This is a genomic window from Spiroplasma endosymbiont of Panzeria rudis, assembly GCF_964019705.1.
GTDB lineage: Bacteria > Bacillota_I > Bacilli_A > Mycoplasmatales > VBWQ01 > Spiroplasma_E > Spiroplasma_E ixodetis_A.
In genome coordinates, this window is the sequence record NZ_OZ026460.1 from 288,358 (window position 1) to 346,028 (window position 57,671).

Genomic DNA, 57,671 nt, shown 5'->3' on the forward strand with positions numbered 1-57,671 from the left:
GATATATTACCATATTTAAATTGTTTATTTAAATAAATTTTAAAATTAAAATAACTAATGATACAATTTGTAAGAAATGAATTTAATTATTTTCAGAGTTAAATATATTAAATTTTAGTAAAATAAAATTGACAAAAATAACACTTTATTTAAGGAGAACTGCTATGAAAAAAGTATTTACCAAGTTAGGAATTATCTTAATAGCAAGTGCCACTATTTTACCTCTATCGGCTTGTACCTTTAATTTTTATGTTAACCGTGTAACTAATAGTATCGCTAAAAGTTTTGCTGACCAAACTTCTGCTTTAATTAAAAGTATGGTTATGTCAAAAGAGTTAGGTGCTGATACTAGTAGTACTAATGATGATATTATGGGAAAAATTAAAAATAATAGTATTAATAATTTAACTAAAAATACTAGTTTAAATAATTGAGGTGATTTACAAACACGTTGAGGGGAAAATGGAAAAATTGATGTAAATAACTTTGATCCTGATAATTTTTTTAAAGCTTCTGGAACAGGTGAATTAACTAAAACCATCAATAGTAAAAAGCAAGTTAATGATGTTTTTTCATCACTTGATTATATTAGAACTATATCAATTATGGCTAACCCACAATTAGAAAATATAGTTGTAGGTGCTGGTATGGACCCCATTTCTAGTTTTTTAAAATCATTACAAGGTGACTTAAGCAGTTTACCAGCTGGATTACAATTAGTTGCTAATTTAATTAATAACTATGGTCCTAATTTTTTAAATCCGCTAACTAGAATATTTGGTAATTTAGTCAATGGCAGTTGATCTGATCAACAAACTTCTACATCCACTGATGAAGAAATATTAACTAAGTTTATGAATAATTGAAAAGATGATAGTGGTCAACCTTATAGCGCTTGAAATGATGATGGAAAATGAAAAATAAGTCCAAGTTTTGGTCAATTTCCTGGTCATAAAGTTGAAAATTGAAAATCAAAACAAGATTATGATTTATATCATGGTGGAACTTTAATTAATTACTTGTTTTGAAAAATGAGTGAAGACAATAAAATTTTTGGTAAAGATGGTAAAACTCCAAGGTATTTAGGTAATATTCTTTCAGAATATATAACTGTTAATGGTATAAATCCACCGGATGTTCAATTTGATGATAAAGGATTTTTTGCTGATATTGAAAAATACTTTCCCTATCTTTTAACTAACCCACTTTATATCTTAACAATTATTGAAGCAATTATTCCGGTTATTAAAAAATGAATATTAGATATGCCCGATATTACTGAAGGTGTTAAAAATTTAACAATTGGTAATGGTTATCCATCAAAGCCAAGTGCTGGTAGCTATAATTTACTTGATATTATCAATACTATAAAATCTTTAATTAGCCAACCAGAAAAATTAAAACAAATACTTCTAACCGTATTTGGTAAAACTACAGAAGAAACTCGTGGTTTCGATACATTTCTTTATGATGTTAAACTTAATTTAAAAGTTAAAATTGGTCCTTTACCTATATCAGCAAATTTAACCTTAGGCGGGCTTATTGGTGATAGTGCATATGATCCTAGTCCATTAATTGATACCATTATCAAAGCAATTAATACAGATAGTGTTAAAAACATTATTACTAGTATTACTGATCTAATTACCAAAATTTCAGAACAATACCCAGGTAATGAAGGTATTAATATTGATCTACAAGATTTAGAGAATTTTTTATTTAATAATACTACTGGTCTCTTAATAATTCTTAAAAATGATACTATTGTTACTCTAAAAAACATAATTAATAAAAGTGATGTAACAGCAACCGATGTCGAAGAATTATATAAATCATTAGGTGGACACATTAATAAAGATGATCCAGAATATCCAACTTTTACTCAAGGTTCAATACTTGATATTTTACAAAAAACTATGCTTGAACCAAACAGTCAACTAAATAATATCTTAAATTTATTACTTGGTACTACTTATGAAAGTCATAAATTAGGAATTAAAAATATTATTACTGCTAATAATAATCAATGAATTAAAGATAACTATGAAGTTTATTTTGATGCTGATAACACAACCGGCATTAATAAAAAAATAGGTAATACTTCTGATATTACTATGACTAAAACTACCATCAATAATATCGAAACAATTAATTTAAAATATGATTTTACATATAAAATTAAAAACACTACATATCATTTTATTATCACTGCTATTGATATTGAAAATTTAATTGATTTTCAAGGTATACGTACTTTTAAATTTAAAAGTATTACTTTAGTAAAATAAAAAACTAATTTTAATGTATTATTTACTAGATATTTAATAAAAAAATAATAGTTATCATAATAATAATTATTTTTAACTATAAAATATATGACTATATACTATACAATTTTAATTTTAATGCTATACTTAATTAAGTGCTTATTAATCTCATTATATCAGATATTATTATCAGATTTATCAATTAGGCGCCAGAAAGAAGAGGCATTGTTAATGGAAAACAATCAAACAATAGAAGCATTATTAGAAGAAATTAAAGTTTTAAAAGAAACAGTAATTACTATTAATGCAAGTTTAACAACACTTGTAAAAATCACAGAAGAACGTGAAAAACGTTTTGCTGAACGTGGAGCAAGAACACAAGGGGATAGAAATTCTTCTGATCGTGGAAACTTTAGACCACGTTCTGACCGTGGTGATTCTAGTTGAGGAAACAGTGGTGGATTTAGCAGACGAGACCGTGACGACCGTAATCGTAAAGGATAATTTAAACAAATAAAAAAAACTTATAACTAAATCTTAGTTATAAGTTTTTTTTATTTGTTTAAATGTATAAATTAAATATTAAAAATAACTATTTTAATTTCACTAATTTGTTAATTTTTCAAAATCTAAAACCCCATCAATTCAACTATTATTAAAATTAGTATCATGAGTTGTCAATAATACAGTGCCTTCAAATTCTTGCAATGCTTTTAATAAAGACTCTTTAGCTAAAACATCAATATGATTAGTTGGCTCATCTAAAATTAATAAGTTATAAGGTTTTAATGCCAATACTGCTAATCTAACCTTAGTTTGTTCACCACCAGAAAGTAAGTTCATTGGTTTCATTACTAAATTACTACGCAAACCAAAACTTGCTAAAATTCTTCTAATCTCAACATCATTTAATTTAATATCTAACTCTTTTAAATAATTAAATGGAGTAGTACTAGTCATTACTTCAGTTTGATGAAAATACGCTACTTGCATTCGATCATCTAAATTAATATTTCCAGCAAGTGCTGGAATATTACCAGCTAACGTTTGCAAGAAAGTAGTTTTACCAATTCCATTATACCCTTTAACAACTCACTTACTACCAGTCTTAATAACAAAAGTAAGCGGCTTAATTAATGGTTTATGATAACCTATTTCAAGGTTTTTAGCTTGGACAGCAATTGAACTTGTTGTTTTATAATACTTAAAATAAAACTTTGGAGGAGACTGGATTTGCTGTTTTTCTAAAACATTAATTTTGGATAATTGTTTTCTTCTTGATTCAGCACTTTTAGCAGTCGAAGCACGTGCTGCATTTTTACTAATATAAGTTTCTAATTTTTCAATTAATTTCTTTTGATTTGAATATGCTGATTCATATTGACGATGATGTAAACTTTTTTGTTCTAAAAAACTTTCAAAATTACCAACATAACGAGTAATCATATAATTATCAATATCAAAAATAATATTACATGTTGTATTAATAAAATTACGATCATGTGACACCAATAAAAATGCACTAGGGTAATTTTGTAAAAACTTAGCTAATCAATTAATTTGTTCAATATCCAAAAAATTAGTTGGTTCATCAAGTAATAAAAAATCATCTTCATTTAATAATAATTTTGCTAATAACACTTTTGCTCTTTGACCACCACTTAAACTACCTAAAGTTTGTTCTAAAAGTTGTAAATTAATACCCAATCCATCAACTAAACGACCAATTTTTTTACTAATAGTATCAAATCTTTGGTGTGTCAATTCATCTTGAATTTTCATTGCTTTCGTTAATAACTCTTCACTATAATTATTAGCCATTTCTGCATATAAGTTTTCCATTTGTTGTTCGCGTTCAAAAAGTTTTTGATAAATTTCACGCAAATATTGTAAAACTGTTAATTCTAAATTAACCTCTTGATGTTGATCCAAATACCCAATTTTAATTTTAGGATGAATATTTAAATTAATATGATCTGCAGATACTGTTCCATTAATAATATTTAATAATGTTGTTTTACCAACACCATTCATACCAATTAATGCCACATGTTCACCTTTATTAATTTGTAAAGTGGCGTTTTTATATAAAACTTTTCCACCATTAGCATGTGTTAAATTCTCAATTGTGACAATACTCATCTTATACCTCATTAATATTTTTTAATTACTTAGTAATAATAACATGAATATTAACCATAAAATAAGAGAAAAGAGAAAATAGTATTAATTTTATAGATTAAAATTTTATTATTTTCGACAAAATTGTTAACTTATTAAGTATATTGAAATAAACATTTTACTTTATTTCAAGTATTAGTTGAAATTGGAATATTATTAATACTCTTTGCATCAAATTTTTCTTGAGTTTGATGAGACAATTTTCTATTTTTAATTATATTAATATTTTGTTCAAAACTTGGTCTAATTTCATCAAAAGGTATGTTTTTTTGAGAACTTAAATAGTTTTTTAAAACTCTAGAATTGATATTATGAAAATCTATTTCTTTTAAGTCTTCCATTTCTAGTTTTTTTGCTTTTTTTGATTCTACTAGATTTCACATTTTTTTTAATAAAGGTTTAATTGCACATTCTTTTAGTAACTGAACACCTAATACTGCTACAATTGCTAAAACTATACATCAACCTATAGGCAGAGCAGTAAATGTTGCTATTCCCAAAGCTGCAGGAGTTCATCAACAAAGCGCCATTACAAGGGAAATTTTAAGAGCAAGAACAGAAATAATTCCTGAAACAACACCAAAAAGATAAGTTTCAAGGGCAAAAATAAAAAATTTTCCAAAACTCACCTACCTAATTTACCTAAAATATTTTTACTTTCTTTAATCTTTTCGTCATTATTAATGATACCATTAATATTTTATTTATTTTTAAAATCCAAAATAGATTTTTTTCTAATAACTACTTGATTATCATTTTCATTTTTTATGAATTGACTTTCTTCTAAAAGTTCTTTTTTACAAAAATAAACTCTATATTGTTCTATTATTTTTTGTTCAACATCAGTTTCTTTATTATTTAATATATACTATCTTTTCTCATATCTCATCATTACTAAAATAAATTCTATTTTGGATTTTAAAAATAAATAAAATATTAATGGTATCATTAATAATGACGAAAAGATTAAAGAAAGTAAAAATATTTTAGGTAAATTAGGTAGGTGAGTTTTGGAAAATTTTTTATTTTTGCCCTTGAAACTTATCTTTTTGTTGTTTTTTTTCTTCTTCTTCTTCTTTTTCTCTCTTTCATCTTTCTCTAGTTTCATTCACATCATTAATTTCCCATTTAGCAACTTTGCTTAAATCTGTTGGGCCATTAGGTTCTGTTTTTCATGGGTTTGGCATTTTTTAATTTTCTCCTTACTTCAATTTGAATATTTTTTCTCCATTTTAAATATTAAATATCCGACATCATTATATATCTTTTTTATTTTTTTTAAATAATTTTTTACAAATTTTTATAACTAAAATTAAAACTATAAGTTTAACCACATATTTTTATTTTATTACTTTTATTAGTGTTTAAAAATTTCATAATATGTAAAAATTTTTACTAAAAATAAACACTCCATTAATGCACTAAGATTTTTTATAAAATTAAGATAAGTAGGGTAAAATTATTGCAATTTTTCCAAAAATATTTATCAAAAAAATCAAAAACTTATATAGAGTATGAATATATTTTTGAAAAAAAACTGAAAATATAAATTATTTCTAAAAATAATAACAAATTTCATTGCAATTTAAATATTATTTGTTATTATTCTTATAAGGATTTAGATAGCCTAGGTCCTTTAAAATTAAGGTAATATGTCAAAACATTATTCAATTATAATATTTTTAAATATAAAAATTTAAAATTAATCTAAAACCCCTAATTTAAACTCTATAACCCCAATAACCTTAACTTTTATTTATAAATAATCCCCCCCTTTTTTTTATAAATGACATAAGTAATAATTCTTGTGTAGACAAGAGCTGAAAAGCTCTTGTTTTTTATATATAAAAAAGAAAAAATGAATTTAAAAATTAAAAATTGAATGTTATAATAAAACTTAAGGATCTATTTATAAATATCCTTAATATTTAAATAATTAAGTTACAGAACTCTAATCACTATAAATATAATAATTCTCTTAAAATTAACCCTAAAACCTTATATTTATAATGTTTTCTACACAATTAAATCTGTAACTTAATTATTGTTCGATAGCAAGAAAAAAATCTTGTTTTTTTTATATGCTAATTTTTTAATTTTATATGAAGTTATACTTACTTATTGTTATAATAATTTTATGAAATTAGGTGAATAAATGAAAAAAGCATTAATTATTGATGGTAACAATTTATTATTTAAAGCATATTATGCTACTGCATACCAAGGAGTTAATCTACATTCGCTACAGGGTATTCCAACTAATGCCGTCTATGCTTTTATTAGAATGCTGACTAAGTACTTAAAATCTAACAACTATGCTAGTGTTTTTGTTGCATTTGATGCTGGTCGTAAAACATTTCGCCATGAAACTTTAGCAACATATAAAGGAAAAAGAAGTGAAACTCCGGTTGAGTTAATTGAACAATTTAATTTAGTTAAAATATTTTTAGACTTAGCACAAATTCCTTGGGGACAAATAAATAATTATGAAGCTGATGATATTATTGGCAGCATTGTTAAAAATAAAGTTGCTAGTAATTATCAAATTGATATTATGAGTAGTGATAAAGATTTATTACAACTATTAGATAACAATATTAAAATTCTTAATCCACAAAAAGGGATGAGTGATTTAAAGGTTATTACTATTTCTACATTTCAATCAGAATATGAATTATTACCTTATCAAGTTACCGATTTAAAGGGATTAATGGGTGATAGTTCTGATAATTTACCTGGCATTAAAGGAATTGGTCAAAAAACTGCTATTAGTTTATTAAAAGAATATGACACATTAGAAAATATTATTGAAAATGTAGAACAATTAAAACCAAATGTTAGTAAACTAATTAAACTTAACTTTAATAATGGTATTATTTGTAAACAACTAGCACAACTTAATTTAAATACACCAATTACTGGTAATTTAGAAACGTTTAATTATAATGTTGAAAATTTAAATAATGAAAAGTTACAAGACTTTTACAAACAATATAATATGAACTCTTTATTAACACAAGACACTAATCCTAAAACTAATAAAAATAGTACATCTCACGTTCAAATTATAAATAAGTGAAGTCAAGAATGAAATTGTGATTCAAATTACTTATGATTAGAAATTTTTGGTGATAATTATAATCGTGATAATATTATTGGTTTTGGTATTAAAAATAAAAAAGGAACATTTTATATTAATAAAATCAATGCAATTAATTGTTCTAATTTTCAACATTTCTTACAAAATAAAAAACTACAAAAAATAACTTGAGATTTAAAAAAGGTTATTATCGCAGGACTACGTTTAAAATTAATAATAAATAATATTATTTTTGACCATATGTTAGCTGCTTACCTTCTTTATGCTAATGAAAAAATATTACCAGAAAACATTGCTGTTATGCTCAATGTCAATGTTAAAGATAATTTAAGCGCTGATGATTTCTATGGCAAAGGTATTAAAAAAAATATTCCCAATGATGAAAAAGAAATAGCTATTTTTTTAGAAAAAAAATTAAATTTTTTAACAGATTCTCATCTCATTCTTATAAAAAAATTAAAAGATACTAATAACTGAAATTTATATCAAGAGATTGAACTACCTGCTGCTTTTGTATTAGTAAATATGGAGTGTAATGGTGTTAACATTGATCAAAAAAAATTAAAACTACTAACTGATAAAACTTTACTAAAAATCCAAGATTTAGAATTACAAATTAAAAAAGAAAGTAATAGTAATTTAAATCCAAATTCACCAAAACAAATTAGTGAATACTTATTTAAAGAATTAAAATTACCTAATTATAAAAAAGGTAGTACTGCTTTTGAAGTTTTAATTAGTTTAAAAAATCAACATCCAATTATCGATATTCTTTTAGAATATCGTAAATTACAAAAATTATATTCCACTTACTTACTTGGTTTACAAAAATATATTTTTGATGATGGTAAAATTCATAGCATTTATAATCAAGTGCAAACCAGTACTGGCAGGTTATCTTCATTAGATCCTAATATGCAAAATATTAGTATTCGCGATAAAGAGCAAAGAGAAGTTCGCAAAATCTTTATTCCAAGCAAACCACATACTAAAATACTATCCTGTGATTATTCGCAAATTGAATTAAGAATATTAGCTCATATTAGTGAAGATGAAAATTTAATTAAATCTTTTCAACAAAAGCATGATATTCATCGCGAAACTGCAAGTAAAATATTAAATATACCTTTAGCAGAAGTTACTAACGAACAAAGACAAAATGCAAAAGCTATTAATTTTGGAATTGTTTATGGCATTTCTAGTTTTGGTTTATCACAACAAATAGGAATTAAAGTTGAAGATGCTAAAATGTTTATTAATAAATATTTTTCGGTTTTTCCAAAAATTAAAAGTTATATTAATAATATAATTGATTTTTGTGAAAAAAATGGATACGTTCAAACAATTTTTAATCGTAGAAGAGAAGTAATGGAAATTACAAATAAAAATAAGGTGATTCAAAATTTTGGTAAACGAATAGCAATGAACATGCCAATTCAAGGTAGTGCTGCTGATATTTTAAAATTAGCAATGAATAAAATTTATAAAGAAATAAAAAAACAAAATATTGATGCAATATTAATTGCACAAATTCATGATGAATTAATTTTTGAAGTTGAAGATAATAAAGTTAATGATGTTATTACTAAAATTACTAAAATTATGTCTAATGTTACTAAATTAAAAGTTCCCTTATTAATTAATACTAGTATTGGTGATAACTGATTTGAATTAAAATAAATTTTTAAAAATTTATTAATATTTAAAATAAATTAGTTTATTATATTTTATTGGAAGGAAAATAAAAATGCCAGAATTACCCGAAGTTGAAACTGTTCGCAAAACTTTACAACCACTTTTAACTAATCATAAAATTATTGGTGTTAGAATTCTTTTAAATAAAATTATCAAAACACCAAGTATTGAACAATTCACAAAACAAATTATTGGACAAACAATAAATGATGTTCAAAGAGTTGGTAAATTATTAATATTTATATTAGATGATTATGTATTATTAAGTCATTTACGAATGGAAGGAAAATATTATTTTCAACAAAATAATCAATCAATAAATTGAAAACATGTCTTATTAATATTAGAATTAGACAATAAATACGAATTAAGATATCATGACACAAGACAGTTTGGAACCTTTCATTTACAAACTAAAAATGAATATCAAAAAATAAAACCTTATATTAATATTGGTCCAGAACCTTTTAATAAAAATGTTACTGCTGAATATTTAAAAAATAAATGAAAAAATAAAAGTCAAAGTATTAAAGCAACATTATTAGAACAAAATGTTATGAGTGGTTTAGGAAATATTTATGCAGATGAAGTATTATTTTATGCTAGTATCCATCCGCAAAGTATTACTAAAAACTTAACACTTAAACAATTACAAGAAATCATTAATAAAGCAAAATTTGTGCTTAATAAATCAATAAAACTTGGCGGATCAACAATTAGTAGTTATACTTCAAGCCTTGGTGTAACAGGTTACTATCAACAAGAATTACAAGTTCATACTAGAGCAAAAATGCCTTGTTTTAAATGCCATACTATTATCAAAAAAATAAAAATAAACCTTCGCGGAACTTACTTTTGTAATCACTGTCAAATTAAATATTAACTGTGGAAAACTCAAAAGTATATATTAATAAAGAATATTTTTAATAAAAAAAAGTGGAATAAATGTGGATAAGTATGTGTTTTAATCATTTCACTTTATTTATATTCTTTATGTGCATATAATTATCATACCATGAAAGAAATGGATAGTAAAAAGAAAGTTAGGGAATGAATATGAACAGAACAATAAATGATATTGATATTTTTAAGTTGAACCAATCAGAATATATTAGTAACGAAGATTACCAAATTTTATTTATGTTATATCAACCAATAATTGGTATTGAAGCAATAAATTTATATTTAACTTTAGTTCAAGAAAAGTTATTAACAAAACGTATTAATCTTGATTTCAATCACGGACGAATTAAATCTTTATTAAAAATAACTTCCACTCAATTACTTGTTGCTTTCCAACAACTTGAATCTGTTAACCTTATTAATACTTACTACTATTCTTTAAAATCTACTTACATTTATCAATTGTGTTCTCCCTTATCTGCTGATGATTTTTTTGCTAATACCCATTTAAACTCAGAACTACTTAAACAATTAGGAACTTTAAATTACGAAAGACAAAAATTTTATTTTTTGAAAAATGATATTGAAATTACAGAAAATTATGTTAATATTACTCAACAGGAAAATACTATCCCTCAATCTTTAAAATTAAAAACAGCACTTAATAATATTTATGCTAAACAAGAACAAACATCAATCTCTAGACCAATTTATTCATTTCAAAATAAAAATCAAATTAACACTATGAAAGTTAATTTAAATTCTAATGGTAATACAATTATATCTAAAGATAATTCTAATGTTATTAATACCATATTAAATTTAATGCAACAAAAATTACCTGAAGAATATTTAAAAAATTTAACTGGTAAAATACCAACTGATAAATTAAAAACAACATTAGAAATATTAACTAATAACTTTCAATTAAATAATGCTGTAATTAACTGCTTAATTGAATATGTTTGATTTAAAAATAATAAACGTTTAGAACCAAACTATATTATTAAAATTGCTGAAACCTTTCAAGAAAATCAAATTAATACTATTGATGATGCTTTATCTCATTTAAAACTTGCTTATGCTCGTAGCAAAAAAAATCCACAGCAACAATTTCAACAAGAATCATTATGATCTACTACAGAACAATCAACAACAAATAATTTCAATAAAAAATTAATTAAAAAATATAAGGTTGATAATATTAATAAAAAAGATATAACATTAACTCAAGAAGAAATAAAGAATATTTTAAAGGAATTTGATGCCCATTAATTTAATTATTAAAAGACACTATTATTAAGTAAGGAAATGATTATCATGAAACTTAAAGCGACAACTATCTTAAAAGAAAACATTAACAATGCTGAACTTCATGACTTTATTAAAAAAAACAACTTAACTAACAGCAAACTAGAACCATATGTTGAATTATTAAAAACTTATATTGATAGCTACAATTTATGTAAAAAACGAGAAAATCTTAGCAAATGTCTACAAAATGTTAAAGGATATCGTTATAAACTAGTAATGTTACCTAATCAAAAAATAAGTTTAGTACTAACGGATTGTCTTCATTCTATTAATAGATCTGTCCAACAACAAGTACATAATAATTTTTTAATTAAATACTATGATGATAAACTTTTATCACTTTCATGAAGTAAAAATTTTAATGCCTCAACTAATGCAAGAAAAGAAATCATCCAGTATTTACATCAATCTTTAAAACACAAAAGTTATCAAGGTTTATACTTATATGGTGACACAGGTAGTGGCAAAACTTTTATTTTTATCTTATTTGCGAATAAATTAATTCAAAAAAATCAAACTGTTTGTTTTATTGTATGACCTGAATTTGTTATGGACATTAAAAAAAGTTTTAAAAATGATACTGATACTAATCAGCAAATTGAACAATTAAAATCATGTGACTTATTATTTATTGATGATTTAGGCGGTGAAACCGTTAGCGCTTGAGAGCGTGATGAATTATTATTTAGTATTCTTAATGCACGAATTTTACCATTAAAAACTACATTTATTAATTCTAACTATAGCATTAGTGAACTATATCAACATTATTATTTAAAAAATAGTAAATCAGAAGAAATTAAAGTTAAACGCTTATTAGAACGTATTCAAACTTTAACTATACCAATTGAATTAACTGTTGAAGAATCACAAACTACAATTGAAAATAATAATATTGACAATATTAATAATGAAATAGAATATATACCAATATAAAATATAGTATTTTTCATAAAAAAATAAAATAATGAAAACTATAATTAAAATAAAGGAAATAATTTACTAATAAAATAAATGTTTTATAAATAAATCCATATTTTATGACAAATATTAACAATATTTGTTTATAATATACCTAGTCATTAATCAATATAAAAAACAAACACACAAAAGGAGTGACTTAATAATGGCAATTAAAATTGCAATTAATGGATTTGGGCGCATTGGCCGCCTTGCCTTCCGTCAATTATTTGACAAAAAAGAAATTGATATTGTTGCTATCAATGATTTAGGAAATGTAGAAGCCATAGCATATCTATTACAATATGATTCAGCACATAGAACTTGAAAACACGGAAAAATCAAAGCAGACAAATCAAAAAATACTATTAATGTTAATGGTAAAATAATTAAAGTTTGTCAAGAAAAAGACCCAAAAGCATTACCATGAAAAGCCAATGCTGTTGATATCGTAATTGAAGCAACTGGACGTTTTACAACAAAAGAATTAGCACAAGCACATATTGATGCTGGAGCTAAAAAAGTTGTGATTTCAGCACCAGCTAAGGGAGACTTAAAAACTATTGTTTATAATGTTAACCATGATATTCTAAAAAGTACTGATAATATTATTTCTGGTGCTTCATGTACTACTAATTGTCTTGCTCCTGTTGTTCATGCTCTAGAATCAGAATTTGGAATTATTAAAGGATGAATGACAACAGTTCATGCTGCAACCAATGACCAACGTTTACTAGACTTAGAACATTCAGATTTCAGAAGAGGACGTAGTGCTATGTCTAATATTGTTCCTGCAGCTACAGGTGCTGCTGCAGCTATTGGTTTAGTTATCCCTTCTGTTAAAGGAAAACTAGATGGTTCAGCAATGCGTGTTCCAATCATTACTGGTTCAATTGTTGATTTAACAATTGAATTAAAGAAAAATGTTACTGTTGAACAAGTTAATGCAGCAATGAAAAAACATAGTAGCGAATCATTTGCTTATAATGAAGATCCAATTGTTTCAACTGATATTATTGGTTCAAGTTTTGGTTCAATTTTTGATGCAACATTAACAAAAGTTATTGAAGTTGAAGGCAAACAAATTGTTAAAGTTTTTGCTTGATATGATAATGAAATGTCATATGTATCACAATTAGTAAGAACAGTAATACACTTAGCAAAGCTAAAATAATTTTTAAATAGTTTAATTAAAATATTAAACTACAAAAATGCATCTTACCAATTACAAGATGCATTTTTATTAATCGTTTTAAAAATATATTAAAATTATAATATGAAAAAAGGAGATGAAAATTATATGAATAAAAAAACATTAAAGGATCTTGATTTTAAAAATAAAAAAGTTATTGTTCGTTTTGACTTCAATGTACCATTAGAAAATAATAAAATTACCGATGATACAAGAATAAAAGCAAGCATCGAAACTATTAAGTATTTACAAAATCAAGATGCAAAAATAATCATGTTATCACATCTTGGAAGAATTAAATCTGAAGCTGATAAAGCGAAGAATACTTTAGCGCCTGTTGCAAAAAGACTAAGTGAAATCTTAAAAGAAAATGTAATATTCATTAATGAAACTCGTGGTACAAATCTTGAAACAGCTATTAATAATCTTAAAAACAAAGAATTACTTTTAATAGAAAATACTCGTTTTGAAGATTTAAATGGTAATAAAGAATCTACTAATAATCCCGAATTAGGTAAATATTGAGCACATTTAGGTGATGTATTTGTTAATGATGCTTTTGGTACTGCACACCGTGCTCATGCATCTAATGTTGGTATTGCTACTAATATCAAAAATAGTTGTGTTGGTTTATTAATTGAAAAAGAATTAACAATGCTTAATAAAATCACCGTTAATCCAGAACATCCTTTTATAGCAGTACTTGGTGGTGCTAAAGTATCAGATAAAATTGATGTTATCAAACAATTATTAACAAAAGCTGATAAAGTTCTTGTTGGTGGTGGTATGGCTTATACTTTTATGAAAGCATTGAATTATAAAATTGGTGATTCATTATTAGAAAAAGATAAAATTGATATTGCTAAAGAAATTATTGAATTAGGAAAAGAAAAATTAATACTACCTATTGACTTTGTAATTGCTCCGGAATTTAAGGACATCAAAGGTAAAATTACTACTAATGAAAATATTCATGATGGATATGAAGGAATGGATATTGGTCCAAAAACAATTAAATTATTTGAAAATACTTTAATTAATGCTAAAACTGTTTTTTGAAATGGACCATTAGGAGTTTTTGAAATGAGTAACTTTGTTAATGGAACAAAAAATATTTGTAAAACTATTTCACAATTAAAAGGTGCATTTACACTAATTGGCGGTGGTGATAGTGCAGCAGCAGCAGTTAAATTTGGATATGAAAATAAATTTAGCCACATTTCAACTGGTGGAGGTGCTTCATTAGAATATCTAGAAGGTAAGGATTTACCTGGTATTAATGCTATAGAAAATAAATAGTGAAAATATATGATTACTCAAGATCAAACAACAAGTGTTTTTATTCTTATTAGTTTATTTTTAATTGCGATGGTTTTAATATTTCAATTATTCCAATTTATTTTTTGATTAATTATTATTTTAAAAAGTAAAAAAAATGATACTAAATTAAAACCTAGCTATCAACAAGCATTATCCAATGAAAATATTAATTGTCAAATAGTTAAAAGTAAATTTACTTTTAAATATCTTAACTATAATTTTAAAAAAAATATTTTAAAATTAAAAAGTCGTGATTTTAATGAAACCACTACTTGAAATAAATATCAAACTTTAAGTAGTGTACTTGTTATTAAGTGAAAAAATAATTCTCAAAAATGAAGTAATTTAGCTCTACCAATTATTAATTTATTTTTTATAAATGGTGTTATTATTACTATTATTTGTGCTTTATTGTATTATATTCCAACTCAAAATAATAATATTAACAAGGAAATATTAGCAATTTTTAGTTTCCTTAGTTTACTTATTATTACTATAAGTTGATTATTTTGAACAATGTTTTATGAAAAATTTCGTAAGCAATTAATGACATTAAATACAGAATTAAATTATAATGAACAAAAAACTATTAAATATATTACCCTATTTAAATCTTGTTTTCCATTTTCTGATTTAATGTTTTAAATAAAATAAAATTATTTTATTTAAGTATCAATTTTTACCACAAGTGTAAATTTGATACTTTTTTTATTATTTTTAATTAAATTTAAACTTAAAATTTATTAATAATTGATGATTAAATAAATTTCTATTATCCAAAATACAAATTAAAAATAAACTTAGTGGTTAATACCTAGTTATAGCGATAAAACTATAATATATATTTAAATCTCATTTATAAAAGTATAGTAATCTTGCTTTAAATTATATACCATATTTATTATTATAAAAGTAAATATCTTAAGAAAAATAAAAAAATGTTAAAATAAATACATAATTTTAGATATATTTTTATTAATTATTATTTTGAAAGGGGTGTTAAAATGAAATATTTTAATCCAAGTTTTTTATTTAAATTATGAATATTAATTATTCCATTATTTGGGCGGTTGTCAAATTTACGAAATAATTAATTATCATATTAGTAACTTATTTCCAAAAATGAATTATTTGAAAAATAATGAAAATTAGACAAAATTACTCTCTTTAACCCTTAAATTTTTAAATTTATATTCGACGTATTTTAAAAAATATACATTTAAAAAAAATAAAAATTATTCTCAAAGTTATTAAGGAAAAGACAAGAAATAATCTTGTCTTTTTTTGTAATTGTAAAATTTTAAAATTTTTAATAACCCTCTTTAACGCTATTATCAACACGTGTTAGGAAACTAAAAAAGTGAACTACAACACAGTTGTTAAAAATAGTAGCTAGCATGTGGACTTGCATGGATAAATAAAAAGTGGAGTGATACCTAATAAAATATACTAACCATTTAATGGTAATTCTTGGGGTGGGAGCGAATTGGAAACTAGTATATATAGACCTGTTGTAGTGACCTATTGTATTAATTCTATTCTTTATTTAACCAACCTTGCCACTACCAAGTGAGCAAGTGTTGGTTTTATTTTTTATTTTTTTGAAAAAATTTTTGGGCTCAAAAATAAATTTCAAACTTGTAAAAAAAAATTGAGCGGTGCCGGTTCAATTAAAATATTAATTTGTTTAACACAAATTAAATAAATATTGAATCGAATGCCTCGATTTCTTTTTAAAATTTCACAATTTATTTTTGAGCCCAGAATTGATGAAATTAATAAAACGAATAGTAGTAGTATTAATAATCTAAACATCAAAATATATGTTCTTTATGCTAGAAGCAACAGAACATATTAGGAAAGGATTATTATGCAAATAGAATTTAAAAAAGAACAAATTGTTAAAGATAAACCACAATCTATTCTTATTGATTATGTTGAATATAAATTATCACTTCCAAAATGAATGATTAAAAATAATTCTTTTATTGTTGATAACAGTTACACATATTGAGTTTTTAATTTAGAAAATATTAAAAGAGAATTAAGTGGTAATGAATTAATAAAATTATTAGAACCATATATTAAAGACCAAAAAATAACTGTTAATAAACCAACTGCTCCAAAAGAATATTATCTTAATGATATAAAACTTGAACCATTAAAATTTTATGAACAGCATAATAGTTGATTTATGGGTGAAATAACAGATAACAAAACTAAAATTACTAATCCTTGCTTTAAATATAACATTACGTGAGAAGAAAACAGAAAAGGTTTTAAAATAAATAATCCATATAAACATGATGATTTACCAATTAATTATCTAGTTACTTCTTATAAGGAAATTTCAACTCACAATGAAAAAATATTTTTGTTGAACATGTAAACAAAATAAATTAGATTATTTATTCTTTAATACTAATGATATAAAAACAAGAAAATATTTTTTAAGAGATAAAAATAGTAAAGCGATTTGTTATGACTGTATTTTAAATATTAGGTTAAGTAGGAGGTATAAATATGGATAAAGAATATTTAACTAAAAGAGGAACGATTTGCATACCAGACAGTGATGATATTGAATTTAAAATAGGACTAATTAAACTGATTGATGATTTAAAAAAAGATAATTTAGTTTGTGGTCATAAAGAATTTATTGAAGAATGTAAATATTGTTGATGTAATTGTGATTTAGAAATTATTAAAACAGTTATTAGAGGTTAACTTAATTAATGCAATATGATTTAATTATTGGAATTGACCCCGCTGGAATTGGTAATAATGGAATTGTTATATATTCAAATGAAACTAATAATATTGTTTTTAATGAAACATTCAATACATTAACTGTTTTATGAACTAAAAATATGTATAAAGAAAAATTTATTGATAAAAAAATATTAGTTATTGTAGAAAATTTCTTTTTAAATTCAAAACAATTACTAACTAATCCATTATCAACGCCCAAAATCATTGGTGCATTAATGGTATTAGTTCAAGATGTTTTCAACTGAGATTATCTAGAAAACCAACCAAAAAATAAAAATAAAATAACAAATTATAAAGGAAATATAAAATTAACAAAACATGAACAAGATGCTTATAAGCATATTCAATATTATTTAAAAAATCATAAAAAAATATTAATTTTTGATAATTATTTAAGGAAATTATAAACATGAAAGATAAAGCAAATTATGTCAAATTAACAGTAAAACTAAGTAATACTATTGAAGCAAAATATTACGAAAAAGGTAATAAAGAATTATATTATAGTGTTAGAGGTCAATGAAATGGATTAAACTATGTTACTTTAATTTTTAACAACCCAAAATTTTATAGACGCTGTATTTTATTAAACAAAAATGATGAAATTATAGTAACTGGTCAAATTTTTAATACTTTAAATATTGCTAAAAATCGTGCATTTTGTTCAATTAATGTTAAATGATTTAAAAAATGAAAAGAGTAAAAAATGATATTATGAAAAATTTTATTAATAGTACCAATATTAATAACAAGCATAACACTAATAATATTTTTAATATTTATTATTAAAGAATTAAAAAATGAATATAAAGTATTAAAAATATTAAGTGAAATTTCTAATCAAATTAAAACTAAGGAGAAATAATAATGAATAAAGAAGAGTTAGAACAATGAGTATTTAATGAAATAGGTAAAATTGAAAGTATTAAAGAAGATAAATTATTACATGAAAATTGTATTAATAAAGAAAAATTAGTATCTTTTTTATCTGAATTTTATAATAATTTTAATCAAGTTGAAGACAAATGATTTCAATCAAAAGCAGATACTTATGCAAATATATTAGAATATTTAGAAAGTAATGAATTTTATAATGATAATAAAAATTAAAAAGAATAATAAATGTTGTTATGGTAGAGTTTTTGCTCATAAATGTAATAACTTATGTAAACAAAAACAAAATAAAAGAGTTAGGAAAGAAAGGTTAAATTATGAATAAAGAAAAATTAATTTATTATCTTGATAATGAATTTATTGAATTACTTAAAGATGATATGAGTGATGAAATTAAGATTAATATTAGTAATTGAAAACTTAAATTAATAATGAAATTACAAGAAAAAATTCAAAATGGAGAATTTGACTAATGATTATATTACCTACTTTGTTTGAAAATAAAGATGAAATTGAAATATTATCACCATTTCCAAAAGCAATTCATACAAGTAATGATATTAGAGCAATTATTTTAAGACAATATCCAAATGTTAAATCAAAACACATAATTGTTTCTGACCCCGAAAGTAATGTTGCATTAATAGTTGGTGATAATGATGTTTATCAAGGTTGAATTAAAGTAACAATTAAAAAATTAGAAAATTAAAGGAGAATAAAATGCCAAATGAAAATACACAATCAAATTATACATTAACAAAATTAATTAGAACTGGTATAAGTCCTATTTGTGCAATGATTGGTACAAGTGCTTATTATGGTCAAGTAATAAGTAATCCATTATTAGGTTCAATTAATAGTTTATTATTTGGTAAAAAATTAGGTTTAGATATATGAAATTTAAATCAAAGACCAAATACTAAAACTAAATTAATTAATAGTTCTAAAAAAATATTACTAGGATTAGGGACTATTGGTTTAGCAAATTATAGTAAATGAACAGAAAATAATATTACTCCAATTATTCCAACAACACCAACTCCAATAACTACTACAACTACAACTGAGGGTCCTCCATGATTACTATTAGATAAACAAGAACATCAGTCATTAATGGATTGAGATACATATATTAGTTTAAATGCTTATGGTATATCAAATCTTATTAGTGGATTAACTGAGTTAATACCTAATAAATTTGAAGCAATAAGAAAGATTTGTAATATGGCAACTGGTGGATGCTTAATATCAAGTGGTGTAGCAATGGGTATAAATAATGATTTTAATAATGCTTATGCAATTCCTACTATTGTTGCTGGTGGAAGTGAAATAATCCATAATTTACTACCTATGGAAACTACACATCATAATGAAGAAATGCAAGAAACATCATTTAATGATGAAACTGCAAGATTAGTAAATGATAATAGATTCACAATTAATAGTGAAACAACCAGTCAATATGGTAGTGATAATATGAGCGAAGTACCATTAAATCATGATAATGCTTCATTAAATTGAGATTATAATCACATGAGTTTATAAAGGAGGTGAATAATTTATGAATAAAGAAAAAATACTTGAATATTATAATAATGAAATAAAAACATATAACGAACAAATAGAAGAATTAGAAAGAAAACTATCTTTATTAGTAGAAGTTGTAAGTAATTCACAATCAATGATTGAAAGAATTAATGGTGGTCAATTTGATGAATAATTAAAAAATAAACAATTGAAAGGAAAATATTCAGATGAAAGAATTTTTACATGAATTAATAATTATTGGAACAAGTGTTGGAACATTAATTTGCAGAGAAATTATTGTTTTATTAAAAAGATTTATCACAACTCCAAAACATGTTAGAGCAAATAACAAAATTATAAAACATCAAAAAAAATTAGCAAAATTAAATGAAAAGATTAATAAAGGAGAAAAATAATATGACAAAAATTGAATTTAATGAAAAATATAGAAAACAAGATATCAGTATTGATAGAGATTTTGATTTACATATTGATAATTGTTTTAAATTTACTGATATTGATACATTAGAAAATGCAGTTAATGATTATAAAAAATTAATAAGTGAAATGCCACAATTAGTTAAAGATTGATTTTTGGGATAAGATTAGGAGAATGTTAAATGTTAGAAAATGAAGATAATGTTCAACAAACAACTGAACCTTTAACTGAAAATAATGCTCAACAAGAAATAGAAAATAAAGTTAATGAAGCAGAAAATAAGTTAAATAAACTTAATCAAGAAATTAAAGAAAAAGAAATAATTAATATATTTAAAAAATATCAAGTTAAAACTGAATTTTATGATTATTTAAAATTTAAAACTCATAATTTAGAAAATTCAAAAATTGAAGAAACTATTAAAAAAATGATTAAAGAACAACCAGTATTTAAAGAAACAATTAATACAGGTGGCAATAAACAAATAATTATTAATAATAAAACAAATGATAAAGAAAATTTTTTAATTAATTATAAAAAGAAAAATTATTTATAAACGAAAGGAAGAAATAAAATGTCAGTACCATTTAATCAAAATTTAGACAATACAGAGAGATTAGTAGAAGCACCAGAATTTATAGAGTTTTTTAAAATTTCAAATAGTCCATGGGCAAACTTTTTCCCTACTGAAATTGTTGACTCAGTAAATATTGAGTTTATTGTTAAAAAACCAAAAAAACCAGAAGTAAAAATTATTGCTTGAGATGATAAAAGTAAAAGATATGAATTACCATATGTTGATACAGATAAAATTAGTAAAAAAATAACTAAAAAATATCTTGCAGGAGAAATTATTGCAGATGTAGATTTAAAAGCAAATAATGGACAAAATTTATTAAATAGTATGCAATATGAAGTTGCAAATGATTTAGCAGATAAATTGGCAATTGATGATACACAAGCAATTGCAAAATTTGCTACTAAAATCGATATTGAAGATACAACACCAGTAGGCTATTTAAAATCAATGTTATCTGCTTGAAATACTTTGTTTCAATTTAGAAACATTGCAAATAGTAAATTTTTTATTACTAATGGTCTTTATGATAGTTTAGTTTATTTAGCAGATAATAAAGGTTTAATTACCGATAATCAGTTAGCTCAACAATTACGTTTAAATGGAAATAATTTATATGTAAAAGGTGTACTATGTGAAATCGTTCTTGATGATTATATGATTTTTACTAATGATAAAAATGAACAACAATTAATGACCTTTATTTTAGCAACTGGATAGGTTACACTTTATTGGACACTAATTACGTAGACAAGTGAACAAATTAGTTAAAAGAAAGGAACTATAATTATGGCCAATATTAACTCATATACCGATGAATTTAAAAAACAAATAGTAGCTTTATATCAAAGCGGTAAGTCAGTGTCTTGTCTTGCTAAAGAGTACAATGTTACAAGAGAAGCTACTTATAATTGAATTAAGCAATTTACTAATTCAGGCAGTTTTAAAACTAAAGATAATCGTTCTATTGAAGAAAATGAATTAATTAAATTAAGAAAAGAATTAAAACAGTTACGAATGGAAAATGATATTTTAAAGCAAGCAGCACTAATAATAGGCAGAAAATAGAAATTATTGCTAAAAATAAAGTTAAATATAAAATTCGCACAATGTGTCGTTTTTTAAAACTTTCTAAATCAACATATTATTTTAATTTAAAGGAAAAAGAAAAAAAACAAAATAATATTTATGATGAAGCTGTTATTAGTGCTTTTAAAGAAAATAAAGAAGTTTATGGAACAAGAAGATTAAAAGTTGTTCTAAAAGAAAAGAATATTTATTTGTCACGCAGAAAAATTAAAGAAATTATGAATAAACATAATTTAATATCAAAATACACTAAATTATCATTCAAAAATCATCATAATAAAGTCAACGATAGTCAAATAACCAATATCGTTAATAGAAACTTTAATAATAGGCTTAAAAATGAAGTTATTGTTAGTGATTTAACTTATGTTCAAGTTAATGGTAAATGAAACTATATTTGCCTATTAATTGACCTATTTAACCGCGAAATTATTGGACATAGTGTAGGTACTAAAAAAGATGCATCATTAGTACATCAAGCATTTATGCACTCAAATCGTTGTTTAAAAGATATTCAAATATTTCATAGTGATCGCGGTAATGAATTTAATAATAAAATTATTGATAAACTTTTACTAGCATTCAATATTAATCGCTCTTTAAGCAAAAAAGGTTGTCCTTATGATAACGCTGTTGCTGAAGCAACTTTTAAAACTTTCAAAATTGAATTTATTAATGATAAAAATTTTACATCATTAATCCAATTAAAATTAGAATTATTTGATTACATCAACTGATATAACAAGATAAGAATTCACAGCACTTTAAACTACTTAACTCCAGTTAATTATCAAAAATAAATGTCTACCAAAAAATAGTCCTAAAAAGGGTTGCCATTCCAACTTAATTGAAAGTGTTTTAACATATAAAATCCATCAATACAATTTAATTTTTTGTTTAAATAAAAAAGATTAAAATGACTAAAATCTATTAATATTAATCCTATAATTAAAGTTAAAATAGTAAAAATAAATAATAATACAGTTAATAACTGTAATTTTTTAAGTGCTTTAATTTTCATTTTTAAATTCTCCTTAATTTTACTTCATAATTTTAACACTTACTAAACTTAATTATAAGTATTTTAGTTGAAATATTTTTTAAAAAATAGTAATATGAATGTACAATTTCATAAAAATCCAAATTATTTCTTGTCTGAAATATAATAAGACTATATGAATTAATTTATTCCGGATTTTTGACAATCTCCCTTTTCATTACTACCAAGTGCTTTAACAATTTTTTCATTACATAAATATGTTATACCAATTCCTGGTATTGTACTAAGCAAAAACCCACTACCAATAATACTCACTTTTTTTCATATATTTAATCCTTGATAATTATATATTAATTGTTGTCTACTATCTTCTGATATTCCTTCTTGTCTTATCATAATTTACTCCTATTTTTTAATTTGAGTTAATAAAATTAATTACTAATATCTTAACATAAAAACTAACATTAATATTTTAATAAACAATTAATTAATATATTTAATATTCTAAAATAAAAATAATAAAAACTAATTAATGGAAATAAGTTTATTAAATAATAAAATAATTAAAACTTCTTTTCATTTTTAATATAATCTCATATATTATCCTTTCAAAGTTGCTAACATTACAGCTTTAATAGTATGTAAACAATTTTCTGATTGTTGAAATACCTTTGATGCAGAAGATCGAAATACTTCATCAGTAACTTCTAATTCACCTGTTCCACCATATTGTTTAACAATATCTTGAGTAATTTGTGTATTACCATCATGAAAACTTGGTAAAGAATGTAAAAATATAACATCTGATTTTGCAATTTTCATTTTTTCATTATTAACTTGATATGGCATTAATTCTTTAATTCGTTGTTTTAATAAAACTTTATCTTCAGATACAGATGTTCAAACATCAGTAGCAACTACGTCAGCATCTTTACTTGCTGTTTTATAATCTTCTGTTAAAATAATAGAGCCACCCGTTTCTTGAGCAATTTCTTGACATTGTTTTAATAGTTGAGGATATGGTCATAAATTTTTATTAGCACAGATTACTAAATTCATTCCTAATTTTGCACTAATAATCATATAACTATTAGCCATATTAAAACGAGCATCTCCAAAATAAACAAATTTAATACCTTTAACATCTTTATTTTTTTTACACTCTTGAATTGTCATAATATCGGCTAGCATTTGTGTTGGATGATATAAATCAGTTAAGCCATTTCATATTGGAACACCGGCATTTTCAGCTAATTCTTCAACATCAGTTTGTTTATATCCACGAAATTGAATACCATTATAAATTCTACCAAGAAATTTAGCGGTATCAACAATTGATTCTTTAATTCCTAATTTACTACTAGTTGGATCAAAATATGTTGAATGCATTCCTAAATCACAAGCAGCAACTTCAAACGCGCTTCTTGTTCGTAATGAATCTTTTCGATATAATAAAGCAACACTATAGCCTTTTAACGGCTGTTTTTCTATTCCTTTTTGTTTTGCAATTTTTAAAGTAGCAGCTAATTCTAATAAGTAATAAATTTCTTCTGAAGTAAAATCTAATAAACAAATAAAATTTCTGCCTTTTAAATTAATAGCCATGATATGTTTTCTTCCTTTCAGTTCCTAATATCTTTATTTAATTTAACATTGATATACAATATGGGCAACACTCTGGCCACATGACAATTCAGAATTAGTAATTTCATAAAAATGGATATGTATTATTATATTTAATTTTTAACTCAAATTTATTAACAGCAAGTAATTATTTTGTTAATAAATTGTTGAACTGAAAGTTGTTTTAAATATTTTTCTAGTGAAATAATATATTCTTTTTTAGAATTCCATTCTTTCAAAATTTGATTGATTAAGTAAGAACATATTTTTTTATCTTGGATAATACTCGTTACAACAAACTTTTTAATATAAAATACTCCAATACCATTTCTGATAAAAATTTTAGCAAGTAATAAAACTATTTTTAATTTATTAATTTTTGAATATATATTAATAGCAGACTTACTTTGCATTCAGTATTCTCCTTAACTTAAAATATTCTTTTTTCTCTCTCATAGTTAACATTTAAAACCTTTTTTTATATTTTTGCAATACATATACAAAAAATTACTAATGAATATATATATATATTAAATTAATAAGTGTATTTTATTGTATATTTAAAATTTAAAACTATCAAAATAAAATTTTAAATATACAATAATAAATGAAAATGAAAAATATTAGTTTAGTAATTAAATGTAAAATTAAAAAAACAAAACTTTAAAACTTACTAAAATAGAATATTTTATAAAAGTTTTGAAAATAATGTTTTATCAATAAAACTTAATATAATTTTAAATTTAAAATTTGTACCTAAATTATAGGTACAAATTTTTATTATTTCTCATTTTGCTGTGTATACATCACAATACGTAAAATAAGTTGTAATATTTCATAAATCATACGAATCAAGTAATAAATAAACTTAATTTGGAAAATTCAACTAATAGCACGTATTTCTTTTTCATTTAAAATACCAACAAGATTTTGACAAATTTCTTTTCTTGATTTAGCATAAAAAATCATTTGCATTGAAGAAAAAAGAATTAATAAAATACTACCTAAAATTGATAAAACAATTGAAAGTATATTGGCGCTCGCTGCTGATAAAGTAATTCAAGAATTAGCAGGTGAAAGAGCAAATAGAATAGCAAGTGCAAAAGGAATTAAAACAAAAAATAATGTTATTTTACGAGAAAAATCTCATCAAAAAGTATTAAAACGACTACTATTTGAACTACTTACTGCCCAAGTACTTTCCATTGCCATTGCTAAAGTATAAATAGAACGACGGTGATAAGTTCATGGTAATAATCTTAAAGTAAAATTACCATTATTAAATAAATATGGCCTTAAATAAAAAAACCTAGGTTCAACAGTAATACTATTAATATTACCAAATCCCTTAAATTTTATTCTTTTTGCATTAATACCGTATGTTTTTAAATATTTTTGAGATAACTCGCCACCAGTTAAATTAGCACTATTTTCAGGATGGAATCAAGAATACTTAATTCAAGTGAAAAATCAAATCATAGTAACAACAAACAAAATTATACCAACAATAGCCACTAAGCTTGCTAAAACAATTAAACTAGTTGATCAAGTCTTTGGATCATTTGGATTAACTGAGGATAATAATAAATTAGTCATAATCTTCTCCTTTCTAACTATTTGAATAGAGTCTACAATATTATAACATAGTATTATTCCACCACGAAAAGAAAGTTATAAACTTCTTGATCACCATCAACAATTTCATATTCAATATCATAATCTTCATCTAAAATTTTTTTCATAAAATTAATTTGATCTTTTGAATAACCTTTACCTTTAAAAATAGTAATTATTTCTGCACCATCTCAAATTAATTTAGTAAACAATACTTTAATTACATTAAATAAATTTTCATTTGAAGCAATAATTTTTTCTTTACCATCTTTATTACGAAAACTAACAGCAGAAAAAAAGTGTTTTTTTCCAATTTTAATACCATCTATTTCAACATCACGATCAGCAACTGTTATATAACCAAAAGCAGCATATTTAATTTCACTTCACATATTTTTATTATTTTCTTTTGCACTTAATTCAGGATTAAAATTTAAAGCAGCACGCATACCTTGAGCAATATTTTTAGCAGGTAATACAAAAACTTTTGATTTTTTTTCTAATTTTCTTGCTTGTTCTGCTGCTAAAAATAAATTACTATCATTTGGTAAAATAAAAACATTTTTTGCATCGACAATTTCAATTGCCTTTAAAAAGTCATCTGTTGATGGATTAATTCTTTTTGAATACATAATAATATTATTAACCTTTAATTCATCTCTAAAAAAGGTTTCAATTCCTCTACCGGGAACAGCAGCAATTAAAGCAAATTTATTATTTAATTTACGAATTGGTTTAATAGTTTGTGTATGTGCTTTTGCCTGTTCCGTCATATTTTCAATTTTTACTTTTAAAATTTCACCAAATTTCTGAAAATAATTTAAAATTTGACCCGGTTTTAAAGTATGAACATGAACTTTAATTAAATCTTCATCATCTACTAAAACTATTGATTGACCATCCATTGTTTCTAAATCAGTTCGTATTTTGCTTAAATTAAAATCTAACTTACTAACTTTATTTAGTTTTACAATAACTTCTGAACAATAACCAAAGTTTTCTTGATTTAAAACCATTTCTAATTTTGCTGTATCTTGTTGTTCTAATTTTTTCTTTGGTGAAATAGCTTTACCATGCTTTAAACCATACACCATACCTTCAACAATATAAACTAAACCAGCACCACCCGAATCAACAACTCCTACTTTTTTTAAAATTGGCAATAAATCAGGTGTTCTTTTTAACGATTCATTCATTCCTTCTAGTAATTTTTCAAAAATATAAAGCGAATCTTTGCCTGTTATTTCTAATTCATTAATATAACTAGCACCATCTTTAATAATAGTAAGAATAGTACCTTCTACTGGTTTCATAACTGCACGATATGCATAATCTTGTGCACTTTTTCAAGATTTTAATAAATCCTCATTACTAATGAAATCATTTTTTAAATCTTTTGTTTTTATAGTTTGAAAAAAACCACGAAAAATTTGAGATAAAATAACTCCAGAATTACCACGCGCACCCATCATTAAACCACGAGAAAAAGTAGTAGCAAATGTTTTTAAACTATCATATTCTTTGCCATTTAATTCTTTTATACCATTCATCATTGTTAAATTCATATTTGTTCCAGTATCACCATCAGGTACGGGGAAAACATTTAATTTATCAACTTCAAAATGATGATTATAAAGATTATTAGCACCGCTAATAAGCATAACTTTTAAGGTTTTAATATCAATTTTTTTCATTTAATTTCACCTTATATTTTCTTTTATTCTTCAATTAAATCATGAACAAAAATGTTAAGTACTATATAGTCTTGATGTTTAATAATCTTTTCAACAATATATTTTAAATTTTTCTGAGTTTGATTCATAATATTTCAAATATTATTATTAAAAAAACAAACTATATTAATATCAATAATTCAACCTAAATCAGACTTGTTAACTTTAATTCCATAATTATTATCTTTTTCATAAATATTGGCAACACCTGGGACAGATAAAATACTTTCTGATAATGCTTTTTTAATAATGTTCATAATATCTTTATCTTTTTCCACATAATCACCCCTATTATATTAATAATAAATTAAATTTATATAAAATAAAATCTCTTATAATTTTTATAGTCTCTTACATTATACCTAATATAATATATCAAGACAATAATAATCTTAAAGATAAAGATATTATATATTGATAATGGTTTTTTCTATATAAAAACATAATTAAGAAAAACTAAACTACCTAATTATTAAATATAAAATACTATCTATAATTTTAAAAATTAATATTAATACAATAATAATTAAATAATTACTTATTCTTAACTGTCTTATTTTTATACTTAAACATTATATAATAGAAAATAATAAAATTTAATAATTTTGAAAGGAACAATAAATATGTTAAAAATATCTACTAATTATTTACCAGATCCCACTGAATATGCTAAAGTTTTTTGTGAATATATATTCAAAACTTTAATAGAAAAAATAATATATTTTTATACAACAGTCAATGGGTTTCTAGATCAAAAATTTATTACATTTTTGACTAATGAAAAAATTGCTAATGAATTTAATAAAACAAAAAATATGGATTTAGAAACATTAATAAAAGAATTTTATGATATACATCATAAAATTAAAATTCCACTAATAACAATAAATAAAAAATTAACAAAAGAAATTGAAAAAGAAGTAAGTGAAGTATTTAATAATACAACTACTTTAACTATAATTTTTTATAAAATTTGTATAAAAGATAACGCAACTAATAGTGATATTAGTGATTTTTTTATTGAAAAATATACAAAAAAAATTATTAATACTTTTAAAAATCTCTATTTGGAATGGCAACCCTTTTTAGGACTATTTTTTGGTGGACATTTGTGTTTGATATTTAATGGGGGTTAAGTAGTTTAAAGTGCTGTGGATTCTTATGTTGTTGTATCAATTGATATAATCAAATAATTCTAATTTTAATTGGATTAATGATGTAAAATTTTTATCATTGATAAATTCGGTCTTAAAAGTTTTGAAAGTTGCTTCAGCAACAGCATTGTCATAAGGACAACCTTTTTTGCTTAAAGAACGATTAATGTTGAATGCTAATAAAAGATTATTAATAATTTTATTATTAAATTCATTACCGCGATCACTATGAAATATTTGTATATTTTTTAAACAGCGATTTGATTGCATAAATGCTTGATATACTAATGATGCATCTTTTTTAAATCCAACACTATGTCCAATAATTTCGCGGTTAAATAAGTCTATTAATAGGCAAATATAGTTTCATTTGCCATTAACTTGAACATAAGTTAAATCACTGACAATAACTTCATTTTTAACCCTATTATTAAAATTTCTATTAACAAGATTTGTTACTTGACTATTATTAACTCTGTTATTATGATTTTTGAATGATAATTTAGTGTATTTTGATATTAAATTATGTTTATTCATAATTTTTTTAATTTTTCGTCTTGATAAATAAATTCCTTTATTTTCTAGAACAACTTTTAATCTTCTTGTTCCATAAACTTCTTTATTTTCTTTAAAAGCACTAATAACAGCTTCATCATACATATTATTTTTAATTTTATCTTCTTTTTTATTTAAATTAAAATAATATGTTGATTTAGAAATTTTTAAAAAACGACACATTTTACGAATTTTATATTTAACTTTATTTTTAGCAATAATTTCTATTTTCTGCCTATTATTAGTGCTGCTTGCTTTAAAATGTCATTTTCCATTCGTAACTGTTTTAATTCTTTTCTTAATTTAATTAATTCATTTTCTTCAACAGAACGATTATCTTTAGTTTTAAAACTGCCTGAATTAGTAAATTGCTTAATTCAATTGTAAGTAGCTGCTCTTGTAACATTGTACTCTTTAGCAAGACAAGACACTGACTTACCACTTTGATATAAAGCTACTATTTGTTTTTTAAATTCATCTGAATATGAGTTAATATTGGCCATAATTATAGTTCCTTTCTTTTCACTAATTTGTTCACTTGTCTACGTAATTAGTGTCCAATAAAGTGTAACCCATCCAATTATATTTTTTATTACTATAACTATATCAAACATTTTAGAATTAAAGATAACAAAAAAAGAAAGGAAATGTTTAGTAATCTGTGTAACTTACAAAAATAACTATGTTTAATTAATTCTAGTAAATATAATTAAATGACTAGAAAGAGTGAGTTACACAGATTACTAAACATTTCCCTAAAAAACTAATGCTAATAATTGTATACTTTCATAAACGTTTTCTTTAATCTTTATTTTCTGTTACGTCAATAATAACTTCACTATTATCATCAAGAATTTCTTTAGTTATAAATTGACCAACGCTTTCAGCACCAGTTTTATCAGCAACAGTTTTTAAACGACTTAATTGTTTTTCCAACGGAACCAATGTTTTATTAATGCCAACATAAAGATCGTGATTTTCTACTAAACACTGTAAAAAATTATTATTTAATAACTGAATATGAACGGAAATATTATATGTATGATTACTATTTCTTTCAATACCAACTTTAGCAATCATATCTTTTTTAATATATTTAGAATACTTTTCTTGTAAATAATTAAAATTTTTATCAACAGCATTTTTAATTTCATAAGTAATATTAATATTTTTTCCATGGACAATAACTTGCATGATTAATTGCTCCTATCTTTTAATTATTATATACATTTTCCCATAAACAAATAAATTTTAAAAGATAATAGTGTAATTAAATTTAAATTATTAACAACTAAGCAAAATACCAATTATATTTATAATATGCTCAATATAATCTTCAATTAAATTAATGATTAATACTCTATTTTTTATCTTTTCATGATTTTTGTTTTAAAAAATTTTGTTTTCCATTAAAAGCAATAGCTGTTTTTCAACGTGGATAATTATTACCTTTAGTAATAGCATTAGTATTATTCATTGGTTGTAAATTACTAATATCAGAAGTGCCTCCATGAAATAAAGGTCGTTGATGTATAATAGTTCAATTATAACTTTTAGGATCATCATCAAGTTTAACATTACTAATAAAGTTATTCCTAAACATTAGCGCACCTGCATAGTCTTTTCGATATAACTGTGGATTATAATCATCAATAATTTCTCCTTTATTTCATACTTCTTCAATTTGTTGTGGTGTTCAAGTTACTTCGCTATTAACAAAATTACTACTGTTATTAGTTTGAACAGGATTCGGATTACTAGTTACTTGATAATCAAGTAATTTTGATTGTGGAAGTGCACCTCCACCAGTATTATTAATAACTATATTTATACCTTGTGTTGATTTATCGTGTTCATTAAAAAATAGATCTGTAAATGATGGTCCAATAGTTTGTTCACCAAAAAGAGAATTTTGTTCAACACTCGCGGATATTTCTGTTGCTGATAAAGCATTATTATTTGTCAATGATAATGCTTTTTTTGATTTATTTCTTAGATTAGCCATTATTAATCATAAAGAAAAAAGTACTAAAAAGAAACTACAAATTAATGCAAAGCCTCAAGGCAAAATAAAAAATAAAACATTAATAATTTTTTTGTCCATAACATAACTATAAATTTTTTTATAACCATAACTTATTAATAATCCTGAACCAATAAGTAAGACAAGCGAAATTACTACTACTATTAATACTCATACTAAAGTTATTACTCTATATTTATTTAAAAAAATAAATGGAATTGTAATAAACACTAGAGTAATAACCGAAAAAATTAAAGTAAAAATTGTTAAAATCTGAAAAGTAAGAGTAAATGTAATGCCTTTACTATTAATTACTTCAGTTAAAATTACTAAAATCTCATTAGCATTAGTACGATAAAGTATAAGTCATAATACTCAACTTATAATCAAAGTTATTGCCATTAACCCCGAACTAACAATAATTCCTCAACGATTATGAGAATTAATGTTTCTATAATTCTCTGCTGACACTTCCATACTAAAACCTCACAACTCTAAAATCTCATATATTAAATTCTATCATAAATGATGATTAACATGTTTAACGACAATTATGAAATATAAATGAAAATATAACCTTTATAAAAATACTTCTTGAAAATTAAAATTTAGATTTAACTTAATAAAAATGTATCATAATATTTTTAATAAACTTTAAATTTGCAATGTTCTTGCGAATAATTTTTTGTTAAAAATTGTTGATTTTGTGATTCTGATTTATTAATTTCTTCAATATTTAATCTTTCATCTAATGATTCATCTTCAAAAAATTTCCTTCTACTCTCTTTTTTTGCTAATCTATTTTTTTCTAAAATATCAAATAAACTTTCTACTTTTAATGTACTATTTAATTGAGATTGTACTAATCTTTTATCTGCTTCTAACGTGGTAGTCATTTCTAATTTTGCAAGGTCTAACTGCTTAGTTAAAATATCTTGTTGTACCCTACTTCTTTCTAGACTTAATTGTTCAAGTTCTTTTTCCCTAATCAAATTTTCTGCTTCTATCTTCCTTTTTTCTAATTCTATTTTTTTATATTCTATTTGTTTAGTTAAAATAATTAATTCTTTTTCATTTATTTCTAACTTTAATTGTTCAAGTTCTTCTTGCTTAATTAAATTTTCTGCTTCTAATCTTTCTGTTTCTAATCTTTCTTTTTGTATTTCTGATCTTATTTTACTAATTTCTAATTCCTTATTTAATTTTTTATTTCATTCTTGAAAAAATTTTTTGATATTTTTTCTTCTTTTTCTTTCTGCTCAAATTGAAAGTGTATTACCAATTATTACACTTCCAGAAAAAATAGATATTGGTACTAACCCAACACCACTTACAAACAAGCCAGTAATAGCAGCAGTACTTATAACAGCTTGAATACCAGTTTTTCAATAAAATTTTTTATTTTCTTTATCTAAAGTTTTTTTTGCAATAACAACAGTTTCATTATTACAATTATTTAAATTTTGTAATTGCGTTTCCATATCTTTTATCCTTTTCAATTGTTTATTTACATTTTTATATATATGTACTTATTTTTTTATGAATTGATAATGAACAATTATTACTTGTTTCTACATTTACTACTTTTGTTAAATTAAATTCTTGAGGGATCGGTGATGAAGTAATATTTAAACTAGTTATGTTATTAAGTTTTGCTAATTCTTCTCTTACTTTAACTAATTCAAGTTCAACTTTAGTTCTTTCTAATTGTTTTTTAACAATTTTTGCTCTTACTGTTTCTAATTGTAATTCTTCTAATTTTCTCTGAAGAATACTTGATTTTTCATTATTCTCATCTTCTAGTTCTACTTTCTCTTGTTTATTTTGTTTAATCGTAGCTTTAATAACTGCACCCATCATAGCACCAGATGTACCTGCACTAGCTGCTATTCCTAAATCAGAACATTGAAAGCCATCAATTCCACCAGCGGCTAATGTTACTACTGTAGCAGTACCGGCAGCTATTATAGGTAAATTTTTTACAAAATTTTTTTTAAATTTTTTTCGAAAACTTTTTTTTCTTGATAGTGAAGGTTTAACAATTTCCACTACATAATTATTTTCATCTTGCATTGAAGAAGCAAATGAAGATTTACTAATATCCATTTTTATTTCTCTCTTTCTAATCTATGAAAAATATCCTTCTGATTAATATAATTTAATAAAAAACTAATATAAATAAAAAATACTTATATTAGTAATGAACATATATTAAATTATTAATAATAATATCACAAATATTGATTTTAATAAAATTTAATATTTCATTTTATTACTAAAATAATTTATTATAATAAATATTAAAAATAAAGTAATTTTTCGTTTATAAAAAAATATTAGATATAATACTTGTAATCTAAAATATAGTTTTTGACCTATTGTTTTATTTTTTAACAAATAGGTTTTTATTTTAAAAGGGGGACAAAATGAAAACAATTAAAAAAGAGCAATTATTTACTAACAAAACTTATTTAATAAATTATGAAACTATAGAAAAAATTAAAAAACAACTACTAAATTTAAAAGCAGAAAAAATAAAACTTATTCAAAAAAGTGAGAAAATTGAAAAAAAATTAATAATTATCAAAAAACTATTCAATTTTGAATTAAACAAAATAAAGAAATAGAAGATAAAGTATTTCAATTTAATATTCAAATCTATAAATTAAAGGAACAAAAAATTAACAAAATTAAAAATTTTTTTATTAATCTTTTTTCATTTGGAAAAATAAATAAAAATAAAAGTATTAATAATTTAATTGAAACAGAAGAAATAAATTGTGAATTATTTAAAAAAACAAAATTAAATAATCAACAAAAAATTAATATTTTAAATTCAAATTATATTGAAAAACAAACAGAATATGCAAATTTAATAACTAATATTAATCAAATAACTGAACATGAAAACAAATTATTAGAAGATAAAAATAATTTGTTAAATAATAACAATAATTTATTAATTGATTTATTAAATCAAAAAGAACAGCAAGAAAAAGAAACAATTGTCGAAGTCAATGAACAAATGGTTGAACAATTTGAATCAGAAATATTTCAACTTAGTGAAAAAATTTCTGATTTGGAAAATCAATTATTATCTAACAGTAGTGATGAAGGTTTTAATTCAAAATCCACATCAACAGATTCTTTAAATTCAGATATTTCAGTACCTCTAAAAATGCAACCAAAACTACAAATATCTAACCCCATTAATAAACAAAAAGAAAAGGACATCCCTTGAGAACAAACACTACGTAAATATGAAAATGATATTCCAACAAAAAATTATAAGCAAAGAATAAAGCCAAGTAATTCAAGAATAGTAAAATTTTAAAAATTAAACATATTTAAATAAACGCCTTTTATGGCGTTTATTTAAATTATATATTAAAGAAATTTTCAATTTTTAGAAATTAGCAATATCAACTTTATCTTTTGCTTTTGGTATATCAATTACTGGTGGAGATTCTGGATATACTTTATTCATACTACTTGCTAAATTTCTTACTCATTTACCACGATGATAAATAAATAAAGAAATAATCATCTTAAGAACATCACAAGAACGCATAATAGCATAAATATAAACAATATCTAAAGGACTATAATGTACCTCAATAAATAAAATTAATATTGAAAAACACCAAGTAAAACAACTATCAACAAGTAAAACAGTAATTGCTAAGCCACCAGCACGAAATGCATAAATACAAGTATACAAAATAGTATAAGCACTAAAAACTATAGCATCAACACGCATAATTCAACTAGAAATTCGTAAGGCTTCTGTTGTTGCATTAAATAATAATTGTGGTAAAAAAAATGAAGATAAAACTAATAAGCCAGCAAAAAATAATGATACAAAAAAGCCTAACCTAATTAAATGTTTAGCATTATATTTAGCACCAATCAAATCATCGGCACCTAAACGATTGGCAATTAACACCGAAGAAGCAATACCAAATCCAATATATAAAGTATAGAACATGGTATTAATCGTGGAAGCAATTGCCGAACCACTTAATGCTTCAAAGCTTCATTGCGAAATTAATCTAATAATCATTGTCGTAGCAACTGCAAATAATAAATCATTTAACATTAATGGCCATGTTTTAATTATAATTTTTTTAAATAAATCACCCCTAATCTTAAACATTTTCAAAACTTTTGGTTGAAATTCATATTTCTTTCATATAATAAAACCACTAATTAATGCCAACTGAGCAATTCTCGCTGTTAAAGTAGCAACTGCTGAACCTCGTGCTCCAATTCCTGTAACTGCACCAATACCATTAATTAATAATAAATTTAATAAAAAGTTAATAAATACTGAAACAAAAGTTAATATTAATGAAATATAACCACGTTTTGTTTCGCGAAATACTGAAACAAAAGCAAAGTTTATTCCTAACAATGGATAAGAAAAAACAATTCATTGATTATAATCAATACCTTGTGCTGTTGCTAAAGATGCTAAATGAAATTCATAATAACGTAAAATAATTTGTACAAATTGGGGATCATTTTTATCAATATTATGAATATTCATAAAATCAATAAGTGAATTTTCACTAAAAGGATGATTATAATTTAAAATGTCCTTTAACTCATTAATATCATTAAGAGTTAATCCTTTAGCAGCACATAATTGATTAAATTTATCCAATGCACTACTAGGACTAGTAGTATAAGAAATTAAATATTCACCTACTGTATAAGATAAAATAATAACTATTACTCCAATTAAAAATCCAAAAATAATTCTCATTCTTACTGTTTGTCTTAAAGAAGCATATCTTCCAGCTCCATAAAATTGAGCACCAAAAATACTAACACCGTTGATAAAACCTCCCATAACGGCATAAGTAATAACAAAAATTTGATTAGAAGCAGTAACTCCCGAAACAGCAATTTGTCCTGCTGAATATTGCAAATGATAAAAATGTTCTAAACCATTATCTTTTCATCAACTTCAATTATCTCAAAGTCCTAATGAAGTAAAAATATCCCTAATATGATTATTCATTGGCTTTAAATCACTAATAAAACTATCCTTTAATTCTCCAACCATAATATTATCTAGTAAATTCATTGATGCTGATAATATTTGTTGCAATACTGCTGGAATAATAATCATTAATGCTAATAAATATCATTTTTTAGTAGCAAAAAAATTACTAATTTTATGTGGATTTGCTCTATTATTAATTTTAAATCCACTAATTTTCATAATTTCACCCTTATCATTAATTTGCTCTATATTATAATAATAATTTTACATCATTTAAATAATGAGGTTTGAAATTTAATATATAAAAAATACTTAAACTACTAAGTAAAATCTCTACGATTAAATACTAATCATGAAGAACAAAATAAACCAATACCAAGCAAAACATAGACAGTCAATAAAACTGGAAAATTAAGAATTTTACTATTAGTTGCTTTATTGGTATCAACTTCATAATTTGTGTTAACTTTATTAAAACTAACTAAATAAGGATCTGCTGTCATAGCATACTTCCTTGGATAAGAAAAGATTGAACCTTGTTTAGTCGATATTCCATCTCAAATATATTTTAATTGATAAAAAATATTTAAATAACGCATTGCTTTAACTTGTGATGTCTTAGTATTAAGAGCATCATATTGTGATTGAGAAAGAGATGTATTTAAACCCGTAATCATAAGATTTACTGAATAATCAACATCATTGCTACCAACACCATTTGATCTTTTGGGACCAAGGTTATCAAGTCCAACTTTTTTACCTGTCATTAATTCTTCAAAACTTTGTTCTTTTCATTGACGAAAAGCATTACTAATATTGTAAATATGAGTAACTAAGTCTTTAGGAGCATCAGTAGTTGGTGGAGTAATAGTACTACCATTCTTAATTGCTAATACTATTGTTTGTTCTTTTTGATAATCATAATTATTTGGATACTTAACTTCTTTAATATATGTATCGTAAATACTAAACATAGCCTTTTGAATAGATTCAATAGTAGTTGTTGGGTTTTTTCTATATACATCATTAATTCAATCAATATCAGTTTTATCTAATTTAGCTTTTACATTATTATAAACTGCTAATGACTGTGAAACAACATAATATGTAGGATCAAATGTTACTAAACCATTAATTAATGTCGCAAAAATATTGAATAAAGCAGCCATTCCAATCATAATTGCAACTAAAGCCTTAGCATTTAAAATTAATGAAAATAAAATAGCAATTGAAGAAATAATTAAATCAAAAATAATAGCAACACCAAATAAAATTCATAAATAAGGAAATACCGCACTATAAATAGTTGAACTACCAATGCCAGGAATAGTAATGACAAAACTAGCAATAAAAATAGATAAAAATAAATATAAAATAATTACCACTTGTAAAGATAATAACTTTTCAGTCCAAATTCTAGTTCTACTAACTGGTTTTGATACTAAAATCAATAAAGTACCATCATCAATTTCATCACGAAAAACTTGTGTTGCTTTAACTGAAATAAATACAAAAATCATAATTGATAAAAGTACCGAGAATGATAATACTTTTCATTGTGGTACATAAAAATTTAATGCTTGATCATAAGTTAATTGTTTTATTGCTTCAGAACCCACAAATAACGAAATTAAAGACCAAGATAAGGCAAGAAAAATTAAAGTTATAATAAAAATAATTCAAGTTGAAGGAGTAGCAATCATCTTTTTAAAAGTATAACGAAATATTGGAATTATTTTTCTCCCTTCTTATTTTTATCATTGGCTTCCATAACAATTCGTTCATACATTGTTTGTAAATCAACAGTATATGGTTTTAAATAAGTAATGATAATATTAGCATTTAAAGCAATTGCTAATACTTCTGCAACTTGTGCCTCAGTTTTAATATTTACCAATAAACGATTTTCATTAACATCTACTGAAAATTTTTTATCTATTAATAACTTCATTAATTTATTATTATCATTATTAGAACTTATTTCATATAATGAATCAGTTTTATTAACCAATCCTGTATAAACAACTTTACTATAATTTAAAACAGTAACTTCATCAGCTAAATTTTGTAATTCAGATAAAATATGTGATGAAATAAAAACAGTTTTACCTTGCTCACGAAGTTTTCTTAAATCATTAAACAATTCTGTTCTCGCTGTTGGATCAAGATTAGCGGCTGGTTCATCTAAAATTAAGACATCTGGATTATTTAATAGTGATTGTGCTAATAACACCTTTTTCTTCATACCCGAAGAATAAGCATTAGGGTTACGTTTTTTAAACTTTCATAAATCTAATTCCTTTAAAATCATTTCTGTCTTTTCCTTAGCAACTTTATATTTCAAACCGCTAATTTGTCCCATTGAAATTAAATAATCATAAGTAGTAATTCGTTTAGGAAATCTTGCAGCTTCTGGAATATAACCAACTTGTTTTTTTGCTTCAACTGTTCATGAACGCTTACCATGAATAATTAAATCACCGTGTGTTTCAACCATAGCGCTAATTAAACATTTAATAGTAGTGGTTTTGCCTGATCCATTTGGACCAATAAAACCATGAATAGTACCTTTTTTAACTTTAATAATAGCATTATCAACAGCTTTAAATTTTTTAAACTGTTTAGTAAAATCACGAATTAAAATTGCATATTGAGCATCTTCAGGATTAACTATTACATTACGGTTATAATGATTACGTCAGTTTTTAAAATATGATTTAATAAAATTTAGAAATTTATGTTTTTCTTTTGATTTAGCATTAACATCATCTTCAACTAAAGAACTATTAATAACTGGTTTTAATATTTCTTGTTTTTTCATACTCATTCTCCTAACTACTTAAATATAATAATTACTATATGATTAATATGCTTAATACTGATATATTATATATTAATTTATAATTCAAAAATAAAAAAATTAATAATATTAAAGATATTGACATTGAATAACAATTACTAAAAACCTATCACTAATTAAAATATCTGATTAATGATAGGTTTTTATTATAACTTTTTATATCCTTAATAAATTAATTGATTTATATCTTTATTATAATTTCAATTTGATTTAAATAATAAAAAAAATAAACAAAACTGTTTATTTCATAATTTCACATATAATGGTGGGACTAAATGGACTTGAACCATCGACCTCACGCTTATCAAGCGTGCGCTCTAACCAGCTGAGCTATAGTCCCAAAAAGAGCAACAGAGATATTATATATTTGTTCAAGCACGATTGCAATATATAATAACAATATTTTATTTAATTTTTATTTAATATTCTTATAATAAAAATTTATATTTTTAAAAGTAAAAAAAATTTTTTGTATAATTTATTCATACAAGGTTTTTTATTAAGAGGGGATTGAGAATGACAAAGATTAAAATACATATCTTAAAAATTGAAAAATGAAATCAAAATTTAGGAAAAGAAGCAACACTAAATGATGATGATATAAAAGATATAAATGAGAATGAGAATATAGAAAAAATTAATGATGATATTATTGCAAAATCACCTACGTTTTCATAATCATATTTTTATTGTATATTTATTAAAATTTTTTAATAAAAAATACTAAATATGAATTAAGTAAAATGATATAATTTATATATAATTTACTTGTTAAATTATATAAGTTTGAGAGGTAAAAAAATGAATGGCAATAAAAATGAAATGAAAATAAAACTCAAAGAAATTTATTTATTAAAATATAAAACAAATCAAAGTGATGACATAAAATATAAAGCATTTGAAACATTAGAATTAGCAACACTATTTCATCTAAGTTTTAAAGAAATAGTAACAAAATTTGGATACCCTAATCGCGAAATTATTCACTATGAAATTATTGTAATACCATTTAATTTAGATGCAAGTAGAATATTGAATCAAATTAATAAATCAAAATAATATTAAGAAAATATTCAAATATTTTCTTAATATTATTCATTTATATAATTAATTAAAACTTTGCTTATACAATCAATAATTGTAAAAACAATATAAATTTGTTATCATTTTTACATAAAATAATATAGTTTTTAACTTATTATTTTTATTATCTAAAAATGTTTTTTTATATTTAAAGAGGTATCAAAATGAAAAAAGTTAAAATATTAAAGTTAACAACTATAATATTATTTGCAATCACGGTTTTAATTATAATTACTGGTCTATACTTAATTTGATTTAGTAACTTTTATTTTAAATTCAATAATAATGAACAATGCCATTCAAATTTTAAAGATGGATATACAATGTTAAAACATTTTGGTTTAAGTTATACTATTAGCACTTCAGCAAGTTCTTTCTGTAATTTAAGTCATTTTCCTGATAATTACTATCCTTGAATTCAATTACAAATTGGAGTTATTTTTTGTATAATTATCACTCCAATCTTACTATATACAGTATTTCTATTCATAGTAATTATTTTTGTTTTTAAAATAAGAGAAAAAAATAATAATTTTTGAGATGCAATCGAAAATTTTGAGGAAATGTTTAGTAATCTGTGTAACTTACAAAAATAACTATGTTTAATTAATTCTAGTAAATATAATTAAATGACTAGAAAGAGTGAGTTACAGATGGCTAAAAAAGATAACTTTAATAATAATGATCCAATATCAAAAGCAGTAGATTTATTACTAGAAAATACTGAAGATTTAACAACAGTTTTTAAACCTGGCGGTTTATATAAAGAATTAACAAAAAGATTAGTTGAAAAAATGTTGAATTCTGAAATGCAAAATTATTTAGGATATGAAAAAAATCAACATAGTACTACTGAAAATGCTCGTAATGGTACAAGTTCAAAAAAATTAATAACTCAACAAGGTAAAATTGAAATTGATGTACCAAGAGATCGCAATAGTAATTTTACTCCTGTAATAGTTCCTAAAAGGCAAAGAAGATTTGATGGTTTTGATCAACAAGTTCTTTCCTTGTATGCAAAAGGAATGACATTATCTGACATTAGAATGCAGTTGCAAGAGTTATATCATGGTGCTGATATTAGTGAAAGTGTTATTAGTCAAATTACTGATGATGTTATTGATGATGTTAAAGCATGACAAAATCGACCATTAGAAAGTATTTATCCTATTGTTTATTTTGATTGTATAGTAGTTAAAGTACGACAAGATAAACGGATTATTAACAAATCAGTTTATATAGCATTAGGAGTTGATTTAGAAGGCAAAAAAGATGTTTTAGGATTATGAATTAGTGAAAATGAAGGTTCTAAGTTTTGATTATCTAATTTCACAGAAATGAAAAATCGTGGCTTAAATGATATTCTTATTGCTTGTAGTGATAATTTAACAGGCATGTCAGAAGCAATACAATCAGTTTATCCTAAAACAGAACATCAATTATGCATTGTTCATCAAATTAGAAATAGTTTAAAATATGTTTCATACAAACATCGAAAAGGTCTAGTTGCAGATTTAAAACCAATTTATAGTGCATGTAGTGAAGAACAAGCAATGCAAGCTTTAGAATCGTTTGAAAGTAAATGAAATAAACAATATCCTCAAATTACTAAATCTTGATATAAAAATTGAGATAATTTAATGGTTTTTATTAGTTATCCAGTAGAAATCAAAAGAGTGATTTATACTACAAATGCTATTGAATCTGTTAATAGTCAATTACGAAAAATCATCAGAAATAAAAAAGTTTTTCCTAATGATATGGCAGTTTTCAAAATATTTTACTTGGCAATTGAAAATATAACAAAAAAATGAACATTGCCTATTCAAAATTGAAATACAGCAATTGCTCATTTTATGATAAAATTTGAAGACAGAATTAATCTAAATTAGTAACTTTGTAAAACAAAGATACACAGATTATTAAAAAGCCTCAATTTTGAAATAATTAATAATTACTATGTTCATTAATTTTTATTAATATACTTTATCTTATTAATATTTTAAAAATGAAACTTAATTTTGCTAAGGTTTGTTTTAACTAAATATTCTATAAACATTATAATATTTTTATTATAATGTTTTTTATTTTTTTAATAATTTTATTTTATTCTTTTAAAAAATAACTTCCCTTGATAATTTTGATTAGTTTTATCATTATAATTTTTGCTTCCAATATATAAATTATTACCAAAAACTATTAAACTCCAAACTTCACCATTATTTTGATTTCATTTTTTTAACAATTCTAATATTCCATTAGGTTTAAATATTAATAAATTTCCAGTATATGTACCAGTTTTAGTACCAATATACAAATCATTATCAATAACCGCTAAACTTCTAACTTCACCATATGTTTCAATTCAATCCTTAATTTCTGATACTTTTCTATTAGATTCAATCATAAATAACTTACCATAACAATCAGAAGTTCTTGTTCCAACATATACATTATTGCCCATAACTACTAAACTATAAACTTCTCCTATTATTTCTGATATTTGTGTCAAAATATTTTGTTCAGGAGAATATCTAAAAAGTCCATTAGCAAAAGTTGCTACATAAACAGTTCCATCATTAGTAACAACTAAACTAGAAATATAACCATTAATACCAGTAATTGGTGTTATTATTTTATCTTTTGTATTACTTGCATTATCTTTAATTTTATATACACCATTACTAGTTCCGACATATAAATCATTTTTTATATTTAATAAAGTTGATATTGCACCATAAGATTCAGGTCAATTAAAAATATTTAATTTTTCTTGATATACCCCCTCATTTTGAACTAATATTTCAGAAATTGCTATAATACCCCCGATTAATCCACCAGCCAAAACTGTCCCACCAACCATTCCTACAATAACTTTTCTTTTTCTTCTAATTTCTTTTGGCATAAATTAAAATCTCTCCTTAATTTTATTAAATTTTTGTAAATTAATTTTACATTATTCTTAAAACAAATTATTGATATGCTTATTTTAAACATATATAGTGTTTATAATAAAAACACCTCCAATTTATCTAAAGAAATACAAATTAAAAAAAGAAAGTTATTTAAATAAAAAAATAAATTATAAGCAAAAATAATATATAAAATTCTAGTAATACTATAAAAATAATAAAAAAAGAGTCTGAGACTCTTTTTTTATTATATTAACGTTTTGAAAATTGTGGTGCTTTTCTGGCTGCTTTTAAACCATATTTTTTACGTTCTTTCTTACGTGCATCACGAGTTAATAATCCAAATTGTCTTAATAATGTTCGATAATCTTCTGACACCTTAACTAAAACATTAGATAAAGCTAAACGTGCTGCACCAGCTTGACCAGTTCTTCCGCCACCTTCAACTTTGATATTAATTTCAAAGTTTTCTAACGTATTAGTTACTTTTAAAGGTAATAACATATCTTGAACTAAGATTTCTTGTTCTAAATATTTTAAAGGCTCAAAACCATTAATTAATATTTTTGATTGACCAGTATTTTTTAAATGAACACGGGCAGTTGACGTTTTACGTCCGCCTGAACTTGAATAAGTTACGGGTTTATTAGATGTTGTCATAAAAGTCTACTCCTCTTGGCCTAATATTAAAACTTCGGGGTTTTGGGCTTGATGTTGATGTTGATCATGGTTATAAACATGAAGATGTGTAAATTGCTTACGACCTAAGGTAGTATTTGGTAGCATACCTTTAATCGCTATCTCTACTAATTCAGAAGCATCTTTAGCAATCATACTTTGTGCATTACGTACACGTAATCCACCAGGATATTGTGAATGGTTATAATACTTCTTATCTTGTAATTTATTACCTGTTAATTTAATTTTGTTTGCATTAATAATAATGATATAATCTCCACAATCTAAATGTGGTGTAAATGAAGGTTTATTTTTACCACGCAATATCATTGCAACTTTAGTTGCAAGACGTCCTAAAATTAAACCACTGGCATCAATAACATATCACTTTTTTTCAATGTTACTGAAATTCATTGTTGTTTGACGCATTTTTTTCTCCTTACAGTGTAATTTTACCGGGACTACATTGCTTAAAGCATTAATAATTATATAGAAACTTATTTAAAAAAACAAGTATTATCAAAGATTTAATAATTATTTTTACACAAAATTATCGATTACAAAATAAATAATTAAAAGTTATAACTAACTCTTATAAAAATATTTATTTTTTAAAAATAATTCTAGTATATAGGGGCGTTGCCCCTAGTTGCTTCGCAACTTACCCCAGTGGCGTAAACGCCACGGCCAACCAACCAAGGTTCTGGTTGGCTTCGACCAATAATATAGGTTTACTCTATTTTAACATCTTTCTTATTTTTCTTAGAATATTTATTTCTATAATAACAAGTACGGCATACAGTATTTTCAGTTTCTTTCTTTTCAGTTTGTAATATATTATCCAACTTATCTAATCCTACTGCTCTAATATCATCAACAGTAAAATCTAATGCTTGTGATTGTTCATAGTCTTTAACATTACTTAATTCACTCTTTAAAGAATGAATATAATTTAAAGCACGACTATTATATCTTTGTAAATAAGACTTAGGAAATCATAAACTAAAAGTCATAGTTTCACCACTATAACTAGGTGGTAATCCACCACGTTTAATTATTTGCTTTGTTTGTCTTTTAGATAATACAACTTTATTATAATCATCAACATTAGTATAAATATTTAGTTTAAACTTAACTAAAAATAACAAAATACGCATTTTTTTAACTTGCACAATATATTCCACTTTTTCACGTGCTTGTTTTGGTATTCTATCGGGGTGTTGTTCAATCATATACATAATTCCATTAAAATTATGACCTATTAACTTACAAAACATTCCTAAACTTTCTTGTGTTTCTTTAAATTCGGGTGACAAATCATTACTATTAATTTTCAAACCTAACTCATCTAAAACAACCATATCACACTCTTTAAAAGCATAATTACTATTTAATTGATTAAATTTAAAAACATCATCATAAGAACAACGATAACTATATTCATTACGTACTTTAATAGGAATAGGACTTACTACTCTACCTTTATGTTTTTGTGCTAAACAACAAGCAAGAGCAGATTTACCAGTTCTTGGAGGTGCAGAAATAATATAACTACCTACACGTTGTAATATCTTTATATTTTTTCTAGTTATTAAAAATGGATACAATATTATTAATAATAAAAGTCCTAAAAGAACATAACCATATCAAGGCATTATTTCAACTCCTAACCAACTAAAAACCCAACTGCTTTTAAAAATACTCACAATGTTAAAACTTGTTCTAAACCACTAGTAAAATCAACATTTAAAACAGAACTAATAGTATCATCAAAAATACGTCTCAATAATCCGTCAAGTTTAGTAAAAAACTCTCTTAATGGTTCTACTGGTAAAACTTTACCAACAACGCCATAAAGTACTCACCTAAAAGAATTACGCAAATGACCAAAAACATCATATCAACTAACACGCTCATACTCAGGATTAAAAGGACTATTTGGTGGTACTGGGGTACTTTCTCACTTGAAAAAATATTAATTTGACCAAAATTTAACCGTGGTGACATATGTGAAAATGAATCACCATGAACATCAAAAAATACTGTTAAATGTCTTAAATTTGGAACACGAATAGGCATAGTAACAAAATTATATAAATCTTGCTGATAAATATCATTATCAACCTTACCTTTAAAAACATACTTTGTATCACCAACATTATCTAAAAAACTAAAAACAAAATTAGCAGTAAAAGTTTTAAAATATTCATATTCAAAATAAAACATAAAACCTTGAATATAAAAACTTAAAGGTTTATCAATTTCAAAATTTAACTGTGTTTGAAAATTTATAACTCTCCTATCAGCATTAACAAAATTCAAACGATTAGTATTCTTTTCTGCAACATAATTATGATTAAACATAATACGTGAAAATTCATCCAATTGTTTTCTATTAAAAGTATAAACACCAGACCCCATATTTATCTCTTGTGACGGAACACAAACTGTATCACTATAATAAAAACATATATAAGTACCCTGATTACCAATAAATTCACCACTTACTAATTTTAAATCCGGTTGGTCAACATCAAAATAAGCAGAATTTCATGGAATTGTTGCTCAATCATCAAAACTATGGTATTTAACATGTTTAACCATTTCTTTTGTAATATCATAATTAACAATATTAGGGTCATTTGAAGCAATTAAACTAGTTGGTGCTTGAACAGAAGTATTTACAACAAAAAATAATTTTGCAAACTTAAATCACATAATTATTTACCAAATAAACATTTTAAAATTCACCATGAACCATAAAACAAAACAAATCCAATAAAAAACTGAGTTCCATAAATTACTAAATTTCATAAAATAGTAGTAAAATCATCAACTGGATTACCTATAAACATAGTTCAATAGTCAACTATACATTGATGTATTTTATTGTAAATTTCTAAAACACTCATACTTAACACCTACCCAAACAATGACCTAAAAACAAATTTAATAGCACGATAAATAAAATTAAAAAATACACCCAATACCAATCAAAAAGTCAAATTAAACAAAATATAAACTTCATTAGTAATATTTGGTTGATTTAAAAATATTTGAATATCTTTACTAGAAAATATAAAAATAAAATGCAATATACTAAAAACAAAATTAGACATAATTAATCACCAATACCAAAGTCACGAGTTGAACTACCAGTAAACTTATTACCGCCAGCACCACCTTTAAACTTACCTTGTTGTTTATTTCTTGTTTTTACTTTTTCAACACGTCTCTGATAACTCTTAGCAATTTGTTGACCAGTACCAACACCCAAAGAAACAGAACTTTTACCAATAAACTTAACAGCATATCCTAACCCTAATGTTGGCAACATCAACTCGGGTAAAATAACCCTAAATGCAAATCTAAGCAAAATCAAAAATATCATTAACGTACCTAAATTAAAACCTAAATCACCAAGTGGAAAACTAAAAAACTTCATAAAAATTGAAGCAAATAATTGCATAACGGTTGTAATAAAAGGTATAAACATAATTTCACTCCTAATGTCTTGTAAATCTAAATAATCCTAAAATTAAATAAAATACAAAACTAACATTTATTAAAGCAAGAATAGGCAAAGGTAAAGTGTATAAACTATCATAAAAGAACGACTTAATAAAAAGTGTCACAGTATGTAATCCAGCAAAAGAACTTAAATACTGCATATAAATAGTTTGTACCAAAGTATTAACAACTGGTAAAAGTCTATCCTAATAAAGGTAAAACAAAAACCAAACTAAAAAATAGGAAATGTTTAGTAATCTGTGTAACTTACAAAAATAACTATGTTTAATTAATTCTAGTAAATATAATTAAATGACTAGAAAGAGTGAGTTACAGATGGCTAAAAAAGATAACTTTAATAATAATGATCCAATATCAAAAGCAGTAGATTTATTACTAGAAAATACTGAAGATTTAACAACAGTTTTTAAACCTGGCGGTTTATATAAAGAATTAACAAAAAGATTAGTTGAAAAAATGTTGAATTCTGAAATGCAAAATTATTTAGGATATGAAAAAAATCAACATAGTACTACTGAAAATGCTCGTAATGGTACAAGTTCAAAAAAATTAATAACTCAACAAGGTAAAATTGAAATTGATGTACCAAGAGATCGCAATAGTAATTTTACTCCTGTAATAGTTCCTAAAAGGCAAAGAAGATTTGATGGTTTTGATCAACAAGTTCTTTCCTTGTATGCAAAAGGAATGACATTATCTGACATTAGAATGCAGTTGCAAGAGTTATATCATGGTGCTGATATTAGTGAAAGTGTTATTAGTCAAATTACTGATGATGTTATTGATGATGTTAAAGCATGACAAAATCGACCATTAGAAAGTATTTATCCTATTGTTTATTTTGATTGTATAGTAGTTAAAGTACGACAAGATAAACGGATTATTAACAAATCAGTTTATATAGCATTAGGAGTTGATTTAGAAGGCAAAAAAGATGTTTTAGGATTATGAATTAGTGAAAATGAAGGTTCTAAGTTTTGATTATCTAATTTCACAGAAATGAAAAATCGTGGCTTAAATGATATTCTTATTGCTTGTAGTGATAATTTAACAGGCATGTCAGAAGCAATACAATCAGTTTATCCTAAAACAGAACATCAATTATGCATTGTTCATCAAATTAGAAATAGTTTAAAATATGTTTCATACAAACATCGAAAAGGTCTAGTTGCAGATTTAAAACCAATTTATAGTGCATGTAGTGAAGAACAAGCAATGCAAGCTTTAGAATCGTTTGAAAGTAAATGAAATAAACAATATCCTCAAATTACTAAATCTTGATATAAAAATTGAGATAATTTAATGGTTTTTATTAGTTATCCAGTAGAAATCAAAAGAGTGATTTATACTACAAATGCTATTGAATCTGTTAATAGTCAATTACGAAAAATCATCGGAAATAAAAAAGTTTTTCCTAATGATATGGCAGTTTTCAAAATATTTTACTTGGCAATTGAAAATATAACAAAAAAATGAACATTGCCTATTCAAAATTGAAATACAGCAATTGCTCATTTTATGATAAAATTTGAAGACAGAATTAATCTAAATTAGTAACTTTGTAAAACAAAGATACACAGATTATTAAAAAGCCTCAATTTTGCCGATGGAAAAATGGAATGGCAACCCTTTTTAGGACTATTTTTTGGTAGACATTTATTTTTGATAATTAACTGGAGTTAAGTAGTTTAAAGTGCTGTGAATTCTTATGTTGTTATATCAGTTGATGTAATCAAATAATTCTAATTTTAATTGGATTAATGATGTAAAATTTTTATCATTAATAAATTCAATTTTGAAAGTTTTAAAAGTTGCTTCAGCAACAGCGTTATCATAAGGACAACCTTTTTTGCTTAAAGAGCGATTAATATTGAATGCTAGTAAAAGTTTATCAATAATTTTATTATTAAATTCATTACCGCGATCACTATGAAATATTTGAATATCTTTTAAACAACGATTTGAGTGCATAAATGCTTGATGTACTAATGATGCATCTTTTTTAGTACCTACACTATGTCCAATAATTTCGCGGTTAAATAGGTCAATTAATAGGCAAATATAGTTTCATTTACCATTAACTTGAACATAAGTTAAATCACTAACAATAACTTCATTTTTAAGCCTATTATTAAAGTTTCTATTAACGATATTGGTTATTTGACTATCGTTGACTTTATTATGATGATTTTTGAATGATAATTTAGTGTATTTTGATATTAAATTATGAATAAACATAATTTCTTTAATTTTTCTGCGTGACAAATAAATATTCTTTTCTTTTAGAACAACTTTTAATCTTCTTGTTCCATAAACTTCTTTATTTTTTTTAAAAGCACTAATAACAGCTTCATCATAAATATTATTTTGTTTTTTTCTTTTTCCTTTAAATTAAAATAATATGTTGATTTAGAAAGTTTTAAAAAACGACACATTGTGCGAATTTTATATTTAACTTTATTTTTAGCAATAATTTCTATTTTCTGCCTATTATTAGTGCTGCTTGCTTTAAAATATCATTTTCCATTCGTAACTGTTTTAATTCTTTTCTTAATTTAATTAATTCATTTTCTTCAATAGAACGATTATCTTTAGTTTTAAAACTGCCTGAATTAGTAAATTGCTTAATTCAATTATAAGTAGCTGCTCTTGTAACATTGTACTCTTTAGCAAGACAAGACACTGACTTACCGCTTTGATATAAAGCTACTATTTGTTTTTTAAATTCATCGGTATATGAGTTAATATTGGCCATAATTATAGTTCCTTTCTTTTAACTAATTTGTTCACTTGTCTACGTAATTAGTGTCCAATAAAGTGTAACCTATCCAAAAAAATATTTGTTTATAAAGAAATTATTTAAATTTTAAAAAATATTTACAAAATAAACAAGCCTAATTAGGCTTGTTTTGATTTATTTTTAAAAATTAATGATACTTAAATTTTGGTCATTTACTTCGGCTATCAATTCCTGAATTAGTAGCAAAAAGATCAAAATTATTAACTTTTTCTACATTTCATGCTGAAAGGTTCTGATTAAATTTTTTTGCATTTCAAAACATTCCCATCATATTTGTTACTTTTGAAGTATTTCACTTTGAAATGTCTTGATTAAATTTTTTTGCATCATAAAACATATAACTCATATCTACTATATTTGATATATTTCAAGAAGATATGTTTTGATCAAATGTTAGATTATCAGCAAACATATTACTTAAAGAAGTAATTTTTGTTGGTAATTGATCTGGTACTTTTTCAACTATTCTTGGCATTTTAACAGCTTGAATTTCTCTAATTCCATTTTCAAAAAATCCGATTTGAATAATTTCTTTACTATCTATATTTGATAAATCTTTTTTATTTGTTTCTACTTTTGTTCCTGTTTTGTCAATATAAATTGTATCTTGTTGTATTTTATTTTGTGTAATATTAGTATTTTGTTTGATAGTGTTTAAGAAACTAGTTAAATTACCTGTGGTTGTTGCAAGTGTTAAAACACTTAATGTTTTGATTAATATTTTCATTAAGATCTCCTTTTTTGTTTTTCCCCAATAACTTCTTAAGTTTAAGAAGTTAATTTATATTTTAAGTCGTTTAAAAATAAATGCAATAAGTGTTTAGTTTATGATAGAAATAAAAATATATAAATATTAGGAAAAAATTTTATGTTATTAGTAAGGTTAAATGTAATAAAAAAGTTATATAATATATTTTTTGCATACAATTTGTTTTTTTTAAAAAAAGATATTTTATGATATTATTAAATTAATTTAATAACTGTTAATTACTAGTATAGATAGTTTTACCTATATTAGTTTTTTTGTTTTTATTAAATTAATTAAAAAAATATTATATATTAGGTTCATTGCGTTTAAAGTCAAGTTTTATATTGAATTTATTAGAAAGAAGTTAAAATATGGCAAACGGCAGAGAAGTTATTATTACTAATAATTTAAATAATCCAAGTATAAAAAGTTTATTATTAATTGATGAATTTAGTAATAAAATTGGTGACGCATTACTTATTATTGATTTAGAAAAAAAGAAGATATTTTAGAAAGTATATTTATTGAAGAAAAATATCGTAAGCAACAATATGGTAGTTTACTTATTTACAAAATTTTTGAGATATGTCATAGCAATAATATCGAAAACCTTATTTTATTATCAGATCCAACTAATGCTACTGTCGGTGAATTTTATGAAAAATTAGGATTCACTTATGCATGAAATAAAAGAACTTTTTTTTATGATTATGAAATTAATATACCTCATGCAATTTTTAATAAAAGAGATGATATTAAAAAGTGAAAAAATATTAAAATAAAAGAAATTTTTATTGATTTTGATAAGTCAAAATCAAAAGCTATAAATGATGAACAAAAGATATTAGAGGATAGTGAAATATTATCTAGTATTTTAGATGAAGTTTTAATACATGAAGAATCAATTTTAAAGGAAGATTATCAAAAAGTTATTGATTGATTTAATCAACAAAGAGAACAAATAATCAAAAATCCAAAACAATGATGAAATACTTTAACCCCCAAACAAGTAGATGTTGTTAAAAATGAGGCAAAAAAATGGTGAAATAACTTAACACCAGAACAAAGAAAAATAAAATTATTAGAAAAACAAGCATATCAAAAAAAGACAATAAAAAAAGATGATACTCCTTTATTGTGTGATTTTGATCAAAATATAAAAAATAAATTAGACTGCATGCAGTCTATGAAAACATCAACTCCTGTTTTTAAAAAAGATAATTTTAATATTTAGATTTTTTCTTTTCTCAAATGTCTTGTTTTTTAAAATTAACAATGTAAAATAAAATACATAATTAATTTAAAATATAAAAGAGTAAAATTAAATGGTAATTTAGAGACTTAGTGGTTGCTGTAAACTAAGCAAGTTTAATTTGAAGGTAACTTATATTATTAGTAATTTAAATAATAATTAAGTGCATTTACTTTGTAAATGAATTAGGATGGTACCGCGTTAAAAAACGTTCCTATTTGTGGAATGTTTTTTTATTTTAAAAAGGAGTATAACAAATGAATAGAAATTTAAACAAAAAATATAATCATATTGAAATTGAAAAGGATCGTTATCAACAATGAGTAAAATCTGGATTATTTAAGGCAAATGTTAGTTCTATTAATCCTACATTTTCTATTATCTTACCACCACCCAATGTAACCGGACTTTTACATTTAGGTCATGCTTGAGATAGTACTATCCAAGATTTATTAATTCGTTATAAACGTTTACAAGGATTTAATACTTTATTTATACCCGGTATGGATCATGCTGGCATTGCCACACAAGTTAAAGTTGCACAACGTATTAAAGAAGAACAAAAACTTAATTTGCAAGAATTAGGTAAAGATAAATTTTTACAACAAGCATGAAAATGAAAAACAGAATATGCACAAAACATAAGAAAACAGTGAGCAAAACTTGGTTTAGCATTAGATTATTCGCATGAAGTATTTACTTTAGATGAAAATGTTAAACAAGCAGTTAATGAAGTATTTGTAAAGTTATATAAAGAAGGTTTAGTTTATAGAGGAAAAAAGATAGTAAATTGAGATCCAGAATTAAAAACCGCTATTTCTAATATTGAAGTAAATTATCATGAAACAAAAGGAAAAATGTATTATTTAAAATATTTTATAGAAAATAGTAGTGAATTTATTACTATTGCTACTACCAGACCAGAAACAATGTTTGCTGATCAGTGTATAGTTGTAAATAGTAAAGATAAACGTTATTTACAATTTATTGGTAAAATGGTTATTAATCCGGCTAATAAAATGTTAATTAAAGTCATTGCTGATGATTATGTTGATATGAATTTTGGAACGGGTGCTATGAAATGTACACCGGCTCATGATGCTAATGACTATGAAATTGCATTACGTCACAATTTAGCAATGCCTATTTGTATGAATGTTGATGGAACTATGAATGAATTAGCACAATCATATATTAATCAAGATCGAATGGTATGTCGTAAACAATTAGTTGAACAATTAAGAAAAGAAAATTTAGTTGTAAAGGTTGAAGACCATCTTCATCAAGTTGGTTATTCAGAAAGAAGTAACGCTATTATTGAACCATATTTATCACAACAATGATTCATAAAAATGAAACCATTAGTTGAAATGATTATTGATAAACAAAAAAATAAGAAAACAAAGATTGATTTTCATCCAATATTATTTGAACAACAACTTTTGCAGTGATTAAATAATATTCAAGATTGATGTATTTCCCGTCAATTGTGATGGGGTCATTCGCTTCCGGTTTGATATCATAAAAAAACTAAGAAAATTTATGTTGATACTAACCCACCATCACCAATTAACGATTATATTCAAGAATCAGACGTATTAGATACATGATTTTCTAGCGGTTTATGACCTTTTGTAACCTTGGGTTGACCACAAAAAAATGTTGATTTGCAAAAATATTATCCAATATCAGTATTAGTTACTGCTTATGATATTTTATTTTTTTGAGTTGCACGAATGATGTTTATGGGTTGAAAATTTACTAATCAAAAACCATTTACTAATGTTTTAATTCATGGTTTAATTCGTGATGAACAAGGTAGAAAAATGTCAAAATCATTAAATAATGGAATTGATCCAATGGAAGTTATTAAAAAGTATGGTGCGGATGCTTTACGTTACTTTTTAGTTAGCAATTGTGCTCCCGGTCAAGATTTAAGATTTAGTATTACTAAAGTTGAGTCAGCTTGAAATTTCAATAATAAGTTATGAAACGCTGCACGTTATGTGCTAATGAATATTGATGATAAGTTTCAATTGGATGAAAATATTGTCTATAATAATTCGTTATCATTTATTGATCAATGAATTTTACAAGAACTTAATCAATTGATTATTTATGTAGAGCAATATATGGAAAAATATGAATTTGTTTTAGTAGTTAAAGCACTATCAAATTTTATATGAAATAAATATTGTTCTTGATATATTGAATTAAATAAAGTTAATTTACAAAATCAAGAGCAACAAAGTAACTCATTACAAACATTATATTATGTTTTACAGCAAATTATTATTATGGTTCATCCCTTTATTCCCTTTATTACAGAAGCAATTTATGAAGAAATGGGGTATAAAAATAGCATTTTAACAAATAAGTTTCCTAAAGTTAAAGTTATGGAAAAAACAAAAGTTGTAACACAATTTGTTGAAATATTAATTGAAATTATTGGTAATATTCGAGAAATTCGTAAAGAACTTAATTTATCTTTAAAATTACCGTTAACTATTCATATCAATACGACTAATTCTTTTTTTGAAGTAGAAAAAAATACTTTAAATCCTTATTTATTACAATTAACTAATAGTCAAATTGTTACTATTAGTGATAGTCCGTTGTCTGTTAATAATAAAATAATTAAAATTATTAATTCAGCAGTAATAGAAATTAATGTTTCAAATTTATTTAATAAAGAAGAACAATTAGCAAAATTAAAAGGGGAATTAGTTTATATTGAAAATGAAATAAAACGTAGTAAAGATATTTTAAATAACCAACAATTTTTAGCAAAGGCACCACCAACAAAAGTTGAAATAGAAAAGCAGAAATTAGAAAAGTATCAAAATCAAAAAAAATTAATCAATGCCAAGATTAAAGAATTATAAAAAACTTTTATTTTAATTCAAGTTGAAAAATTTCATTATTTTCCAATTTAATATCATCAATACCTACTGAAAAATCAATAAATTCTTTACCATTTCAATGCTCAATGTATCAAAATTTTTTATCTTCTTGAGTACCTTTTTTACCTTTTACAGCAACCAAAAATCTTCCCAATTGACTTTTTTCAACAGTAAAATCATTAGAACAAGCACTTAATAAATTACCAAGTGTATTAAAAGTAGTAATATAATTAGTTTTTTCAAGGATAGTTTCCTTGCCGTTGATAGCTGTAATTTCAATATTAGTAGTAATGCTATTTTGATTAGTAGTACCATTTAAGAATTTTGGGATATAAATAATATTTAGTATTAATGAAGTTCCTAATATTAATATAATAGAATTATATTTGCATCATTTAATAAATGTTTTATTTTTAATTATTTTTATAAAATTATTTTCTCATTTCTTACCATCAGTTTTTATTTTTGTCATTATTATCAGCCTTTGAATTATCTTTTTTATTTTATTATATTAAAAAAAATAAAAAAAGGAAATTGCTTATCTCATTTTTAATAATTATTGAGGTGAAATTAAATGAGATTATTAATTATAACATTGACAATTCTTTTTCTTGCAAGTAATGGATTAGTTGTATTAAAGTTGATTAAAAATTTTAATGAAAATGAAATAGTTAGTAAGGAAAAAAATGATACAAAAATTATTACTATTACTGTTGAAATTAAAGAACATTTACCAATTAGAGAAGATTTATGTATACGAAATAAATATTATGTTAAAATTCTTAATTCAAAAATAAGTATTATTAATTTAATTAATACTTTGAATATTTCTAATGTTTATTTTGACATTTTGGCATTAAATCTAAATCAAAATATTAGTGAAAATTATAAATTAATATTATCACCAAGAAATAATGCTATTAAATATTATTCCCGTTATACTATTACTTTAGAGCCTTTAATTAATTTAGGTTTAAATAGTCAAGATGCCAAAAAAGTATTATTATTATTTAATAAAAAAAATTTAAATGCAAAACAATTGTTAGAGAATTTAGAAAAATTATTAATAACCACAAAAAGAAAATATATACAATTGATGCATAAATTTATTAGTTTTTAATGATGTTTACTTATCATGCTTTATTAGTTTTATTTCTAATATTTTTAGTTTTCTTTTTATCAAGTTTTACGATATTTAGTGGTTTAGTTTTATTATTAATAATAATTATTCTTTTGTATTATATTTTTTTTTAAAAAGCAATCATTTTATAAGTATTTCTTTTTATTATTAGTATTTACTTTTACTTCCTTAGTTAATATTAACTTTAAAAAAGATGAACATATAAATATTGAAAATGTTAATTTGAAAGTAGTAGAAACCCATCCAAATTATTTGATAGTACAAGAAGGATGAGAAAAATATTATTTATTATCACATTATTATATTAATAATATGCAGTATACTATTAATGCCCAATTAGATGATACACTTATTTTTAAAGGTCAAACTAAATATTTAAAAACTATTAATAATTTTTATGAGTTTGATTTTAAATTATTTTTAAATGCTAATAATGTTAATAAACAAATAGTAGTTAATGGAAATAAAGTAAAAGTTGTTTTTGGAAAAACTCTTAGAACTATTTTTTTTAATTATATAAATACTTTTCCAAAGGAAATTAAAACTTGAACTAAATTATTATTATTTGGTCAGAAAACTGAAGAAAACAAATCTATTTTTACCATTTTTAATAAGTTTGGTATTACTCCAATTATTGTTGTTAGTGGTTTACACATTAATTTTTTCTTTGTTTTTTTAAAAAAAAGTTTTTGATTTATCAAAAATCAATTAATTAAACTTTTAATTTGCTTTGTAATTTTATGTTTTTATTTATATTTACTTAATTGATCTATTGCAGCAATGAAAGCATTATTTTTTTTAATTTTTAGTTGTATTTTAA

At 23.6% G+C, this 57,671-nt stretch carries 64 protein-coding genes, 1 tRNA gene and 1 pseudogene (1 of these 66 running past the window's edge); 37 read left to right on the forward strand and 29 right to left on the reverse strand.

Going from position 1 to position 57,671, the window contains the following annotated elements:
• The first annotated feature begins 164 nt into the window (after positions 1-164).
• The gene (locus tag AACK89_RS01620; protein ID WP_338978853.1) at positions 165-2,288 is read left to right on the forward strand and encodes a hypothetical protein; all 2,124 of its coding nucleotides are present in this window, start codon (positions 165-167) and stop codon (positions 2,286-2,288) included.
• A gap of 204 nt (positions 2,289-2,492) precedes the next feature.
• Positions 2,493-2,771, forward strand: a complete 279-nt coding sequence (locus AACK89_RS01625; RefSeq protein ID WP_338978854.1) for a hypothetical protein — start codon at positions 2,493-2,495, stop codon at positions 2,769-2,771.
• Between the two features lie 102 nt (positions 2,772-2,873).
• Here AACK89_RS01625 and AACK89_RS01630 read toward each other — a convergent pair whose 3' ends face one another.
• From AACK89_RS01630 to AACK89_RS01640, 3 genes are all read right to left on the reverse strand, one after another.
• Positions 2,874-4,409 (reverse strand): ABC-F family ATP-binding cassette domain-containing protein, encoded by a 1,536-nt coding sequence (locus AACK89_RS01630; RefSeq protein WP_338978856.1) that lies wholly within the window; start codon positions 4,407-4,409, stop codon positions 2,874-2,876.
• A gap of 134 nt (positions 4,410-4,543) precedes the next feature.
• The gene (locus AACK89_RS01635) at positions 4,544-5,077 is read right to left on the reverse strand and encodes a hypothetical protein (protein WP_338978858.1); all 534 of its coding nucleotides are present in this window, start codon (positions 5,075-5,077) and stop codon (positions 4,544-4,546) included.
• 393 nt (positions 5,078-5,470) lie between these two features.
• A complete protein-coding gene (locus AACK89_RS01640; RefSeq protein ID WP_338978860.1) occupies positions 5,471-5,635 on the reverse strand; it encodes a hypothetical protein in 165 nt (54 codons plus the stop codon).
• A gap of 968 nt (positions 5,636-6,603) precedes the next feature.
• Here AACK89_RS01640 and polA point away from each other — a divergent pair.
• From polA to AACK89_RS01750, 22 genes are all read left to right on the forward strand, one after another.
• A complete protein-coding gene (gene polA / locus AACK89_RS01645; protein ID WP_338978863.1) occupies positions 6,604-9,228 on the forward strand; it encodes a DNA polymerase I in 2,625 nt (874 codons plus the stop codon).
• 67 nt (positions 9,229-9,295) lie between these two features.
• Positions 9,296-10,126: a DNA-formamidopyrimidine glycosylase gene (gene mutM, locus AACK89_RS01650; RefSeq protein WP_338962004.1), complete on the forward strand. Its 831-nt coding sequence runs from the start codon at positions 9,296-9,298 to the stop codon at positions 10,124-10,126.
• A 173-nt stretch (positions 10,127-10,299) separates the two neighbouring features.
• Positions 10,300-11,421 carry a DnaD domain protein gene (locus AACK89_RS01655; RefSeq protein WP_338978866.1) on the forward strand — a complete coding sequence of 374 codons (1,122 nt, stop codon included), beginning with the start codon at positions 10,300-10,302 and terminating at the stop codon, positions 11,419-11,421.
• 45 nt (positions 11,422-11,466) lie between these two features.
• Positions 11,467-12,396: an ATP-binding protein gene (locus tag AACK89_RS01660; RefSeq protein WP_281748610.1), complete on the forward strand. Its 930-nt coding sequence runs from the start codon at positions 11,467-11,469 to the stop codon at positions 12,394-12,396.
• Positions 12,397-12,586: 190 nt separating this feature from the next.
• The gene (gene gap / locus AACK89_RS01665; RefSeq protein ID WP_338978868.1) at positions 12,587-13,594 is read left to right on the forward strand and encodes a type I glyceraldehyde-3-phosphate dehydrogenase; all 1,008 of its coding nucleotides are present in this window, start codon (positions 12,587-12,589) and stop codon (positions 13,592-13,594) included.
• A gap of 126 nt (positions 13,595-13,720) precedes the next feature.
• Complete coding sequence (locus AACK89_RS01670) at positions 13,721-14,911, forward strand: phosphoglycerate kinase (protein ID WP_338978870.1); 1,191 nt, start codon at positions 13,721-13,723, stop codon at positions 14,909-14,911.
• Between the two features lie 9 nt (positions 14,912-14,920).
• Positions 14,921-15,577: a hypothetical protein gene (locus tag AACK89_RS01675; protein WP_338974634.1), complete on the forward strand. Its 657-nt coding sequence runs from the start codon at positions 14,921-14,923 to the stop codon at positions 15,575-15,577.
• Between the two features lie 1,225 nt (positions 15,578-16,802).
• Positions 16,803-17,321 carry a hypothetical protein gene (locus AACK89_RS01680; protein WP_281748673.1) on the forward strand — a complete coding sequence of 173 codons (519 nt, stop codon included), beginning with the start codon at positions 16,803-16,805 and terminating at the stop codon, positions 17,319-17,321.
• A gap of 134 nt (positions 17,322-17,455) precedes the next feature.
• Positions 17,456-17,659, forward strand: a complete 204-nt coding sequence (locus AACK89_RS01685) for a hypothetical protein (RefSeq protein WP_281748672.1) — start codon at positions 17,456-17,458, stop codon at positions 17,657-17,659.
• A gap of 8 nt (positions 17,660-17,667) precedes the next feature.
• The gene (locus AACK89_RS01690; RefSeq protein WP_338978871.1) at positions 17,668-18,111 is read left to right on the forward strand and encodes a hypothetical protein; all 444 of its coding nucleotides are present in this window, start codon (positions 17,668-17,670) and stop codon (positions 18,109-18,111) included.
• A gap of 2 nt (positions 18,112-18,113) precedes the next feature.
• Positions 18,114-18,407 carry a hypothetical protein gene (locus AACK89_RS01695; RefSeq protein ID WP_281748670.1) on the forward strand — a complete coding sequence of 98 codons (294 nt, stop codon included), beginning with the start codon at positions 18,114-18,116 and terminating at the stop codon, positions 18,405-18,407.
• Positions 18,408-18,410: 3 nt separating this feature from the next.
• Entirely contained in the window at positions 18,411-18,569 is a 159-nt protein-coding gene (locus AACK89_RS01700; protein ID WP_338975867.1) for a hypothetical protein, read from the forward strand.
• Positions 18,570-18,571: 2 nt separating this feature from the next.
• A complete protein-coding gene (locus AACK89_RS01705; protein WP_338975868.1) occupies positions 18,572-18,814 on the forward strand; it encodes a hypothetical protein in 243 nt (80 codons plus the stop codon).
• Positions 18,815-18,915: 101 nt separating this feature from the next.
• The gene (locus tag AACK89_RS01710; protein ID WP_338978873.1) at positions 18,916-19,071 is read left to right on the forward strand and encodes a hypothetical protein; all 156 of its coding nucleotides are present in this window, start codon (positions 18,916-18,918) and stop codon (positions 19,069-19,071) included.
• The gene (locus tag AACK89_RS01715) at positions 19,071-19,307 is read left to right on the forward strand and encodes a hypothetical protein (RefSeq protein ID WP_174480108.1); all 237 of its coding nucleotides are present in this window, start codon (positions 19,071-19,073) and stop codon (positions 19,305-19,307) included. The genes AACK89_RS01710 and AACK89_RS01715 overlap by 1 nt, the downstream gene beginning before the upstream one ends.
• An 11-nt stretch (positions 19,308-19,318) precedes the next feature.
• Positions 19,319-20,143, forward strand: a complete 825-nt coding sequence (locus AACK89_RS01720; protein WP_338978875.1) for a hypothetical protein — start codon at positions 19,319-19,321, stop codon at positions 20,141-20,143.
• A gap of 16 nt (positions 20,144-20,159) precedes the next feature.
• Positions 20,160-20,318 (forward strand): hypothetical protein, encoded by a 159-nt coding sequence (locus tag AACK89_RS01725; RefSeq protein ID WP_338978877.1) that lies wholly within the window; start codon positions 20,160-20,162, stop codon positions 20,316-20,318.
• A gap of 34 nt (positions 20,319-20,352) precedes the next feature.
• A complete protein-coding gene (locus tag AACK89_RS01730; RefSeq protein WP_174481134.1) occupies positions 20,353-20,541 on the forward strand; it encodes a hypothetical protein in 189 nt (62 codons plus the stop codon).
• Between the two features lies 1 nt (position 20,542).
• On the forward strand, positions 20,543-20,728 hold the full coding sequence (locus tag AACK89_RS01735) for a hypothetical protein (protein WP_338978879.1): 186 nt from the start codon (positions 20,543-20,545) through the stop codon (positions 20,726-20,728).
• Between the two features lie 17 nt (positions 20,729-20,745).
• Positions 20,746-21,120, forward strand: coding sequence for a hypothetical protein (locus AACK89_RS01740; RefSeq protein WP_338975874.1), 375 nt, complete (start codon positions 20,746-20,748; stop codon positions 21,118-21,120).
• Between the two features lie 18 nt (positions 21,121-21,138).
• Positions 21,139-21,861 carry a hypothetical protein gene (locus AACK89_RS01745; RefSeq protein ID WP_338978880.1) on the forward strand — a complete coding sequence of 241 codons (723 nt, stop codon included), beginning with the start codon at positions 21,139-21,141 and terminating at the stop codon, positions 21,859-21,861.
• A gap of 69 nt (positions 21,862-21,930) precedes the next feature.
• Positions 21,931-23,030 (forward strand): IS3 family transposase gene (locus tag AACK89_RS01750; protein WP_338978882.1). Its coding sequence is split into 2 segments (ribosomal slippage): positions 21,931-22,174 and positions 22,174-23,030, totalling 1,101 coding nucleotides; the frame shifts between segments, so codons are not numbered across the junction.
• A gap of 20 nt (positions 23,031-23,050) precedes the next feature.
• Here AACK89_RS01750 and AACK89_RS01755 read toward each other — a convergent pair.
• The 7 genes from AACK89_RS01755 to AACK89_RS01785 form a co-directional block, all read right to left on the reverse strand.
• Positions 23,051-23,251: a hypothetical protein gene (locus AACK89_RS01755; RefSeq protein WP_338978884.1), complete on the reverse strand. Its 201-nt coding sequence runs from the start codon at positions 23,249-23,251 to the stop codon at positions 23,051-23,053.
• Positions 23,252-23,410: 159 nt separating this feature from the next.
• Positions 23,411-23,626 carry a hypothetical protein gene (locus AACK89_RS01760; protein ID WP_338978886.1) on the reverse strand — a complete coding sequence of 72 codons (216 nt, stop codon included), beginning with the start codon at positions 23,624-23,626 and terminating at the stop codon, positions 23,411-23,413.
• Positions 23,627-23,830: 204 nt separating this feature from the next.
• Entirely contained in the window at positions 23,831-24,835 is a 1,005-nt protein-coding gene (argF, locus tag AACK89_RS01765) for an ornithine carbamoyltransferase (protein WP_338974627.1), read from the reverse strand.
• Positions 24,836-24,987: 152 nt separating this feature from the next.
• Positions 24,988-25,266 carry a hypothetical protein gene (locus tag AACK89_RS01770; protein ID WP_281748602.1) on the reverse strand — a complete coding sequence of 93 codons (279 nt, stop codon included), beginning with the start codon at positions 25,264-25,266 and terminating at the stop codon, positions 24,988-24,990.
• A gap of 367 nt (positions 25,267-25,633) precedes the next feature.
• Positions 25,634-26,449, reverse strand: a complete 816-nt coding sequence (locus AACK89_RS01775; protein ID WP_338978888.1) for a hypothetical protein — start codon at positions 26,447-26,449, stop codon at positions 25,634-25,636.
• 53 nt (positions 26,450-26,502) lie between these two features.
• On the reverse strand, positions 26,503-28,161 hold the full coding sequence (locus AACK89_RS01780) for a DAK2 domain-containing protein (RefSeq protein WP_338978890.1): 1,659 nt from the start codon (positions 28,159-28,161) through the stop codon (positions 26,503-26,505).
• Positions 28,162-28,184: 23 nt separating this feature from the next.
• Positions 28,185-28,478 (reverse strand): hypothetical protein, encoded by a 294-nt coding sequence (locus tag AACK89_RS01785; RefSeq protein ID WP_174481144.1) that lies wholly within the window; start codon positions 28,476-28,478, stop codon positions 28,185-28,187.
• A 345-nt stretch (positions 28,479-28,823) separates the two neighbouring features.
• Here AACK89_RS01785 and AACK89_RS01790 point away from each other — a divergent pair, with 345 nt between their 5' ends.
• On the forward strand, positions 28,824-29,336 hold the full coding sequence (locus tag AACK89_RS01790; protein WP_338978891.1) for a hypothetical protein: 513 nt from the start codon (positions 28,824-28,826) through the stop codon (positions 29,334-29,336).
• Here AACK89_RS01790 and AACK89_RS01795 read toward each other — a convergent pair.
• From AACK89_RS01795 to AACK89_RS01815, 5 genes are all read right to left on the reverse strand, one after another.
• Positions 29,292-30,412 (reverse strand): IS3 family transposase gene (locus AACK89_RS01795; RefSeq protein WP_338977698.1). Its coding sequence is split into 2 segments (ribosomal slippage): positions 29,292-30,169 and positions 30,169-30,412, totalling 1,122 coding nucleotides; the frame shifts between segments, so codons are not numbered across the junction. The genes AACK89_RS01790 and AACK89_RS01795 overlap by 45 nt on opposite strands.
• Before the next feature lie 298 nt (positions 30,413-30,710).
• Positions 30,711-31,103 (reverse strand): ribosome hibernation-promoting factor, HPF/YfiA family, encoded by a 393-nt coding sequence (gene hpf / locus AACK89_RS01800; RefSeq protein ID WP_174480838.1) that lies wholly within the window; start codon positions 31,101-31,103, stop codon positions 30,711-30,713.
• A 166-nt stretch (positions 31,104-31,269) separates the two neighbouring features.
• Positions 31,270-32,409 carry a hypothetical protein gene (locus AACK89_RS01805; RefSeq protein ID WP_338978892.1) on the reverse strand — a complete coding sequence of 380 codons (1,140 nt, stop codon included), beginning with the start codon at positions 32,407-32,409 and terminating at the stop codon, positions 31,270-31,272.
• 167 nt (positions 32,410-32,576) lie between these two features.
• The gene (locus AACK89_RS01810; protein WP_338978894.1) at positions 32,577-33,413 is read right to left on the reverse strand and encodes a hypothetical protein; all 837 of its coding nucleotides are present in this window, start codon (positions 33,411-33,413) and stop codon (positions 32,577-32,579) included.
• A gap of 34 nt (positions 33,414-33,447) precedes the next feature.
• On the reverse strand, positions 33,448-34,038 hold the full coding sequence (locus AACK89_RS01815) for a hypothetical protein (RefSeq protein ID WP_338975365.1): 591 nt from the start codon (positions 34,036-34,038) through the stop codon (positions 33,448-33,450).
• Positions 34,039-34,358: 320 nt separating this feature from the next.
• Here AACK89_RS01815 and AACK89_RS01820 point away from each other — a divergent pair, with 320 nt between their 5' ends.
• Both AACK89_RS01820 and AACK89_RS01825 read left to right on the forward strand, forming a co-directional pair.
• Positions 34,359-34,559: a hypothetical protein gene (locus AACK89_RS01820; protein ID WP_338978896.1), complete on the forward strand. Its 201-nt coding sequence runs from the start codon at positions 34,359-34,361 to the stop codon at positions 34,557-34,559.
• A gap of 308 nt (positions 34,560-34,867) precedes the next feature.
• Entirely contained in the window at positions 34,868-35,266 is a 399-nt protein-coding gene (locus AACK89_RS01825) for a hypothetical protein (protein ID WP_338978897.1), read from the forward strand.
• A 72-nt stretch (positions 35,267-35,338) separates the two neighbouring features.
• On the opposite strand, the gene AACK89_RS01830 is transcribed toward AACK89_RS01825, so the two are convergent.
• The 4 genes from AACK89_RS01830 to AACK89_RS01845 all read right to left on the reverse strand — a co-directional run bounded on the left by AACK89_RS01830 (position 35,339) and on the right by AACK89_RS01845 (position 40,143).
• A complete protein-coding gene (locus AACK89_RS01830) occupies positions 35,339-37,162 on the reverse strand; it encodes an MATE family efflux transporter (RefSeq protein ID WP_338978899.1) in 1,824 nt (607 codons plus the stop codon).
• A 101-nt stretch (positions 37,163-37,263) separates the two neighbouring features.
• Positions 37,264-38,646, reverse strand: a complete 1,383-nt coding sequence (locus AACK89_RS01835; RefSeq protein ID WP_338978901.1) for an ABC transporter permease — start codon at positions 38,644-38,646, stop codon at positions 37,264-37,266.
• A gap of 29 nt (positions 38,647-38,675) precedes the next feature.
• Complete coding sequence (locus AACK89_RS01840) at positions 38,676-39,764, reverse strand: ABC transporter ATP-binding protein (protein ID WP_338978902.1); 1,089 nt, start codon at positions 39,762-39,764, stop codon at positions 38,676-38,678.
• 302 nt (positions 39,765-40,066) lie between these two features.
• Positions 40,067-40,143, reverse strand: a tRNA-Ile gene (locus AACK89_RS01845).
• Positions 40,144-40,319: 176 nt separating this feature from the next.
• On the opposite strand from AACK89_RS01845, the gene AACK89_RS01850 reads away from it, so the two are divergent.
• From AACK89_RS01850 to AACK89_RS01865, 4 genes are all read left to right on the forward strand, one after another.
• Entirely contained in the window at positions 40,320-40,481 is a 162-nt protein-coding gene (locus AACK89_RS01850; protein WP_252319474.1) for a hypothetical protein, read from the forward strand.
• 123 nt (positions 40,482-40,604) lie between these two features.
• Positions 40,605-40,862, forward strand: a complete 258-nt coding sequence (locus AACK89_RS01855; protein WP_281748997.1) for a hypothetical protein — start codon at positions 40,605-40,607, stop codon at positions 40,860-40,862.
• Positions 40,863-41,209: 347 nt separating this feature from the next.
• A complete protein-coding gene (locus AACK89_RS01860; protein ID WP_338978903.1) occupies positions 41,210-41,482 on the forward strand; it encodes a hypothetical protein in 273 nt (90 codons plus the stop codon).
• Between the two features lie 57 nt (positions 41,483-41,539).
• Entirely contained in the window at positions 41,540-42,778 is a 1,239-nt protein-coding gene (locus AACK89_RS01865) for an IS256 family transposase (RefSeq protein ID WP_281749630.1), read from the forward strand.
• Positions 42,779-42,987: 209 nt separating this feature from the next.
• Here the strand turns inward: AACK89_RS01865 and AACK89_RS01870 are convergent, their stop codons facing one another.
• From AACK89_RS01870 to AACK89_RS01900, 7 genes are all read right to left on the reverse strand, one after another.
• A complete protein-coding gene (locus AACK89_RS01870; protein ID WP_338978904.1) occupies positions 42,988-43,791 on the reverse strand; it encodes a hypothetical protein in 804 nt (267 codons plus the stop codon).
• Between the two features lie 259 nt (positions 43,792-44,050).
• The gene (gene rpsI / locus AACK89_RS01875) at positions 44,051-44,458 is read right to left on the reverse strand and encodes a 30S ribosomal protein S9 (RefSeq protein WP_281748548.1); all 408 of its coding nucleotides are present in this window, start codon (positions 44,456-44,458) and stop codon (positions 44,051-44,053) included.
• A 6-nt stretch (positions 44,459-44,464) separates the two neighbouring features.
• Positions 44,465-44,905 (reverse strand): 50S ribosomal protein L13, encoded by a 441-nt coding sequence (rplM, locus tag AACK89_RS01880; RefSeq protein WP_252319876.1) that lies wholly within the window; start codon positions 44,903-44,905, stop codon positions 44,465-44,467.
• A gap of 302 nt (positions 44,906-45,207) precedes the next feature.
• Positions 45,208-46,131 carry a hypothetical protein gene (locus AACK89_RS01885; protein ID WP_338978905.1) on the reverse strand — a complete coding sequence of 308 codons (924 nt, stop codon included), beginning with the start codon at positions 46,129-46,131 and terminating at the stop codon, positions 45,208-45,210.
• 169 nt (positions 46,132-46,300) lie between these two features.
• Positions 46,301-47,194 (reverse strand): hypothetical protein, encoded by an 894-nt coding sequence (locus AACK89_RS01890; RefSeq protein ID WP_338978906.1) that lies wholly within the window; start codon positions 47,192-47,194, stop codon positions 46,301-46,303.
• Positions 47,195-47,196: 2 nt separating this feature from the next.
• Entirely contained in the window at positions 47,197-47,388 is a 192-nt protein-coding gene (locus tag AACK89_RS01895; RefSeq protein ID WP_338978605.1) for a hypothetical protein, read from the reverse strand.
• Between the two features lie 209 nt (positions 47,389-47,597).
• On the reverse strand, positions 47,598-47,972 hold the full coding sequence (locus AACK89_RS01900; RefSeq protein WP_338960394.1) for a hypothetical protein: 375 nt from the start codon (positions 47,970-47,972) through the stop codon (positions 47,598-47,600).
• Between the two features lie 350 nt (positions 47,973-48,322).
• On the opposite strand from AACK89_RS01900, the gene AACK89_RS01905 reads away from it, so the two are divergent.
• Positions 48,323-49,561: an IS256 family transposase gene (locus AACK89_RS01905; RefSeq protein WP_338979262.1), complete on the forward strand. Its 1,239-nt coding sequence runs from the start codon at positions 48,323-48,325 to the stop codon at positions 49,559-49,561.
• Positions 49,562-49,663: 102 nt separating this feature from the next.
• Here the strand turns inward: AACK89_RS01905 and AACK89_RS01910 are convergent.
• Both AACK89_RS01910 and AACK89_RS01915 read right to left on the reverse strand, forming a co-directional pair.
• Positions 49,664-50,762 (reverse strand): annotated as a pseudogene (locus AACK89_RS01910) (IS3 family transposase).
• A 172-nt stretch (positions 50,763-50,934) separates the two neighbouring features.
• The gene (locus tag AACK89_RS01915) at positions 50,935-51,534 is read right to left on the reverse strand and encodes a BspA family leucine-rich repeat surface protein (RefSeq protein WP_338973956.1); all 600 of its coding nucleotides are present in this window, start codon (positions 51,532-51,534) and stop codon (positions 50,935-50,937) included.
• Between the two features lie 392 nt (positions 51,535-51,926).
• Between AACK89_RS01915 and AACK89_RS01920 the strand changes: the two genes are divergently transcribed.
• The 3 genes from AACK89_RS01920 to AACK89_RS01925 all read left to right on the forward strand — a co-directional run bounded on the left by AACK89_RS01920 (position 51,927) and on the right by AACK89_RS01925 (position 55,692).
• Positions 51,927-52,067 (forward strand): hypothetical protein, encoded by a 141-nt coding sequence (locus AACK89_RS01920; protein ID WP_281748171.1) that lies wholly within the window; start codon positions 51,927-51,929, stop codon positions 52,065-52,067.
• A gap of 53 nt (positions 52,068-52,120) precedes the next feature.
• Positions 52,121-52,789 (forward strand): hypothetical protein, encoded by a 669-nt coding sequence (locus AACK89_RS07650; protein ID WP_422397454.1) that lies wholly within the window; start codon positions 52,121-52,123, stop codon positions 52,787-52,789.
• A 275-nt stretch (positions 52,790-53,064) separates the two neighbouring features.
• Complete coding sequence (locus AACK89_RS01925) at positions 53,065-55,692, forward strand: valine--tRNA ligase (RefSeq protein ID WP_338975925.1); 2,628 nt, start codon at positions 53,065-53,067, stop codon at positions 55,690-55,692.
• Positions 55,693-55,699: 7 nt separating this feature from the next.
• On the opposite strand, the gene AACK89_RS01930 is transcribed toward AACK89_RS01925, so the two are convergent.
• A complete protein-coding gene (locus tag AACK89_RS01930; RefSeq protein WP_338960869.1) occupies positions 55,700-56,182 on the reverse strand; it encodes a hypothetical protein in 483 nt (160 codons plus the stop codon).
• A 102-nt stretch (positions 56,183-56,284) separates the two neighbouring features.
• Here AACK89_RS01930 and AACK89_RS01935 point away from each other — a divergent pair, with 102 nt between their 5' ends.
• Both AACK89_RS01935 and AACK89_RS01940 read left to right on the forward strand, forming a co-directional pair.
• Positions 56,285-56,830, forward strand: a complete 546-nt coding sequence (locus AACK89_RS01935; RefSeq protein ID WP_338959069.1) for a hypothetical protein — start codon at positions 56,285-56,287, stop codon at positions 56,828-56,830.
• Positions 56,831-57,073: 243 nt separating this feature from the next.
• Positions 57,074-57,671: the 5' end (the start) of a ComEC/Rec2 family competence protein gene (locus AACK89_RS01940; protein ID WP_338978907.1), read on the forward strand. It continues 1,265 nt past the right edge of the window; 598 of the gene's 1,863 nt are visible here — the first part of the coding sequence; it begins with the start codon at positions 57,074-57,076; the stop codon falls past the right edge of the window.